Origin of the sequence: Gemmobacter serpentinus (assembly GCF_008973825.1) — a bacterium.
Lineage (GTDB): Bacteria > Pseudomonadota > Alphaproteobacteria > Rhodobacterales > Rhodobacteraceae > Gemmobacter > Gemmobacter serpentinus.
The window spans coordinates 1-53,532 of sequence record NZ_WCHR01000037.1; the positions used below are offsets into that span (position 1 = coordinate 1).

A 53,532-nucleotide genomic window follows, 5' to 3' on the forward strand; every position below is an offset into this window, starting at 1 on the left:
GGGGCCCCCCCCCCCGGGCCAGGCAGCCGCGCCTGCCACTTGCCGCCCGGGGGCCAGCCCCCGGACCCCCGGAGTATTTGGACAATCAGCAAAGCAAGAGGGCCGCGTGCGCCAGATGGTCGACACCTCTCAGCCGGAGGATTGGACGTGCCGCCAGAAGGTCTTAGGCCCCCGAGCAGCAAGTCAAAGATCAGGAAAGAATGCGGAGGTTCGGGCGAACACCGCGACCAGGATTGGCGACCGCTTCGCGCATCTCGGTCGGATGAAGGCTTTCGCGGCGGCTATTCCGCCGCCATCCGGTCGGGATCGCGATCTTCCAGCTTGCCGAGATGGGTCTTGCTGACCGGCAGGCGCAATTCCGGGCACAGCCGGACCCAGGTTTTGCCCGCCTCGCGCTCGATCCCCTTCACCGCCCACCAGGCCACCCAATGCGATCGGTGGATCTGGTCACCCGGCTCTCCCGCGGCTTCGGCAATGGCATCGGCCAGCCGGATCAACACGCTGCCGCGCCCGGCCGTGGTCACCACATCAACATAGTGATCCCGCACCATCAGCGCCACCAGCCGGCCCTGCACCTCCGGGTCCAGCCGCGTGACGATGCGAGGCCAGCCGGGGCAGTCGGCGGGAATGGCCACCACCACCTCAGGCTGCTGCGGCACAGGCAGGGCGGCTTGCGGTGCCGGCTCCAGCGAGTGACGAAATGCCCCGATCGTGAGCGAAATGGCAAAGATGAACAGCGCGACATCCAGCAGCGATGCCACAAAGACCGGGTGCCCCACCGGGAACATCGACACCCCAAAGGCGTGCATGGGCCAGGACATCGTCACGCCACAAATCGCCGCAATCAGCACCGCGCCACGACGGAAATCGGTCAGCCCGAACACCGAATGCACCACGGCCCGCACCGTGACGCCCACCACCATGCCAATACCGACAAAGATGGTCCAGAACAGCAAACGCTCGGAAAAGGACAGCATGACGTAGCTGCCGAAAGGTCCAGCGATCGAGGTCGCAACGCTCAGCGTCACCCAGGACAGATAGGGAACCGGATTGCGGAGATCGGCTCTCAATACCGCCAAAAATTCTGCCATACGCCCGAAGAACCATTACATCTTCCCCTGTGATATGCGGGAAGGCCGGATCAGGCAATGCAGATTTTCCGGGGCGCGCGGGCCGTCAGGGACGGCCGCGCCCTGCCGCGGGGGCCAGCATTGCGGCAGGCGTGGTTTTCCCCCCGCGACGGGGCGGGATCCAGGCTCCGATCAGGCTGTCAGGCCCTGGGGTTCGGCCAGGCCAAGGCTGCGGCAGCAGGCGGTGACGGTATTGGCCAGCAGGCAGGCGATGGTCATCGGCCCCACCCCGCCCGGGACAGGGGTGATCGCCCCGGCGACGCTTGCGGCGCTTGCATAATCGACATCACCGACAAGGCGGGTCTTGCCGTCCCGCTCCACCCGGTTGATGCCGACATCGATCACCGTGGCGCCGGGCTTCACCCAGTCACCCTTGACCATCTCGGGGCGGCCCACAGCGGCCACCAGAATATCGGCGCGGCGGCAGATCTCGGCCAGATCGCGGGTGCGGCTATGCGCGATGGTCACAGTGCAGCTTTCGCCCAGCAGCAGCTGCGCCATCGGCTTGCCAACGATGTTGGAGCGCCCGACGACGACCGCATTCATCCCCGCAAGGCTGCCGTGATGGTCACGCAGCATCATCAGGCAGCCCAGCGGGGTGCAGGGCACCATGGCCTTCTGCCCGGTGCCCAACAGCCCGACATTGGAGATGTGGAACCCGTCCACATCCTTGGCGGGATCGATGCTGTTGATGACCAGTTCCGCATTCAGATGCGCAGGCAGCGGCAGTTGCACCAAAATGCCATGCACGGATGGGTCAGCATTCAGCCGCGCGATCAGCGCCAGCAGATCCGCCTCGGAGGTGCTGGCATCCAGCCTGTGCTCGAACGAGGCCATGCCGACCTCGACCGTTTGCTTGCCCTTGGAGGCGACATAGACTTGGCTTGCCGGATCCTCGCCCACCAGAACCACGGCAAGGCCGGGCTGCACGCCGCTTTCCTCGCGCAGCCGCGCCACATGCGCCGCCACCTCGGCCCGGACCCGCGCCGCGAAAGCCTTACCGTCAATTACCGTTGCGGTCATGGGTCACTCCGTTCTGGGGCCATCGTCAGGCCATGCAGGATCAGGCCGTCAAAGGCCGTAAGGGTTCAGGGTCTTTGCGGGCTCTATCCCGGTTTCCTCAGGCCTTGGGGCCCAAAATCTCTTCTTCGCGGGCGATTGACCATTCGATCATCCGCCGCCAGATCGTCTCCGCCAGATCGGCGTCAAAGCCGATCTCGCCCGCGGTCGCGCGCACTTTGGCGACGACCGCCTCCACCCGTTCATCGATGCGGGCGGGCAGACCTTCGGCCGGTTTCAGCTCGACCGCGCGGTCGATATAGGTCACGCGCCGCGCCAGCATCGTGACCAATTCCCGATCGAGCGCATCAATCTGGACACGCAGTTCCGCCATGTTCCGGCAATCTTGCGGCGCCTTCATCACGACCTCCAAATCCACACTATCCGGCTTGCCCGCGAGGTAGCCCCTCGCCGGGCCAAGCGCAAGAGAGGGGTCCGTCAGCATTCGTCAGAACAACCCTTCAATCTGGCCTGCTGCATTGAGGCGAATGGTTTCGGCGCTTGGCACGCGCGGCAGGCCGGGCATGGTCATGATCTCGCCGCAGATTGCCACGATGAAACCCGCCCCGGCCGAAAGCCGCACTTCGCGCACCGGCACGACATGGCCAGACGGCGCGCCGCGCAAGCTCGGATCGGTCGAGAAACTGTATTGGGTCTTGGCCATGCAGACCGGCAGATCGCCATAGCCCGCCTCCTCCCACGCCGCCAATTGATCGCGGATCGCCTTGTCGGCAGTCACCTCGCCCGCGTGATAGATGCGCTTGGCCACGGTTTCGATCTTGTCGAACAGCGGCATCGCATCGGGGTAGAGCGGAGCGAAATCGGCCTGACCGGATTCGGCCAGCGCAACCACCTTCTGCGCCAGATCGGTGATCCCCGCCGACCCTTCCGCCCAGTGACGACACAGGATCGCCTCCACCCCAAGGCCCGCTGCGTAATCCTTCACCGCCTGCACCTCGGCCTCCGTGTCGGAATGGAAGTGGTTGATCGCCACCACCACCGGCAGGCCAAAGCTTTTTACATTCTCGATATGACGGCCCAGATTGGGGCAGCCTGCCTGCACCACCGCGACATTCTCAACCCCCAGATCGGCCTTGGCGACACCGCCATTCATCTTCATCGCCCGCACCGTCGCCACGATCACGGCGGCGGCGGGTTTGAGACCCGCCTTGCGGCACTTGATATCAAAGAACTTTTCTGCCCCCAGATCGGCGCCAAAGCCTGCCTCGGTCACCACATAATCAGCCAGCTTCAAGGCCGTGGTTGTCGCAATCACCGAATTGCAGCCATGGGCGATATTGGCGAACGGCCCGCCATGCACGAAGGCGGGATTGTTCTCCAGAGTCTGCACCAGATTGGGCTGCATCGCATCCTTCAAGAGCACGGTCATCGCGCCATCAGCCTTCAGATCGCGGCAATGGATCGGCGCCTTGTCGCGGCGATAGCCGATGACGATGTCGCCCAACCGTCTTTGCAGGTCATCCAGATCGCGCGACAGGCACAGGATCGCCATGACCTCGGAGGCCACGGTGATGTCGAAGCCGGTCTGGCGCGGATAGCCATTGGACACGCCGCAAAGGCTGACCACGGTATCGCGCAGCGCGCGATCATTCATATCCATGACCCGGCGCCAGACCACGCGGCGCGCGTCGATATCCAGATCGTTGCCCCAGTAGATATGGTTGTCGATCATCGCCGACAGCAGGTTATGCGCCGAGGTGATGGCGTGGAAGTCGCCGGTGAAGTGAAGGTTCATTTCCTCCATCGGCACGATCTGTGCCATGCCGCCACCAGCAGCCCCACCCTTCATGCCGAAATTCGGCCCAAGGCTTGCCTCGCGGATGCAGATCGCCGCGCGCTTGCCGATGCGGTTCAGCCCGTCACCAAGCCCCACCGTTGTCGTGGTCTTGCCCTCGCCCGCAGGCGTGGGGTTGATCGCGGTCACGAGGATCAGCTTGCCATCAGGGCGGCCCTCCAGCCCCTTGATGAAAGCCTGCCCGACCTTGGCCTTGTCATGGCCGTAGGGCACGAGATCCTCGGCCGGAATACCAAGTTTCATGCCGATCTGCTGGATCGGCAGCTTCTGCGCCGCGCGGGCGATCTCGATATCGGTCCTGAAAGCCATGTCATCCTCCCGGTCTTTCGACCGTCTTGCCGCTGAGGATAGGCTGGAGGCAAGCGCGGATTGGGCCATATGCGACATGGGCTGCCAAAATATCGGCAGGCAGAGGGGCTGCACAACCATTCCGATACTTGATCCATTGCAAACCCGGCCTACGATACACGCTCAGACAATTGATGTCCGAGGAGGGGGCCCGCCATGGCGATCCGTATCCTGACCGCAGACAGGCTTGTGCCGGTGGTCGGCAGCAGCGTCAGCGTGACACTGCACGGGGCCACGCAGGAACGGCTGGTGTTTTCCGGCGCAGTCTACAGCGCGGCCATCATCGAGACCCGCTATGACCCGACGCTGAAGCTGCGGGAAACCCTGGTGGAACTGTCAGCGGGCAGCGCAGGCACCAGCCAGCTGCGCCTTGTCGGCAGCCTGGAGCAGATCATCGGCAGCCGTGGTGCCGATACCATCCGGGGCGGTGATCTGGCAGAGGTGCTGCGCGGCGACCCCATGACCGGCGGGGCGGGCAGCGGCGATCTGATCCTGGCGCGGGGTGGCCATGATGCCGTCCATGCCGGGCCGGGCCATGACACGGTCTATGGTGGATCAGGGGCGGATCTGTTGCGGGGCGGCACAGGGGATGACCGCCTGCTGGGCGATCAGGGGGCTGATCTGATCTATGGCGACAGGGGCAATGACAGCCTGTTTGGCGGCGACAGCACGGATGCACTGTTCGGGGGTGCCGGCAAGGACCGGCTGACCGGCGGGCGTGGCAGCGATTCGCTGACGGGTGGCAGCGGGGCAGACCGCTTCATTTTCAAGGATATTGCAGAGAGCAGCCCTGTTTCCGGCTTCGGGGCCGACCGCATCCGCGATTTCAGCCGCAGGGAGGGCGACAAGATAGACCTTTCGGCACTGGATGCCAATGGCAGCCGCCCCGGCCTGGGCGAGATCGACTTCATTGGCCGCGCGGCCTTTGACGGCACACGCGGGCAATTGCGCTATGGCTTCCATCCCAGCGGCGACACAAGGATCCTGCTGGATGTCAATGGCGACCGCATCGCCGATTTCATGATCGTGCTGACCAATATCCGCCTGCATATGCAGGAGCGTGACTTCATCCTGTGACGCGCAGCACCATGAACAGCCGCCGGAACGGGAACAGCGCCGCTCCATCGGGCAATAACGGATAGGCCGCCATCAACGCAGTATCATAGGCCGCGACAAAAGCCGCCATCTCTGACGGGGTCAGTTTGTCCAGCACCTCGCGCATGGCGGAACCTTCGGTGAAACGGCGCACCGGATGCGCATCCGGGCTGGGCTCCAGCCGTTGCAGGTATTTGGTCTGCCAGACATCCAGGTCCCCCAAGGGCGCAAGGATCGGCCAATAGGCCGCGGGGGACCCGACCGGCGCGACATAGGCGGAATAGTCAAAACGGTCGGGATACATGGCCGCCGCAATATCGCGCAGAAACCGATGCGAGGGTGCAAGGGATTGCCGGGGCATCTGGATCGCCAGCACGCCACCAGGTGCCACCATCCGCGCCAGGTGCGGCAGCAGCCTGTCATGATCGGGCAACCATTGCAGCGCGGCATTGGAATAGATCAGGGCCGGCGGTATCTCAGGTTGCCATTCCGCAATGTCAGCCTGGATCAGTGCGTCATAGCCCTGTGCCTTTGCCAGCATGGCGGGCGAGGCATCGATGCCGATCAGCCGCCTGTCGGGAAAGGCTGCGCGCAAAGCCGCCGCAACGGCACCATCGCCACAACCCAGATCCACCACATCGCCCGCGGGCAGCGCCCCGACCTGTGCCAGAAGATCAAGGGCGGGGCGCAACCGCGCCCCGCGAAACCGGGCATAAGCCTCGGGGTTCCAGTCCGTGCTGACCTTGCGGTTCATGACGGCCTCAGGCCATCGGCTCCGGCTCCAGCCCGCCTTCGGGCTTGGCCGCGCGCGGCTTGGTCTTCGGGATCGCAATGACGGAACCACCATCGCTGGGCGTGCTGCCCCCCTCGTCATCACCATTGAGCGATTCACCCGCGATGACCTTGCGGATCTCGTCGCCGGTCAGGGTCTCGTATTCCAGAAGGCCCTTGGCCAGACGCTCGAACTGATCCGACTGTTCGGTCAGGATGCGGTAGGCGGTCTCATAGCCCTCGTCGATCAGGCCCTTCACCTCGGCCTCGATCAGCTCCTTGGTATGGGCGCTGACAGAGAAGCCGGCGGTATTGCCCTGATAGCCTTCATGGGCCTCGGCATAGTCGATATTGCCAACCTTGTCCGACATGCCCCAACGCATCACCATGGCACGCGCCAGGCTGGAGGCCTGCTGGATATCGCCGACCGGACCGGAGGAGACCCCCTCTTCGCCATATTTGATGATCTCGGCGGCCTTGCCTGCCATGGTCATCGCGATCTTCTGCTTGCCCTCATCCTTGTGGAATTGCAGGCGGTCCATTTCCGGCAGGCTGACAACCATGCCAAGCGCACCGCCGCGCGGGATGATCGTGGCCTTGTAGACCGGATCGCATTTCGGCATCGCCATGCCGACAATGGCGTGGCCGGCCTCGTGATAGGCGGTCTTTTCCTTCTGGTCCTGCGTCAAGATCATGGAGCGGCGCTGCGCCCCCATCATCACCTTGTCCTTCGCATTCTCGAAATCATCCATGGTGACAAAGCGGCGGCCCACACGCGCGGCCATCAGCGCCGCCTCGTTGCAGAGGTTCATGAGGTCGGCACCCGAGAAACCCGGGGTGCCGCGCGCGATGGTGCGCAGATCGACATCCGGCCCCAGCACGATCTTGCGGGCATGAACGGTCAGGATCTTTTCACGGCCCTTGATATCAGGGTTCGGCACATGGATCTGACGGTCAAAGCGGCCGGGACGCAGCAGCGCCGGGTCCAGCACATCCTTGCGGTTGGTGGCCGCCACGATAATGACGCCCTCATTGGCCTCGAACCCGTCCATCTCCACCAGCAACTGGTTCAGGGTCTGTTCGCGCTCGTCGTTGCCGCCGCCGATGCCGACGCCACGCGCGCGGCCCACCGCGTCGATCTCGTCGATGAAGACGATGCAAGGCGCGTTCTTCTTGGCCTGCTCGAACATGTCACGCACGCGGCTTGCACCGACGCCCACGAACATCTCGACAAAATCAGAGCCCGAGATGGTGAAGAACGGCACGCCTGCTTCACCCGCAATGGCGCGGGCCAGCAGCGTCTTGCCGGTGCCGGGCGGGCCCACCAGCAGCGCGCCTTTCGGGATCTTGCCGCCAAGACGCGAGAATTTCTGCGGATTGCGCAGGAATTCCACGATCTCTTCCAGCTCTTCCTTGGCCTCGTCGATGCCGGCGACATCGTCAAAGGTCACGCGGCCATGCTTTTCCGTCAGCAGTTTGGCGCGCGATTTGCCAAAGCCCATCGCGCCGCCTTTGCCGCCGCCCTGCATCCGGTTCATGAAGAAGATCCAGATGCCGATCAGCACGATGAAGGGCAGCCAGAGCGAGATCAGGCTCATGAAGCCCGATTGCTGTTGCGGCTCGGCCCGGACCTCGACGCCCTTGGCGATCAGACGGTCGGTGATTTCCTCGCCATCTGGTTTGATGGTGCCATAGGTATTGCCATCCTTGCCGCGCACGATCACCCGCTCGCCATCGAGCGTCACGCTTTGCACCTGCCCCTGATCGACGCGCGCGATGAAATCGGAATAGGACAGGTTGCGCGAAGCCGTGGTGGTGGAGTTGCCGTTGAACATCTGGAACAGCGTCAGGATCAACAGAAACAGCACCACCCAGAAAGCGATATTGCGTGCGTTACCCACGAGGGAACTCCTTGGTGACGTGCCGTGCGCCCGAAAATGCCGGACACAGGAAGCAGGATCGCGCACGCGCAGGATGCGCGCGGCGTTCTGTCTAAAATAGACATATGGAGCGGGGGTTCAATGCGCCAAGATGAACATTCCGAAGGAAGGTTGCAGTCGGACGTGCCAATCCGCCTCTTTGCGGGCAACTGGGGCGGCAATCAGCCGTCCCTCGCGCCAGATTGCCGGGCTGGTCAGCAGCGCCTCGCGCGATCCATGGGCGCGCCAATCCGGGCATTGTGCAAGGCCTGATGCCCCCAATGCCGCGACGGACAGGCCCGGCCCCATCGGACCGTCGATCTGCCAGCGGTGATCCCAGATCTGACCAAGCGGCAGAGCGGGCATGACCGCGCGCGGCTCACGCGTAAGGATGATCGCGCCCTCGCGGATGCGAAAGCGCACCCCGCCGAGGGTCGCGGCGCGCCCCTGATCCAGCGCCTGCATCAGGTGCCGCATCTGTGCCGCACGCGGCGGATACTCCGCGCCGGACATCCATCGAATCGCGGCAATCAGCAGGCGGCGGCGAATCTCCTCGGGCCAGGCCCGGCAGGCCTCCAGCGGGATTTGCAGCGCACCTGCCTGTTCGCCGCAGATTGCCGCCGCCTGCGCGGTTGCGGCCTGAAGCGCCGCTTGCGCGGCGGCAAGGTTCTGGATCGTGTCCCCCAGACGCGCGACCGTAATGCCAAGCGGGCGCAGCGCCTTCATGGCGCGGCGCGCTTTCACCCGGGTAAAGCGGTCATTTTCATTGGAGGGATCCTCGATCCAACCGATCCCCTGCCCGCGCAGATAGTCGCGCAACGCCTCGCGCCCCTGCCCGAGCAAAGGGCGATGCCAATGGATGCCCTGCGCAACCCAATCGGCGCGCATTCCCGACAGCCCCTCCAGCCCCGCCGCGCGGGCAAGGTTCATCAGAAAACTTTCGGCATTGTCGTCAACGGTATGGCCAAGCGCGATATCGCTGAGGCCCCGCGCCCGGGCCCATTCCGCCATCAACGACAGCCGGGCGCGGCGGGCCTGGTCCATCAGATTGCCGGACACATCCTGCCCCTGCCAATGCAGCGTGTCATGCCGGATGCCAAGCCCGGCGCAGACCGCAGCGACCTGCGCAGCCTCTGCCGCAGCCTCGGGACGCAAGCCATGATCCACCGTGACCGCATGGCAGCGATACCCCGCGCGATGCAGCAAATGCAGCAGCGCCATCGAATCGCCGCCACCTGATACGGCCACGCCGATGTCGAAAGGCGCAGACCTTGCGGGCTGCGCCTTTGAAATTGCCTGACGCAAGGCCAGCAGCAGGGCCGCATCGCCCGGCCAAGGATCGGTCACTGGCAGGCCAGCCCTGCAAGCGCACCCGATGCCTCGCCCGCAGCGGCAGATCCGGGGAAGCGGATGCCGACCTCTTGCAAGGTCACACAGGCCTCGGGGATCTGGCCAAGGCCGGCCAGCGATTGACCCAGCCGCACCAGCGCCTCGCCCGCTTTCGCGCCTTCGGGCTGGCCCGAAAACGCATCCAGATAGGCCCGCGCCGCATTGGCACCGTCCCCCGATTGCTTCAGCGCATCCCCCTTCAGGATCAGCGCTTCTTGCATCAAGGGGCTGCCCGGATAGGCCTTGGCAAAGGTATCAAACTCTTGCGCGGCGGCACGAAAGTCACCTTGACCGAGCACCCCCTTGGCCCGGTCAAAGCTCTCCTGTTCGCCGATGGCAAGCTCGGCTCCCCCGGAGGTGGGGGCGGGATTGGCGGTCGGGGCAACGCTCGGCGCGGCGGTGCCACCCAGAGGCTGCGTCGGCGGCAGGGCGCCGACATCGCCGCCCTCCAGCTCGGTCACACGAAATTCAAGATCGCCGACACGGTTGGTGCCGTCGGTCACCACGCGATTCACCCGCAGCTCGACCTGTTCGGTCTGCGCGGTCAGCCGCATCAGCGCGGCCTCGATGGCGTCAAGGCGTTGCAACGCATTGCCGCCCGCCGCCCCGCTGTTGATCGCGCCAGAGCTGACCAGCTCTTGCTTGAGGCTGTTGAACTGCCCGTTCAGCGCGGCAAGCTCGGCCTTGATATCGGCAATCGTCTGCGCCCGGTCCTGCGCGAACAGGCCCCCGGGCACGAGACAAAGCACCAGCGCAATGACGCTGCCCCGCATCGGATCAGGCCCCCGAGCCCATCGACAGCACGGTCACCGCGCGACGGTTCTTGGCAAAGCAGGCTTCCTGCGCGCAAACCTCGATCGGGCGTTCCTTGCCATAAGACACGGTGCGCATACGGTTGGGCGAAATGCCTTGCGCGATCAGATAGTTCTGAACCGAGCTTGCCCGACGCGCGCCAAGGGCGAGGTTATATTCGCGGGTGCCCTGCTCATCGGCATGGCCTTCGATGATGATGGCGTAATCCGAATTTTGCTGCAGCCATTGCGCCTGACGCTGCAGGATCTGCTGCGCCTCGGCCGAAACGGTGGATTGGTCAACGGCAAACAGCACACGGTCGCCCAGCGTCTGCTGGAAATAGGCGATGGAGGTCGGATCATTGGCACCGCCAAGGCCCGCGCCATTCACGCCGCCCGCGCCATAACCACCGGCACCGCCCGCGCCGCCTGCGCCATAACGGTCGGGGTTCTTACAGGCCGCAAGACCAAGCGCGGTCACCGTAATCAGCAGGGCTTTCGTCAAATACGCCATGTTCTTGTCCTTCTTTGTCCACTCGCGCCGGATCTTGCGCCGGTCGGAAAGCTTGTGCCAGCCGGAAACCATGTGTCGGTGCGACAGGCCATCTTGCTATCTGTAACAGCTTTGCGCCGCCGGGGGAATCGGCGGCGCATCACATCGGGGTCAGGGCAGCAGCGGCGACCAAGCCGGGTCGGACGAGGCCGTGCCGTTTTTCACCGGACGCAGCACGCGGCCGGTGGTGTCCACCGTCCACAGTTCCGGGTTGCCCTCGCCCGGGGGCTGGCGGGTGAACATGATCACCCGGCCATTCGGGGCCCAAGTCGGGCCTTCATCCAGATAGGACGAGGTCAGCAGCTTTTCTTCCGTGCCATCCGACAGCATCACACCGATATGGAAGCGGCCCTGATTTTGCTTGGTGAAGGCGATGTAGTCACCGCGCGGGCTCCAGACCGGGGTGCCGTAGCGCCCGGCCCCGCCGGAAATCCGGCGCGGCTCGCCGCCCGATGCGGACATGACATAAAGCTGCTGCCCGCCGGAGCGGTCGGATTCGAACACGATCTGGCTGCCATCGGGGCTGAATGAGGGCGCAGTCTCGATCGAGGGCGCATCGGTCAACTGGGTCAGATTGCCCGAACCGATATCCAGCACATAGATGTCAGAATTGCCGCCGCGTTCCAGGCTGAATACCACGCGGCTGCCATCGGGCGAAAAGCGCGGTGCAAAGGTCATGGTGCCGGGGGTTTCGCCCAGGCCACGGATCTTCAGGCTGGCCACATCCATCAGATAGATCTGCGGAAAGCCGGTGGAATAGGAGGTGAACAGGATCCGGTCGCCGGTCGGCGAGAAGCGCGGTGCCAGCACGATGGAGGAGCTGTCGGTCAGGTAGCTGACATTTGCACCATCATAATCCATCACCGCCAGACGCTTCTGGCGCTGGTTCTTCGGGCCGCTTTCGGCCACGAAGACCACGCGGCTGTCGAAATAGCCCGACTCGCCGGTGATGCGGCTATAGACGGCATCGGCCACTTTGTGGGCCACACGGCGCCAGCTGGCCTGATCGCCGGCGAATTGCATACATTCGCCCATAGTGCCATTGGCAAAGACGTCATGCAGGCAGAACTTCACCGCCACCTGACCACCACCCGCCTGCACCGCGCCGGTGATCAGCGCCTGTGCGTTGATCGCCTGCCAATCGGGATAGGACACCGCCGCATCGAAAGACGGCAGGCGCTGGATATAGGCGCTTTCAGGGATGCGCTCGAACATGCCCGTGCCTTGCAGGTCCGAGGTGATGACCGAGGCGATATCGGCGGCTAGGCCACCGGCTCCGCCCTCATCGGCAAAGGACGGAAGCGCAAAGGGCATCGGCTCGATCACCGGGCTGCCCAGCGTGATCGACAGCCGGGCCTCGGCCGGGGTGACGGTCAGCGGCAGGCCGACCGTTGCCGCGACCATCGCGGCGGAGAAGATATGGCGGAGACGGCGCATCTGACCCTCGTTCCTGTTCCTGCGGCTGACTGCCTCTTCGGCCGCATCACTCTTTTTGACAAGGGGAAAGCCGCAAGCGGCCTCCCCCGGTTTTGACTGGGGACAAGCCGCGCAGGGCCTTCCCGGTTCCGGCCGGGTTCGATCCCGGCTGTTCTTTGCCCCGCGACCCGCTATTGCGGCCCGGTGCCGGGATCGAAGACGATCTCTATCGGACCACTCCCGAAATCGTGACTCAGCGGCAAGCCTTCGGCACTGCATCGCAGGATGGCGCGGCGCGCGGCAGCAAAGGCCTCGTCCGCGACCGGATCGGACAGCCCGATCAGCATCACACTTTCTGGCAACGGTCGGTTTTCATAATCAACCTGGAAGCCCACGGTGACCGCACGCGCCTGCGCGGCTTGCGACAGTCCGCCGGTATTCCAGCATAGCGCAATCGCCTGTGCAGTCTGTGCCGTTGGGGACACCTCGGCCCGCAGCGGCACGGCGACAAACCCGGCGATCAGGGCAAGGGATGCGGCGCGGATCACAAGCCCACCCTTCCCTTGTCGAAGATCAGTTCGAGCTCTTTCCAGGTCTCGTATTTCGCATCCGGCAGCGGGAAGCCCGGCGCGCCGCAGCGCAGGATGGCGCGGCGTGCGGCCTCGAAGGCCTGACGGGTTGCGGCATCGCCCGCGTCAGATCGTGCCAGCTGGATCGAGCTTGCCACCGGCTTTTTGTCCTGCCCGATGGTGACATAGACCGAGATGACAGCGCGCTGCGCCTCGGTCGACAGCGCCGAGACGTTCCAGCAGCGTTCAACGGCCACGCGCATCCCGTCGATCTCGCCCGCGCTCATCGGCGGGCCATCGGCGGTTAGGCCACGACGGGGGGCATTGCCGCTGCCGGTGCCCGCATTGGCGGATTGCGCAGGACGCGTCGCCGGGGTCTCGGCGGGCGTGTCGGCGGCACCTGTCCCTGCCATCGCCTCGGCCAGCGCCGCATCGGTGGCGCTGGTATCCGCGTTGGAGGAATTGGCGGTTTGCGTGGGCGCAGGGCGCGCAGGCGGCGTCGGGCGGCGCTGCGGCTTGCGCGAGGATTTCGGCGCAGCAGTCTGATCGGCCTCGACCTGCTCAGGCTCGGGCTGAGCCTGCGCCTCTTCCGGGGCGGCGGCTTCCTGCACCGGCTCCTCGGTCACCTGTTCGGTGGGCGTATCGGTGACCTCAGGGCGGGCCTCTTCGGCCTCTGCCACGGTTTCGGGCGGCGGCTCGGAAGGGGTATCGGCCACGCGCGGCGTGGGCCGCCGCTGCGGGATCCGCGATTCGCGCGGTGCCAGCGTGGTGGGCTGCGGGGTCGGTGCCACCGGAATCGGCTGCGGCTCGGGTTCGGGGGTCGGTTCTGGCTGCGGCTGCGGCTCGGGCTGCACCACCTGTTCCGGTTGCGGCTGTGCTTCGGGTTGCGGCGTGGGCTCCGGCTGGGCAACGGGTTCCGGCCGGCTTGGCGGCGCGGGAGAACTGTCAGGCGCGCTGCTGGCCGGGCTTTCCTCGGCAGGGGCCGGTTCGGACCCGCTGAGCGAGTCGGGATCGCCTGCCGTGCCGAAGGCATCAGACGAGATCACGTCCACATCCATGCCCGGCGGCGGCAAAACCTCCTGCCGGGTCGGCGCGAAAACAATATCCCCGAACAGAATGAACAGGATCAGCGCGGCATGTCCCGTGCCGGAGGCGACAAGGCTTTTGTCCATATCCCGCAGCGAAATCATCGCGATGCCTCAGCCGTCATTGGGCTGGGCCGCAGCCCCGCCCTGTGCGCCGCCCAAGGTCGGGCCATTGGCATCGGTCACCAAACCGATCTCGCGGAAGCCATTGGCATTCAGCGCGCCCATGATCTGCGCCACCCGCTCATAGGGGACGCTGCCATCAGCGCGGATGAACACCTTTTTCGAGGTGCGCTCGGCGGCCACGGCCACCAGTTTCGGGATCAGCTCGTTCTCGGCCACCTCGGACGACATGATGAACAGCCCGCCATCGGCAGAGACCGAAATCGTCAGCGGCTCTTCCTGCTCGGTCGGCAGGCTGGCCGCCGCCGTTTCCGGCAGCTTCAGCGGCACGCCCACGGTCAGCATGGGGGCCGCAACCATGAAGATGATCAACAGCACCAGCATCACGTCCACGAAAGGCGTGATGTTGATGTCGGCCATGGCCGAGGAATTGCCGCGACGCCGCCCGCGACGTCCGCCGCCACCCGATTTCTTTGCGACCCCTGCGCCCATGGATCAGGCGTCCAGCTGGCGCGACAGGATGGTGGCAAACTCGTCGGCAAAGGCCTCATAGCCGCCCAGGATACGCTCGCTGTCGGCATTGAGCTTGTTGTAGAACACCACCGCCGGAATAGCGGCGACAAGGCCGATGCCGGTCGCCATCAGCGCCTCGGCGATGCCGGGGGCCACGGTGGCAAGGTCGGTGTTCTTGGTCGCCGCGATCTCGGTAAAGGCGTGCATGATGCCGTAGACGGTGCCGAACAATCCAATGAAGGGCGCGGTGGAGCCGACGGTCGCAAGGAAAGACAGGCCCGAATTCAGCTGCTCGCTTTCGCGGGCAATCGCCACATCCATCGCGCGATCAATGCGCGATTGCGCGCCCGCAATCAGTCCGCCATCGGCGCGGTGGCTGCGGCGCCATTCGATCATGCCTGCGGCAAAGATCTTTTCGCTTTGGCCTTCGGGGGCCGGTCCGATCTTTTCAAACAGCTCGTCCAGCGGCTCGCCCGACCAGAAGGCCTGATCAAAGACCGCGGCCTCGGCCCGGGCCATGCGATACATGATATGCTTGCGAATGATGATCGCCCAGGAATAGAACGACATCACCAGAAGCCCGATCATCACCAGTTTGACGGTGATGGTCGCGCGCGCGAAAAGGGCCAGCAGGGAAAAATCGAGTTCCTGCGCCGCCGTGACGGTTTCCATGTTCAATACGCCTGCTCGTTGCACCGGGTTCGTAGCGACCCGCTATTAGCAGCGATTCTATCGCGATTTGAGGGGGATTGCCAACACATCCTCGTCAGAAGGCCGCAATCCGCCCATGCAAGCGCCACAATTGCGCAACAGCGCGGCCCAGGGCGGGCTCAACCGGGAAGCATCACGGCACGAAGCTCGTCCGGCAGACGCAGCGCCCGGCCATTCGGGCCGATGCAGACCAGCGTCACCTGTGCGCGAAACAGCAGTTCCTCCCCGCGCAGCACCAGTTGCTCCATCTCAAGGCGAGATCCGCCGATCAGCTTCAGTTCGGATGTCACGCGCAGCAGATCGTCATAAAGCGCGGGTCGCAGGTAATCGGCCTCGATCCGGCGCACCACGATGATAATGCCGCGCGTGGCGCGCAACGCGACCTGATCGATGCCCAGTTCGCGCACCCATTCCGACCGGGCGCGTTCGGTGAATTTCAGGTAATTGGCATGATAGACGATGCCGCCTGCATCGGTGTCTTCATAGTAGACCCGGACGGGATGGCTGTGAATGGCCCCCATATCAGGATATCCGCGCAGCCAGCCGCAGGGCATGGCTGGGATCACGCGCCACCACCGGCATATTGGGCGCGTAAGCCCCCGCGATCACCGCGCCGATATCGGGGCGCAGGATCACCGTCTCGCCTGCTCTCGCCAGTGGCGAGGTATCCGTGAAGGCCCGATCAGACCACAGCAGGATGATCTGTGCCGCCTGCGCCAGCGCCAGCGTCTCGGCGGGCATATCAGACAGCGCCGCATCCATGCGGATGAAGACAAAGGCCGCCTTGATCGCGCCCTCGGCGTCAAAGCGGAAGGCGCGGTATTGATTGGCATCCTGTTCTGCCAGGCGCGCACAAAGCGGTGCCAGATCCGGGATCAGCCGGTCCAGCTTGGGCACAACCGGCAGTTCCGCCCAATAGCGGAAGAAAAAGACCATCAGATTGGCACCAAGTTCCGGATCGGTTTCGGCCATCTTGTGGCCTGCAAGGGCCACCACCGCCTCGATCGCACCCTTGATGACGCCAAGTGTCGCGTCATCGACCCCAAAGACCACCGGCACGATGGGCCGCCCCCAGCGGGCGCAGAGATATTCGCCCGTGCTGCGCGTGAACAGCGCCTCAACCGTGGTTGCGTCCATGGCGTCCTCCTGCAAGATGGCGGTGGATAACGCGATTTGCCGCCGGTCTCAACCGCTGCGGGGCTGGCTGTGTAGAGGGATGGAACATGCTGAAGGGAATCGATCCCAGGGTCACGCCGGATCTGATGGATGTGCTGATGCGGATGGGCCATGGCGATGAGTTGCTGGTGGTGGACAGCAACTATCCCGCCTTCGCGGTGCCGACCCGCCCCGGCCGCGTGGTCGATCTGCCCGGGCTGAATGTGGTGGAGGCCTTGGGCCTGATCACCAGCCTGATGCCGCTGGACGGATTCACAGAATATGGCGCGCTGTGGATGCAGCGGGATGGCGCGGGCGATCAGCCCGATCCGGTGCATCGCGCGGCGTTCGAGGTGCTGGCACCGGCCCTACCCGAAGGTGCGGCTCTGCGCTCCATCGAGCGGCAGGCATTCTACGCCCATGCGCCGCGCGCCTTTGCTTGCGTGCGCAGCACGGAAAACCGCGCCTTCGGCTGTTTCATCCTGCGCATGGGCGTGGTGTTCTGACCCGTCCCGCGCCAGCCCGTTTTGAGCCTGCCCGAAAGAACCTGCCCTTGTCTGACCAAGCCGATCTGCCCGCGTTGCTGCTGTCATGGTATGACCGCCATCACCGGACCATGCCGTGGCGGGTGCCACCCGATGCGCGGGCGGCCGGGGTTCAGCCCGATCCCTACCGGGTCTGGCTGTCAGAGGTCATGCTGCAACAAACCACAGTCGCGGCGGTGCGCAGCTATTTTGAACGGTTCACCGCGCGCTGGCCCAAGGTTGGCGATCTTGCTGCGGCAGAGGACGCCGATGTGATGGCCGAATGGGCGGGACTTGGTTATTACGCGCGCGCCCGCAACCTGCTGAAATGCGCCCGCGCCGTGGCCACCGATCACGCCGGACGCTTTCCCGACACCGAGGCGGGCCTGCGTGCGCTGCCCGGCGTCGGCCCCTATACGGCGGCGGCGGTGGCCTCCATCGCCTTTGACCGCCCGGCGACCGTGATCGATGGCAATGTCGATCGCGTCATCACCCGGCTGCGCCGGATCGAGACGCCGCTGCCCACCGCCAAGCCCCTGATCGCGCTGGAGGCCGCGCGCCTGACGCCCGCCGCCCGCCCCGGCGATTACGCGCAGGCGATCATGGATCTGGGCGCCACCATCTGCACTCCGCGCAACCCTGTCTGCGCGCTGTGCCCATGGTCCCCGCATTGCGCGGGCCATGCGGCGGGCGATGCCGCAACCTTCCCGCGCAAGGCAACCAAGCCCGAGAAGCCGCAGCGCGAAGGCGATATCTGGATCACGCTGCGCCCGACAGATGGCGCGGTGCTGCTGGAGGAACGCCCGGCCAAAGGCTTGCTGGGCGGCATGGCGGGCTTTCCGACCAGCGGCTGGGATGGCAGCGACCTGCCGCCGCCGCTGACCGCCGACTGGCAACAGGCCGGGCTGGTGCGCCACACCTTCACGCATTTCCACCTGACCTTGCGGGTCTGGCTGGCGACAAGCGCGGGCAATCCGACGCGCGGGCAGTTCGTGCCCCGCAGCCGTTTTGCGGCTGACACCCTGCCCACCGTCATGCGCAAGGCCTGGGACGCCGCCGCGAAAACCGCGTCATTGCGCGCAGTTGAGTGACAGCGCCGAAGGCTCTAGACTCATTCCGTGCCGCAGCGCCCTGAGCCGCATTTCCGGGTCAAGAGGGCCACGCTCAACGCCAGATGCGAGCCACGGCCTGTAAATGGATTGCCCGCGCAGGAGGCGCATAGGAGAGCCATGGACGATATCCGCAAAGCCCTGCCCTTCTGGCTGTCACTTGGACTGATCCCGCTTGCGGTAGTCGGGGTAACGCAGGGCGGCTGGACCGTGATCCTGATGCCCGCCTATGCATGGATGCTGGTTACATTGCTGGACCTGCTGCTGGGCCAGAACGCGGAAAATCCCGATCCGCAGACCGATGACGAAGACCTGTTCTGGTATCGTCTGATCACGCTGATCTGGTTCCCGATGCAGGCGATGATCGTCTATGGCAGCATCTGGTGGATCACCCGCAGCGCCCATCTGAACTGGCTTGAGATCACCGCGCTGATGTTCGGGATCGGCGTCGCATCCGGCACGATCGGCATTGTCTACGCGCATGAGCTTTTGCACCAGCGCAACAATTTTGAACGCTGGCTGGGCGATTTACTACTCGCATCTGTCCTTTACAGTCATTTCCGCACCGAGCACCTGTTGGTGCACCACCGCTATGTCGGCACCCCCCGTGACGCCGTCAGCGCCCGCTATAACGAGGGCTTCCACCGCTTTTTTGCCCGGGTCTTGTTCGAATGCCCGGCCTCCGCCTGGCGGGCAGAGGCCGAGAAACTTGGCAAGGTCGGGCGGCCGGTCTGGCACCGTTCCAACCCGTTCTGGCGCTATGCCGGGCTGCAACTTCTGGCATTGGTGCTGGCCTTCGCAATCGGGGGCTGGATGGGGATCGGCCTGTTTCTGATGCAAGCCTTTTTCGCCATCTGGCAGCTGGAACTGACCAATTATATCGAACATTACGGGCTGACCCGCCGCCAATTGCCCGATGGCAAATACGAGCCCGTTCGGCCTCATCACAGCTGGAACGCGCCGCATACGGCCTCGAACTGGTTGCTGATCAACCTGCAACGCCATTCGGATCACCATTACAAACCGGACCGGCGCTTCCCGCTTTTGCAGACCTATTCCGAGGATGAGGCCCCGATGCTGCCGATGGGATATCCGGCAATGGGGGTGCTGGCGATGATCCCGCCGCTGTGGCGGCGGCGGATGAACCCGCGCGTGCGGGCCTGGCGGCGGCAGTATTACCCGGATGTCACCGAATGGCCGCGGCGCTGACCAAACACCTCAAGATCCGCCCGTAAGATCAAGAAACAACGGATTTTCGTCGAAAATCCGAGGCGCGGCGCAAAGCCCTTGCGCCCTGCGGAAAGCCGGAAGTTCCCGATGCAAAAAGCCCCGCCATGCAAGCATGGCGGGGAGGTGTGCCCCCGGCGGACCGGGGCACAGGCGTAAGAATGCCGTATTTCGGGATCAGTGGCGCTGACGCTCGTCAGCCTCCATCTCGGCGCGGATCTGCTGGCGCAGCGCGTCAATCGGGATCATCTTGCCATCCCGCTTGAAGTGCCAATAGGTCCAGCCATTGCAGGAGGGCGCGCCTTCATAGGCAGCCCCGACCTGATGGATCGACCCCTTGAGGTCGGTGCCCTTTTCATCATTACCGATCAGCGTGCCATCCGCGCGCACCTTGGCGCTGAACTTGCTGCCGCTGGAGAACAGCTCCTCGCCCGGGCGCAACATGCCACGCTCCACCACCTGCCCGAAGGGCACACGCGGCTCGGCACGTTTGGAGCCGGTGACCTCAAGCCCGGTCGCGTCGAACTTGCGGATCCGCGCCAGACGCTCTTCCGCAACCTTGCGATAGCTTTCCTCGCGCTCGATACCGATGAAATTGCGCCCCAGCATCTTGGCGACAGCCCCAGTGGTGCCAGTGCCGAAGAACGGGTCCAGCACCACGTCATTGGCGTTGGTGGTGGCGATCAGGATCCGGTGCAGCAGGCTTTCGGGCTTTTGCGTCGGATGGGCCTTGTCGCCGTTTTCATCCTTCAGCCGCTCATGCCCGGTGCAGATCGGCAGCACCCAGTCGCTGCGCATCTGCACGCCTTCATTCAGTGCCTTCATGGCCTCGTAATTGAAGGTGTATTTCGCGCCCTCGTCCCGGCTGGCCCAGATCAGCGTCTCATGCGCATTGGTCAGCCGCTTGCCTTTGAAATTCGGCATCGGGTTCGATTTGCGCCAGACCACATCATTCAACATCCAGTAGCCGGCATCCTGCATGGCCGCCCCAACGCGGAAGATGTTGTGGTAAGAGCCGATCACCCAGATCGCCCCATTGGGCTTCAGCAACCGCCGCGCCGCGCGCAGCCATTCCCGCGTGAAGCGATCATAGGCCTCGAAACTGGAGAACTGGTCCCAGTGATCATCGACCGCATCAACCTTGCTGTTGTCGGGGCGATGCAACTCGCCCTTCAACTGCAGGTTATAGGGCGGGTCGGCAAAAATCAGATCCACCGAGCCTGCGGGCAGGCCATTCATCAACTCGATACAGTCACCGGCAAGGATCTGGTTCAGCGGAAGGCCGGGGGCCTCCGCAGGGGATTTCCGTGTCGTCATTGCTGCCTCTGCTCTCGGCCTCTTTGTGCCGATTTATTGTCACCCAAGATGAGTCAGAGACGATTCGCAGTCAAATTCTTTTTTGAATCAAGAGGTTACGGAAACATCTTGATACAAGATATTGTGGATGGGCTTGAACGAACGCCTATGGTGAGGGGTCACCCCAAGATTTAGAAGCGCCTCGAGATGGTCTTTGGTGGGGTAACCGGCATTGCGATCCCAGCCATAGCCCGGATGCTGTTGCGCCAAATCCACCATGAGGCGATCCCGTGTCACTTTCGCCACGATGGAGGCTGCGGCGATGGACAGGCTTTTGGCATCGCCCTTCACCACCGCCCGCCCCGGACAGGGCAAGGCTTTGGGCAGGCGGTTGCCATCGACCAGCGCAAGGCCAGGCACCCGCCCCAGACCCGCGAGCGCACGTTCCATTGCAAGATGGCTGGCATTCAGGATGTTCAGCCGGTCAATCTCCTCGACCGAGGCATGGGCGACACAGACCTCTGCGCAGGCCATGATCTCGGTGAACAGCGCCTCGCGCTTTGCCCATGACAGGGTCTTGCTGTCACCGATGCCGGGCGGGATGCAAGCGGGGTCGAGAATCACGGCAGCCGCCGTGACCGGGCCGCAAAGCGGGCCGCGCCCGACCTCATCCACCCCGGCCACCGGCCAGAGGCCTGCGGCGCGCCCCTCTTCTTCCAGGGCAAAATCGGCAATCGGACGGGGCGGGCGGGGGCTGGCGGCTTTGCGTATCATGCCCGCCAGACTGCCGGGGCAAGGCCAGAATGAAAAGCCCCACCCAGACGGGTGCCAGCGGTGTCGGAATGAAACGCCACACCAAAGCGGGCGGGATCCGAGGGAAAGCGCCGCCCAACCGGGAGGGGCGGGTGACTGCTGCGGCCGGGCGGGCCATCACCACCGCCCGGCACGCAATCCCCGAGGTCTGAGGAGGAGGGACACCTGCCCCCGGGGAACCTCAATCTGTGGAACCTCAATCTGTCAGGGGCGGGCGCAACTGCCCGCCAGCGGGCCCGTGATCTGCATCAGACAGACCTTTGCCTGTGACGGCGCGGGCACCGAAGATATGGCCAAACCCGCCAGCACCAGAAAACCGCTTGCCGTCACCACCGCCAGACGCCAGCGCGCCCGCCCACCATCATCCTGTCTTGCCCTGCCTTGCATTCCGGTTGCTCCCGTCTGCTTGACGGCCCGGCTTGCTGCCAGGGCCTGCAGCAAACCTGTGGAGCGACCCAGTCGCCACGCAATAACCGCAGGCTGATATGCGATAACAGGGCATCCAACCTTCGGATGATATTGAATTACCCGAGGCCTGCGCCCATCATGGCAGACATCATCCCCCGCAGGACCACGCCCATGCGCCTCCGCACCATCCTTGCCGCCGCTGCCCTGAGCCTGGTCGCCCAGATGGCGCAGGCGAATTGCTACGCCGATTACAAGGCCAAGCAGGACAATCCGCTGCGCCTGCATTATGGGGTCGCGCAGGTCTCGGGCTGTGACAAGAAGGCCGCCAAGGCCGAACTGTCGCGCCGCCTGTCATCGCAGGGCTGGCAGCTTCTGAATGTCATCTCGGTTTTCGGCCCCGAGGGGCTTAATGAAAGGCAATCCAGTGCCGGGGAATACTTCCTCCGTTTCTGACAGCCTGCGCGCGGGGAACCGCACCGTGACCTTCGGGGTCGCGGCGGTGGTGCTGATCCTTGCCGCAGCGGCAGTCTTCCTGTTTCTGGCGCTGCCGGATGCCAATGCCTTCAATGCGCGGGTCGAACAGCTGTTCGTCTCGAATGACACGCTGAAGACCTTTACCGAGATCCGCCTGCTGGAGATCATCGCGCAATCTGGCACCACCTTTCAGGAGGTGCTGGCCAGCTATCGCATGGTTATCTTTGTGCTGCTGGTGTTTTCGGCGGCCCTGCTGGTCGCCTGTCTGGTGTTCCTTTTGACCATCATCACCCTGAACCGCCGCATCTCGGCCATTCAACGCTCTGGCATCACGGTGTCGTCGCTGATGATCTCGCGCGAGGCGCGGGCGGTCTATATCAATGATCTGGAATTCAAGCTGACCGAAGCCGCGATTGAAACCCTGTCGGTTCTGGCCGAGGCGCGGATGGATGATGACGTAATGACCGGCGCGCAGATCGAGGCGGTGATATCCGGCCGCCCCGAGCCCGATTGCGACGAGGCGGCGGGGGCGACGCGGGTGAAGCGTTTGCGCGATGCGCTTGGCAATCAACTTGTGTCAGAGCTGCTGGTGAAAACCATCGCGCGGCGCGGCTATGTGCTGGCGGTCGAGAAAGACACGATTCGGATGCTTTAAGGCCCTGTCCGTGGCTTTCGGCGCCAGCCCGGCGGCGTGAACGCCCCAGCAGGTGCCGCAAGCGTCGGCCACCGCGCGCGAAACCCTTGCACCGCAGGCCCCGCTCTGGCACCCCTCGGGGCAAAAGCACGAGGGACAGATGGCCAACGATACCAATCTTGTCACGATCCTGAATGACTGGGTCGGCCCGACACTGGACACCGCGAAGGGCTGGCTGGTCTCGCCCGCCGCATGGTCGCAGTTCGCGCTGCTGGTCGTGGCCTTCCTTCTGGCGCGGATGCTGACCGCGCGGCTGCGTCCGATCCTGCATCAGATGCTGTCGCCGTCCGAGGGCAAGGGCGGCCCCCTCGCCTCAGCCCGGATCTGGGCGCGCGGCCTGTTGCCGCTTTTGCTGCCGCTGCTGGCCTTTGGCCTGACCGCCTTTGGCGAGGAAATCACCCGCAGCCTGTTCGGCTCTGGTGCGGTGATCGCCTTTGGCAAGCGGGTCTTCCTGTTCCTTGCCGCCCGCATCCTTGTGCAAGAGGTGCTGACGGATCGCTTTTTGCGTTTCCTTGGCCGGTTCATCCTGATCCCGGCCATGCTGCTTTATGCGCTTGGCCTGCTGGACGACATCAATGCCCATCTGGAGGCCACCAGCGTTTCGCTTGGCAATATCCGCTTCTCGGTCATGGCGCTGATCCGGGGCGGGATCGCGGCGGCGGTGCTGTTCTGGCTGGGCAGTTGGTCGAACCGGCAAAGCGCCGATTACATCAAGAAACAGGATGAGCTGCGCCCGGCCACCCGCGAACTGGCGATGAAGGCGGCGGAGGTCGGGATCTTTGGCGCGGCCTTCCTCCTGCTGATGTCGATCATGGGGATCGACCTGACCGCCGTCGCGGTCCTTGGTGGCGCGCTTGGTGTCGGCGTCGGCCTTGGCCTGCAACAGATCGCGGCCAACTTTGTCTCCGGCATCATCCTGCTGCTGGAGGGGCAGACCACGGTCGGCGACTATGTCGAACTGGATGGCGGCGAAAAGGGCACCATCGTCAGGATGACGGCGCGCGCCTGCGTGCTCGAAACCTTTGACGGCAAATGGATCGTTGTCCCGAATGAGCATTTCATCACCACCCGTGTGGTGAACTATTCCGATCAGGGCAGCGCCAATCGCTATGAGCAGGAATTTACCGTCAGCTATGACACCGATCCGCATATCGTGCCGGGTCTCATCGAAGCCGAACTGGCAAAGCTGTCCTTCATCCTGACCGATCCAGACCACGAGGCCGAATGCGAGCTGCGCGGCTTTGGCGACAAGGGGCTGATTTTCGGGGTGAAATACTGGGTGAACGGCATCGATGACGGCAAGAACAACTTTGGCCATCCGGTGTTGCTGGCCATCTGGACCGCGCTGAAACAGGGCGGGATCGAGATGCCCTTCCCGCAGCATGTGGTCCATATGAAGCAAGGCACGCCCGCGTGACGCGGGCGGCGCTGGTCATCGGGGCCGGGCCCGCCGGGCTGATGGCGGCCGAGGCCATGGCCGATGCGGGGCTTGCGGTGACGGTGGCCGAGGCCAAACCCTCACCCGCGCGCAAACTGCTGATGGCCGGAAAGTCCGGGCTGAATGTGACGAAGGCCGAGGCCCCCGCCGATTTCATCCGCCATTTCGATACAGACTGGCTGGAGCCGATTCTGGCGGGCTTTGGCCCGGCAGAGGTTCAGGCCTTTTGCGAATCGCTTGGCCAGCCAGTATTCACCGGATCCTCAAACCGGGTGTTTCCGGTCGCGATGAAGGGCTCTCCTCTGCTGCGAGCTTGGCTGGCGCGGCTGGCGGGCAAGGGGGTGGCGTTGAACCTTCGCTGGCGCTGGACCGGGTTTGACGGCGCGGCGCTGCGCTTCGATACGCCCGAAGGCCTGCAAGCCCTGCAACCCGATGTGACCGTGCTGGCACTTGGCGGCGCAAGCTGGTCGCGGCTGGGCTCCGATGCGGCCTGGCTGCCCTGGCTGCGGGAAAAGGGCGTCGAGACCACCGATTTCGCCCCGGCAAACATGGGTTTCTGTATGAACTGGTCGCCGCATATGCAGCGCCAGTTCGGCCAGCCGGTAAAAGGGGCCTGCCTGATTGCGGGCACCCGGCGCGTGCGCGGCGAGTTCGTGATTTCCGAACGCGGGCTGGAGGGCGGTGGGATCTACACAATCAGCCGCGATCTGCGGCTGGGTTCGGCCCTGGCGCTGGATCTGTTTCCGGATCTGTCGGAAGGCGCGCTGCGCGACCGCATCGCAAAGCTGAAACCGGGCGAATCTGCCACCAACCGTCTGCGCAAGCTGGGCCTTGACCCTGCCGCCGTCGCCTTGGTGCAGGAACTGGCGCGCCCCCTGCCCGGTGATCTGGTGCCGCTGCTGAAGCATCTGCCCGTGCCCCATCAAGGCCCCCGCCCGCTGGACGAGGCGATTTCTTCCGCGGGCGGCATCGCGCGGGACAGCCTGACCGATGATCTGGAACTGCGCGCCTTGCCCGGCATCTTTGCCGCAGGCGAAATGCTGGATTGGGAGGCGCCGACAGGCGGCTATCTGCTGACCGCAAGCTGGGCCACCGGCCTTCATGCAGGCCGTGCCGCAGCCCGGCGGGCGCTGCGGCAATAAAGCGTGCGCTGACCAGATCGCAGCCCGGCTAAAGCGCGCGCATCCAGAATTGCAGCGGCTTTTTCGTCTCCGCCGCATCACCAATGTCACGCCATGAAAACTCGGCCATGACCCCGGGCAGCGGGCGATAGCCGCGCTTGGTCCAGAAGGCATCATTGCTGCGATAGTGCTGCGGATGACGCGGATGGCTGTCAGGCCGCATCACACTGCAGAAGGCGGCATGGCTGCGGCCCAGATCCCGGGCATGTGCCTCGCGCGCATCAAAGAAGCGGTGGCCGATACCTTGGCCGCGAAACTCTGGCAGCAAGACCGATTCGGCGCAGTAGAAGATGCAGTCCAGCGGAACATCGACCCCGGCAAAGGAGGCGGCGAATTCCTCCGCATGATCCTCCATCGGGGTGCCGGTGGCCGCGCCAACCAGCCGCGTGCCGTCAAAGGCACCGACCAGAATTGCACCGGGACTGTCGCGATAGGTTTGCAGATAGTCCCGCTCGTAATCCAGCGTGCCGTCATAGAGATAGGGCCAGTCGCGAAAGACCGCGATGCGCAGCTCCGCCACATCATCCAGCGCGGCATCCAGCGCCGCGCCGGTCAGGACCCTTGTTTCAATCATGCAGAGACCTGCGCGATCCAGTCCTGCAAGTTGTAGAAGGTGGTCACGCGGGCGATCTTGCCATCTTTCAGATCGAAGAATGCCCCAGCGGGCAGGACATATTTTTGTCCCTTTGCTTCGGGCAGGCCTGGATCGGTTTGCAGATACTCGCCATGAACGACAAATTCGGCCGCCCCCCGCGTCGCATCCTCGTTCACGAAAATGACCATATCCTTCAGGGTTTCGCGGTAGCTGACTCCCATATGCGAGCAGAATTCGGTGAACAGCTCCTTGCCGCGCCGGATGCCGCCCTCATTCACCCGATGTTCGACATCATCGGTCAGGCAGGCCAGCATTCCACTGGCATCGCCGGCGTTGAAGGCTTTGTAATAGGTCTCGAGCGTGGCGCGGGTCATGGGTCTCTCCGGCGGATGGGAATGCAGCCATCCTACGGGAAAGGGGCGCGCCGCCAATGCCCTTGCAGGACAAAAAGCGGCGCGTTTGCGACCTTATGCCAGCGCCGCGCGCACGGTTTCGGCCATTGGCGTGGTCGGGCGGCCGATCAGACGCGACAGGCTTTGGCTGTCATCGAACAGCGCGCCCGCCGCTGCATGGCGGTCGCTGTCGGCCAGGGCATGAGCCAGGGTCGGCGGCAGGCCAAAGCCCAGCAGGGCCGCGGCATATTCAGCTTCCGGCAAGTTGACATAGGTCACGGTGCGGCCCGATTGGCGGGACAGTTCCGCCGCAAGATCGGTCAGGGTGTAAGAGGTATCCCCCGCCAGTTCATAGGTCTTTCCAGCATGGGCCGCATCCAGCGCCGTCACCGCAATCGCCTCGGCATAGTCGGCACGCGCGGCGGTAGACAGCTGCCCCTGCCCGGCCGAACCCAGGATCGCGCCATGCTCAAGCGCCGCCCCCAGGGCCGCCGTGTAATTCTCGGTATACCAGCCATTGCGCAGGATCGTGACAGCCAGGCCAGAGGCAGCAAGGGCCGCTTCCGTCGGCTTATGGGCCTGCACCAGCGTCATGGTCGAGGCATCGGCATGAAGCAAGGACGTATAGACGACCCGCTGGACCCCGGCAGCTTTCGCCGCCTCAATCACCCTGAGATGCTGGCCGGCCCGGTCACCGTCAAGATCATTCGAGGAAATCAGCACCAGCACCTCAACCCCCGCAAGGGCGGTAAGGTCCGGCGCATTGTAATCGAAGGCACGGGCGGTAACGCCTGCAAGTTTGGATGGGTCGCGCGCCAAGGCAATCGGTGCCGCGCCGCGGGCTTGCAAAGCGGCAATGGCAAGGCGGCCCAATTGGCCGGTGGCTCCGGTAACGGCGATGGTCATGGTGTGCTCCTTTGGTCTGTCATGCATCGACAGGAATGCGATGGGCAGAACCTGCACCCTTTACTTACGATAAGGAAGTGCCTACATTTTTGTAAGTATACCGTAGAGATGCACATGACCATGCCCGATCACGCACAGAGCCTGCTGTCACAACTGCCCGCCAATGTGCTGGCTGCCGAATGTCCCTCGCGGCAGGTGCTGTCGCATCTGACCAGTCGCTGGGGCACGCTGGTGATGCTGGTATTGTTAGGCGGCACGCATCGGTTTTCCGAACTGCGCCGCTGCATTGGCGGGGTCAGCGAAAGGATGCTGGCGCAGACCCTGCAACAGCTTGAAACGGATGGATTTGTCTTGCGCATCGCGCATGAGGTGGTGCCGCCGCATGTGGAATATAGCCTGACCAAGTTGGGGCAAGAGGCAGGGGCCCATATCGCCGCACTGACCCATTGGATCGAGACTGCCCTGCCCCGGATCCAGGCCGCGAAAGGCGTGCCTGAACCTGCCTGAGCGGGTTCCCGATTTAAGCCGGGTTCAGGCCTGCGCGCCCGGCTCGGTCGGGGCACCGAAACGCGCGATCATCCGCTCGCGGATCATGTCGCGCGCCTGTCTATAGGCTGAAAGTTTGGCCTCTCGTGTCTCGCCAAGGCCCGTGGGGTCGAGAATCGGCCAGTATTCGACATCCATATGGAAGAACCTCGTCAGTTCCAGCGCCTGACGCTGGCTGGCGGGCGACAGCGCGATAATCAGGTCGAATTGGCCCAGATCATCGCCCCATTCCTGCATTTCCTCAAACGACCGCGAGCGGTGGCGATCCAACTCGATCCCCAGCTCCTTGCAGACCGAGACCGAAAAGCCATCGATCTCCATATCGTTATGCACCCCGGCGGATTGCACATAGGCGCGTTGACCGTAAAGCTTCTTCATCAGCCCTTCTGCCATGGGCGACCGGACAGCATTATGGTCGCAGCAGAACAGGATGGATGAGGGAAATTCGGCCAAGATCACCCCCAATGCAGGACGCAGATCAGGGTGAACAGGCGACGGGCGGTGGCGGTATCGACATCCGCCTTGCCCTCCAGCCGCTCTTGCAAGACCCTTGCGCCCTCATTGTGGATGCCGCGCCGCGCCATGTCGATCGCCTCGATCTGGCTGGGCGGCAAGCGTTTCACCGCCTCGAAATAGCTTTCGCAGATCTGAAAATAATCCTTCACCACCTGCCGGAACGGGCCGAGGCTCAGGTGGAATTCGCCGACCGGGCTGCTGTCTTCCACCGCGATGGAGAAGACCAGCCGCCCCTCACGGATCGCAAGCCCCAGGCGGTAGGGGCCGGGCGGCACCTCGCGCCCGTCCCGGACCGGCAGGCCGAAATTGTTTTCCTCCAGCAGATCAAAGATCGCGACGCGGCGCTCCTGCTCGATCTGGGCAGTCGGGCGGGTCAGCCCCCGCTCGTCAATCTCGATATGGCAGATGCGATTGGTCATGGAGGCGGTTCCGATCTAGACGTCCGAAAGTGATGCCCGAGCCGGTCTGCCGGATCAAGCCTTAGCTGCGGTTCAGCCGCTCCAGCCTTGCGCGCACCGAAAGACCGTGCGCCTCAAGGCTTTCCGATTGCGCCAGACGCTCAGCCGCCGGGCCGATGGCGGCAATGGCCGCAGGTGTCATGCGGGCCAGCGTGGTGCGTTTCACGAAATCCATCACCGACAGACCGGAGGAGAAGCGCGCCGACCGTGCGGTGGGCAGGACGTGGTTCGGGCCACCGACGTAATCGCCGATGGCTTCGGGCGTCCAGGCCCCAAGGAAGATCGCGCCGGCATGGGTGATCTGCGTGCTCAGGGCCTCGGGATCGGCCACGCAGAGTTCCAGATGTTCGGGTGCCACGCGATTCGACAATGCCGCCGCCTCGGCCAGATCGCGGGTCACGATCACCGCTCCGAAATCGCGCCAGCTGGCGCCCGCGATCGCGCGGCGCTCCAGCGTTTCCAGCCGTTTTTCGACGGCCTCGGTCACCGCGCGGGCAAAGGCCGCATCCGGCGTCACCAGAATCGCTTGGGCGGATTCGTCATGCTCCGCCTGGCTCAGCAGATCAAGCGCGATCCAGTCGGGATCATTGTCGCCATCGGCAATCACCAGAATCTCGGACGGGCCTGCGATCATGTCGATGCCGACCTTGCCGAAGACGCGGCGCTTGGCGGCGGCCACAAAGGCATTGCCGGGGCCGGTGATCTTGTCGACCGGCTGGATCGTCTGGGTGCCGTAAGCCAAAGCCGCCACGGCCTGCGCGCCGCCGATGCGGTAAACCTTGTCAACGCCTGCCAGTTGCGCGGCCAGCAGGACCAGAGGATTGACCACGCCCCCCGGTGTCGGGCAGGCGATCACCAGTTGCTCCACCCCCGCCACCTTGGCCGGGATCGCGTTCATCAGGACCGATGACGGATATGAGGCAAGCCCCCCCGGCACATAAAGCCCGGCAGCCGAAACCGGGGTCCAGCGCCAACCAAGGCTTGCGCCATGGGCGTCTTCCCAACGGGCATCCTCGGGCATCTGGCGGCTGTGATAGGCCCGGATCCGGTCGGCGGCGAGTTCCAGCGCCGCGCGATCCTCGGCCGTCACCTTGGCGATCTCGGTCGCAATCTCCTCGGGGCTGAAAGCCAGCGTTGCGGGCGTCAGATCCAGCTTGTCGAATTTCGCGGTCAGTTCGATCACCGCCGCATCGCCGCGCGCCCGGACATCGGCGATGATCGCCGCCACCGCCGCATCCACATCGGGGCTGTCCTCGCGCTTCATGCCCAGAAGGGCGGTGAAGGCGGTCTCGAACCCGGCATCACAGGTGTTGAGGAAATGCGGCATCGGCGCGTCCTTCCGGCAAAGTGCTTCGGCTCACATAGCCAAGATAGGCTGGCGCCTCAAGCGCGGCAGATGGCGCGCATGGGGGCGCTGCCCCCATCCGTTTCGGTCCGCCCCGGGATGTATGAGGACAGAAAAGGGGCAAAGGGGGCGATCTGCGCTCAGCCGTGATCGGGGGCGCGGCGCGAGGGTGCCAGATAGGGGCGCGTCACATCGCGCAGGTCGATATCAAGGGATTCGACATCCAGCGCGATGGCCCCATCCCCCGCCAGGGTCAAGATCACCCGCCCGGTGCCATCGGCACCGGGCTCAAAGGTGATATCAAGCAGCGACAGGATGGTGTCACGATCTGCGCGGTCGATGCCGGTGCTGCGCACCGCCAGCACGTCGCGCACCAGGAGCATGGCGCGCACACGCTCCACGCCCCGGCCCGCGCGCTCTGCCGCCTCGCGGTCTTCCCAGCGGAAACGGTTCAGCAGCACCGCAAATTCACGCCGTGCCCGCGCATAGGTCATGTCGGTGGTCGGAAACACCCCATCCTGCGCCAGCGTGGCAAGGATCTTCAGATCCTCGGCATCCGCCACCCCAAGCCAAAGCGGTGCCTCGGCCCCGTCCTCGAACCGTGCATCGGCCATCAACCCTTGATCCTTTCGATCTTGGCACCACAGGCACCCAGCTTGTCTTCGACATGCTCATAGCCGCGATCCAGATGGTAGACCCGGCTCACCACCGTTTCGCCTTCGGCGGCAAGGCCCGCAAGGATCAGCGAGACCGAAGCGCGCAGATCGGTCGCCATCACCGGCGCGCCGCGCAGCTTTTCAACGCCGGTCACCGTGGCATGGCCGCCATGAACATCAACCTTGGCCCCCATGCGGATCAGTTCCGGGGCGTGCATGAAGCGATTTTCAAAGATCTTTTCTTCCAGAACCGAGGTGCCATCGGCAGTGCACAGAAGCGCCATCATCTGCGCTTGCAGATCGGTGGGGAAGCCCGGGAAAGGTTCGGTCGTCACATTCACCGCCTTCACCCGGCCATTCTTGCGCGCAACCTTCAGGCCGCGTTCGGTCTCGGTGACCGAGACCCCCGCCTCATCCAGCTTTTCGGCAAAGGCACCAACCAGATCCAGCCGCCCGCCCAGACATTCGACCTCGCCGCCGCAAATTGCGGGGGCCAGCATATAGGTGCCCAGCTCGATCCGGTCCGTCACCACCGGATGGGTACCACCGCCCAGCCGGTCCACGCCCTGAATGGTGATGGTCGATGTGCCCTCGCCCTCGATCTGCGCGCCCATGCGGCGCAGACATTGCGCTAGATCGACAATCTCAGGCTCGCGCGCGGCGTTCTTCAGCACCGTGGTGCCTTTGGCAAGCGTCGCCGCCAGCAGCGCGTTTTCCGTGGCCCCGACCGAAACGATCGGAAACTCCACCACCGCGCCCTTCAGCCGCCCGCCGGGGGCTTTTGCATGGACATATCCGTCACGCAGGTCGAGATCGGCCCCCATCGCCTCCAGTGCTTTCAGATGCAGGTCGACCGGACGCGCGCCAATGGCGCAGCCACCGGGCAGCGAGACCACGGCATGACCATCGCGCGCCAGCATCGGCCCCAACACAAGGATCGAGGCGCGCATCTTGCGCACGATATCGTAATCGGCGGTGTGGTTGTGGATGTCATGCGAGGACATCGCCAGCACCTTGCCGCCCTGCAGCGCCGAGACCTCGGCCCCCAGCGATTGCAACAACTGGGTCATGGTGCGGATATCCGACAGGCGCGGCGCATTGGTCAGCGTCAGCGGCTCTTCGGTCAGCAATGTCGCGGGCATCAACGTCAGACAGGCGTTCTTGGCCCCGGCGATCGGAATCACCCCGTTCAGCTCGCCACCGCCCCGCACCAGAATCGAATCCATTCCCGCCTCACTCTTTCTCGTTGTTATCGTCAGACGCGGCCCTTGCGCGCGCCTGCGCCTTGCGCCGGCCCATATTGGCCTTCAGCGCAGCCTTCAGCCGATCTTCGCGCGAGGGTGCCCCGCCGGTTTTCTGCTCCCTGCCCTTCAGGGCTTGAGGTTTCGCGCCGGCTTCGTTGGCCGATGCGGCGGGCAGATCATCAGGTTTCGGGGGATCGTCATGCGCGTTCATGCCCCCCTGTTAGCGCAGCGACAAAAAAGCGTCCAGATTATGCTTGCGCCCGTTTGCGAATACGTCTATCTCCCCGCCACGCCCGGCGATGAACCGCCGAAGCGATGGTCGAAAGGCCCCGCCGAAAGGCAAAAGTGCTGCAGTAGCTCAGTGGTAGAGCACTCCCTTGGTAAGGGAGAGGTCGAGAGTTCAATCCTCTCTTGCAGCACCATTTCTCTCCCATAAATGAAAATTGGCAGCACGACAGCGGTGTAATCATATGTGCTGATGTCAAATCGCGCTGCGTGTTTTTGCGCTGATCCAGACGGGTATGGGGCCCGCGTCGGGCTGCATCCTGTAGTCTGCGCAACATCGGTCAGGGCTAACATCCCCTGCTTCGATCTGACGATCTCTGCTGCCAGCGGGGATCATTCCCAGGCGCGGTTGAAAGGCACGCAAAATGCCCGCAAGCGCCACCCGCTCGCTGCGGAGCGGAATCGGTCATCGCGACAGGGGGCGGGATGAATGCCTGCACAGACCACGACATCCAGCATCACCGCAGCACATGCCACACAATACAAAGCATTGACGATCTCGGGGATTTTTGGTGGCGGGGGGGAGATTTGAACTCCCGACCCCACGATTATGAGTCGTGTGCTCTAACCAACTGAGCTACCCAGCCACTGGGCGCTATCTAGGTTGGCGTGCGGAGGAGGTCAAGCGGGAATCGCCAGTTTTCTGCGGCTTTCACATGACGGCGCACCGACAGGGCAACGCCGCCCGATCCGGTGCCGCTTCGGTCTTTCCTTTCGTGCAGCGCGCTGCCAGTCTGGCATAGAGATAGCCCCTGCCCCGGATGAATGATGCGTCTTTCCGCCTTGATGCTTGCCACCCTGCCGGCCTTTGCCGCGACCACCGCCCATGCCGAAGCACCCGGTGCGGTGGAGCGGTATCTGCTGGCGGATCGGCTGTTTGCCGCGGGCGTGGACGCGCGCGACGGGTTGAGCCAGATCGCTGCCGCCCGGCTGTCCGGCGCGATCACGCTGCAAATGCTGGATCTGAAGCCCGAGGTCAGCGGCAAGGGCAAGGCAGAAGTCGTGGCAATGCCCGGCGCGCCCGAGATGCTGGAAGCCGCGCGCCGCGCGGTCGAGGCGGACGAGACCTTGGGGATCCTGCTGGCCAGCACGGAGGTGACCGCCGAGGTGCTGCCAAAATCCAGCCTGCGCAGCCTTGATGCGGCCCTCGCCCCCGGCCAAAGCCACCTGTACCGTCTGCCCGCCGATGGCGGCGCGATGGTGGAGATTGCGGCCCTGTCGGATGGCGCGGTGCAGCTTGAGGTCGCGACCGAGACCGGCATTTTGTGCAAATCCGCGCAACTTTGCCGGATCAGCCTGCCCGAAAGCGGCTTCCTCTCGGTGACCCTGTCCAATCCGGGCACGGATGCGGCAAGCTACCGTCTGCTGACCAACTGACACCATAAATGCAAACAGGGCCGCGTCGGTCACCCGCGCGGCCCTGCTGCTGCCCCCCACGAGGAGAAGAGGGGGTCAGAGCACCTCGCTCACCAATACGGTGCGCTTTTCAGCCACGGCTTTGACGGCTGCATCTGCCAAAGCCAGTGCGATCAGGCCGTCCTCGCCCGACGGCGATGCCGAGCCTTTCCCTGCAAGTGCCGCGATGAAGCTCGCGATTTCGGCCGCATAGGCCTCGGTATAGCGGGTCATGAAGAAGTCATGCAGCGGCGGGCGGGTATAGCCCTTGGCATTGGCCACCTCGATCGAGACCGGGCGCTGGTTCTCGGCCGATACGAGGCCTTCCGATCCATGCACCTCGATGCGCTGGTCATAGCCATAGGTCGCCCGGCGCGAGTTGGAGATCACCGCCTGACGGCCACTTGCCGTTTTCAGCATGACCTGAACCGAGTCGAAATCGCCGGCCTCACCGATGGCCGGATCGACCAGCACGGCGGCGGTCGCGGCCACTTCGGTCACTTCTTCGCCCAGCAGGAACCGCGCCATGTCGAAATCATGGATCGTCATGTCGCGGAAGATGCCGCCCGAACGCCCGATATATTCCACCGGCGGGGCACCTGGATCGCGCGAGGTGATCACCACCATCTCGACCTTGCCGATGGCACCGGCATCGATCTGGTCGCGCACCGCGCGGAAATGCGGGTCAAACCGGCGGTTGAAGCCAACCATCAGCGTGCCCTTATGGGCGCGCACCACCTCAAGGCATTGCTTTACCCGCGCCAGGCTGAGGTCGATAGGCTTTTCGCAGAACACTGCCTTGCCGGCCTTCACGAAGCGTTCGATCAGATCAGCATGAGTATCTGTGGGGGTGCAGATCACCACCGCATCGATGTCTTTCGCCGTCTCGATGGCCTCGATCGTGCGCACGTCGCAGCCATATTGATCGGCAATCGCCTGTGCCGCCGCCGGGAAGGCATCGGCCACGGCGACAAGCTGCGCCTGCGGATCGCCGGTCACCGCTTTCGCATGGACCTTGCCGATGCGGCCTGCGCCCAGAAGCCCGAATTTGACTGTCATTTCATCCTCTTGAAGTTCATTCCGGATATGCACCGGAAACCGTCTGTCATTCGGGGTAAGCCCCGGAAACTGTCTGATCGAAATCGACAAGCGCACCTGTCATCACGCCGGACGCCTCCGACAGCATGAAACTGGCGAGTTCCGCCACATGGGGCGGCTTCACCAACATGCCCATCGGCTGCTTGGCTTCGGCTTTTGCCAGCCAGTCATCGCCGCCGCCATGGTATTTGCGCTGGATCAGATCCTCGCCGGGGGTGTCCATCCAGCCGCAATTGATGCCATTCACCCGGATGCGCTGCCGCCGCAGGGTATGGGCCGCGTTCTTGGTGATATTGGCCAGCGCCGCCTTCGACGCCGAATAGGGTGCCAGGAAACTCTGCCCGCAATGGATCACCATCGACAGAATATTCACCGCCTGCGCCGGATGGTCGTTCTGGATCGCCAGCTGCGCAAAACGCTGCAGCGCAAAGAAGGCACCGCGCGCATTGACCGCAAAGATATGGTCAAAGCGTTCCGGCGTGGTGTCGAGGATCGAGCCCCGGTCGGTCGCCGCCGCAGCATTCAGCAGCGCGGTCACCCGGCCGAAATGCCGGGCCCCGGCATCGACCGCCGTAATGGCATCCGCCACCACCGCCATATCGCCCGCCACGAAATGCACCTCGGCCCCAAGGGCGCGCAAGCCTGCGGCCGCCGTCTCGCCACGGGACGCATCGCGCCCCGTGACCACCAACTTGCGGCAGCCATCGGCAATCAGCCGCTCCGCAATCGCAAGGCCAAGGCCCTGCGTGCCGCCGATCAACACGGCACTGGTGTCGCAGTGATCAGGCATCTGCCGTCTCAACCCCTTTGACCCCGGTGATATAGCTGACGATATCGTTGCCATCCGTCTCGTCCTTGTTCAGCGAGGCGACGATGCGCCCGCGCCGGAACACCACGATCCGGTCCACCAGATCAAAGACCTGCCGCAGATTGTGGCTGACCAGGATCATCGGGATGTTGCGCTCTTTCAAGCCGCGAATGATGTTCTCGACCTGCGCGGTTTCCTGCACGCCAAGCGCCGCCGTCGGCTCGTCCATGATCACCAGCTTGGACGCGAAGGCCGCCGTCCGGGCGATCGAAACGCATTGCCGCTGCCCGCCCGACATGTTGCGGATCGGGTTGTCGACATTGGGGATCTTCACCGCGGTGGTCTTCAGCGCCTCCAGTGTGCGTTCACGCATCGCCTTGCGGTCCAGGATAGAGAACGGGCCAAGCCGCAGCTTGTAAAGCTCGCGCCCGAGGAAGAGGTTCGAAGGCACATCCAGATCATCGGCCAGCGCAAGGGTCTGGAACACCGTCTCGATCCCGGCCTCACGCGCTTCAAGCGGCCCGGTGAAGTTCACATCCTGCCCGTCAAAGAAGACCTGCCCGGCGCTGCGCTGTTCCACCGCGGTGATCTGGCGCACGAAGGTCGATTTGCCCGCGCCATTATCCCCCACCACCGCGACATGTTCACCTTTGCGCAGAACAAAGTTTGCGTCTTCCAGGGCATGGACCCCGCCATAGCGTTTGGTCAGGCCGCGCGTCTCAAGAATGATATCGCTCATGATCTTACCCTCGCCCGCGGCCACGTTGCCGCCATTGATCCAGCACCACGGCACCGACGATGATCACGCCTTTCACCATTTCCTGATAATAGGCATCCAGTTTCAGGAAGGTGAAACCCGAGATGATGACGCCGAAGATCAGCGCGCCCAGCACCGTGCCGATGATCGATCCACGACCGCCCTGCAGGCTGACGCCACCGATCACGGCCATGGCGATCGCGTCCAGTTCATACATGACGCCCATGCCCGCCTGCGCCGTCAGGTTCTTGGAAGACAACACAATGGCCGCCAGCGCCGACAGAAGACCCGCGATCACATAGATCAGCACCTTGGACTTCTCGACATTGATCCCCGACATCCGCATCGCCTGCTCGTTGGAGCCGATGCCGTAGCAATGTTTGCCATAGCGGGTATAGGTCAGGATCAGGTGGAACAGCACCGCAAGGCCGACAAAGATCACCACCGGCATCATGCCTTTGCCGATGGCGGCATAGCTGTCGGTCGGGAAGGAGATCGGGTTGCCCTTGGACCACCATTTGGCGATGCCGCGCGCCGTCACCATCATGCCAAGCGTCGCGATGAAGGGCGGGATCTTGGTATAGGCCACCAGCGCGCCATTGACGAAGCCCGCCAGCAACCCGCAGCCCAGGCCCACCATCACCGGCACGATCACCGGCAGATCCAACCAGCCCTGCGCGGCGAAGATCGCCTTGGGATTGGGGTTGCCATTCACCATGGCGACCTGCGCGAAACTCATGGCGACCATGGCTGTCGCGCCCACGATGGAGCCGGAGGACAGGTCGATCCCGCCCGAGATGATGACCTGTGTCACACCCAGTGCGATGATCCCGGTGATCGAGACCTGAAGGATGATGATCTGCAACCGCTGATGATTGAAGATGGCATCGACATTGTCGCGCGTGTTGAACAGGAAGCTGTCGCCCATGAAGATCCGGCCGACGAGTTCAAAGATCAGGACAATACCGATCAGCGCGAAAAACACGTTCCATTCAGGCGCGCGCGCCCTTCTGCTCGGGTCGTATTTCAGACCGCCAAGCCCATGCGTCGTGGTGGACATGCGCCCCCTCCCCCCGCTGATGTCATGTGGAAAATCGGCCCGCCCCACGGCCTGAGCATTCAGGCACCTAAAGGTTGAGGCAGTGGATGGTCAGGGCGGCGTGACTTCGCCGCCCTGTGGGCCCGAAGGGCTCAGTTCTTGGCGAGGTAGTCGCCGATATTGGCGGGCGTCACCAGCTTGAAGGGCACATAGACCTTCTTCTCGACGGCTTCGCCTTTCGACAGCTTGATCGCCGCATCCAGCGCGCCTGCGCCCTGGCCTGCCGCATCCTGGAACACGGTCACATCCAGATCGCCCGCCTGCATCGCAGCCAGCGCGTCTTGCGTCGCGTCGATCCCGGCGATCACCACCGACCCCATGTCGATGCCGGCAGCCTTGATCGCCTGAATGGCGCCAATCGCGCTTTCGTCATTGTTGGCGATCACACCATCGAAGGCCGCCCCCGAGGACAGCCAGTTGGTCATCAGGTTCTGGGCCTGATCGCGCTGCCAGTTCGAGGTCTGCTCGTCGAGGATATTGATCTTCACGCCGCAATCCGGCCCGCCGATCACGTCATGGATGTCCTTGGTGCGCACGACCGCAGCCTGGTTCGACAGCTCGCCCATGATGACATAGACATTGGCCTCGGTCTTGCCGGCTTCCTTGAACAGACGGCAGACCTCAAGGGTTTGCAGCGTGCCCGAGTCGACCTCGTTCGAGGCGACGAAGGCTTGCTTCTCGGGCAGGGTGTCGACGTTCACCGGCTCGCGGTTCACATAGACCAGCGGCACGCCAGCGGCATTGGCCGCATCCGACATGGCCTGCGTGGCCGAGGTGTCGACCGGGTTCACCACGATGGCGCTGACGCCGCTTGCGATGAAATTGTTGATCTGGTCCAACTGCTTGGCCACATCGTTCTGGGCATCTTCCACCTGAAGGTCGACACCGATGGCCTTGCCCTGATCGATCATGCCATTGCGCAGCACGGTCAGGAAGTTGTCGTCAAACAGGGCCATCGAAACGCCGATATTCTCGGCCATGGCCGAGGTCCCCATCAGCGTGGCAATGCCTGCAATCAGGAATTTCTTCATATTATCCTCCACGAGCGAGTGTCCGGCACACCCGTTTCTCCCTGCCGGACCGCCCCCTCCCTCGGGGCGGTAGCATTCACGGCGGGGCAATGCACCCCCGGCCCGGTCACGATGGGACAAGCCCGGCCCAACAGCGCGATGCGCCGCTGGGTCAGTCCGATTCCCGGTCGCGGTGGGCCCCGCGTAATGGAATTGATATTCTATTTCTGCTGCAAAGCAACTGAAAAATTCCACTTTCAGGGCGAGAGATCGGGTTTCTTCCCGCCTCATCCTGCCGGATATTGCCCGCAGTCCGTTGGAAATGCACGGCAAAGCGCGGTGCAGGCGCAAATTTTGGAATATTCATTCCATTTCACGCCCGCACCATCCTTTGCACGACAGCCTATTCGGAACTCCGCAGCACCGAGGCCGGGCGCGCCGCAAGCGGACGCCAGGCAAAGGCCAGACCTGCCAGCAGGGTGGCAATCACCCCGCCGGCCACGATGGCCAATGCCGAGACAGGCTCGAAGCGGTAGCCGACCTCCATCACGAAGGTCATCACCGCCCAACCGGCAATCGTGCCGGCGAGAATGGCGACCAGCCCGGCCGCAGCCCCCATCAGCCCGGCCCGCAGGGCAAAGCTGGCAAGGATGCGCCCGCGCGTGGCCCCCAACACCTTGAGGATCGCGGCCTCGCGGACGCGCGCACCCTCGCCCGCGGCCGCCGCCCCGATCAGCACGACAAAGCCGGTGGCCAGCACCGCCGCCGCCGCCCAGGCGGTCGCGGTGGCAATGGCGTCCAGCGCCTCGGTCACCCGATCAATCGCTTCGCGCACCCGGATCGCGGTGATATTGGGCCAGGATCCCGCCAGATCGCGCAGGATGCGCGCCTCGTCCTCGGGCGGGGCATAGATCGTGGCGATATGGCTATGCGGCGCGCCTTGCAGGGCGGCTGCATTCATCACCATGACAAACCCCATGCCGCCGGTGGCAAAATCAACCTCGCGCAGCGAGGTGATCGTGGCGGTGATGTCGCGGCCCAGCACATTCACCGTCAGCGTATCACCCAGCTTCAACCCCAGCTCGTCCGCCTCCTTGGCCGAGAAACTGACCTGCGGTTCCCCCGCATAGCCCTCGGGCCACCATGCGCCTGCGGTCACCTTGGTGCCCTCAGGGATTGCATCGGCATAGGTCAGGCCGCGGTCGCCGCGCGTCACCCAGTGATCACCTGCGACATCGCGCGCCGGTCGGTCATTGATCCGCGCCAGCACCCCGCGCAGCATTGGCGCGCTTTCAACCCGGCTGATCGCCGGATCCCCCTTCACACGGGCCAGGAAAGGCTCGATCTGGTCGGGCTGGATGTCGACAAAGAAATAGGCCGGTGCCCGCGTCGGCAGGTCACGGTCGATGGCCGCGCGCAGATTGGCGTCAATCTGCCCGACCGAGGCCAGAACCGACAGGCCAAGCCCCAGCGACAGCACGACCGAGACCGCCTCGCCGCGTTCCGCCGCGATGGCACCAAGCGCCGCCCGCAAGGACACATGCCCGCGCATCCTTCGCGCCGCCGCGCCCGCAAGACGACGCAAACCAAGGGCCGCCAGCATCAGCACCAGCAATGCCCCGATCACGCCACCCGCCGTGCCAAGCGCCAGCCGCCATTCACCCGAAAGCCAGACCGCGCCGCCGACCAGCAGCAGCGCAAGCGCAGCGATGGTGGCCAACCGCAAGGGGCGCGGCAGGCCCCGGTTCTCCGCCCCGCGATAGAGGGCTGCGGCCCGCAGCCGCTCCACCTGCGCCAGTGGCCAGAGGGTGAACAAAAGCGCGGTCAGCAGCCCGTAAAACGCGGCCTCCAATAGCGGGCGGGCATAGATGGCAAACTCCACCGGGAAGGGCAGCGCCGATGCGATCAGCGGCCCGGCCAGCACGGGGGCCAATGCGCCAAGCCCCAGACCGATGGCCACCCCCAGCCCCGCCAGAATGCCGACCTGAATCAGATAGACGCGAAAGATCAGCCGGCTTTCCGCGCCCAGCACCTTCAGCGTCGCGATAACCGGCACCTTGCGTTCCAGCCATGCCCGCACGGCAGAAGACACGCCGACCCCGCCCACGGCCAAGCCGGCCAGCCCCACGATGACAAGGAAAGCCGCCATCCGGTCAATGAACCGCTCTACCCCCGGCGCCGCACGGCGGCTGTCGCGCCAACCCATGCCATGGCTTTCAAACTGCGCACGGGCCTCTGCCTCCAGCGCCGCCAGATCGGTGCCGGGCGGCAATTGCAGCCGGTATTCGGTCTCATAAAGCGCGCCCGGCACCAGCAGGCCGGAATTTGCAAGATCGCGCGTCATCACCAGCGTGGGCGGCCCAAGACCAAAGCCGCCGGTGCTGCTGTCGGGCTGGCGGATCAGGGCCGCGCCGATATGGAACGCCTGCGTCCCCAGATGCACACGGCCCCCCGGCACAATGCCCAGCCGGTCCATCAGCACCTTGTCCAGCACGATGCCCGGCACGCCACCCTTGGGCGCAAGCGCATCGGACAGGGCTTGCGGCGGATCCAGGTCGACCGTGCCGTAAAGCGGGTAAAGGTCATCAATCGCGGTGACCTGCGTCAGCGCGCGTTCCTCGCCCGCCACCACCATCGACCGGAAATCGACCACTTCGGACACCCGCATGGCCACGCGGTCCATAAAGGCGCGCTCATCGGGTTCGGCAAAGCGATAGGTGAAATCCATCTGCGCATCGCCGCCCAGAAGGACCGCGCCCTGCGCCTCCAGGCCGGTTTCGATGGCGGATCGCACCTGCCCCACCGCGGCGATTGCCGCCACGCCCAGCGCGATACAGGCCAGAAAGATGCGGAAGCCATGCAGGCCACCGCGCAATTCCCGACGCGCAAGGCGCGCCGCCAGCTGCCAGCTCATGCCGCCACCCGTGCCTGTGCCACCCTTCCATCGACCAGCCGCACCACGCGGTCGCAGCGCTGGGCAAGTTCCGGCGCATGGGTCACCAGAACCAGTGTCGCGCCATGGCGGTCCCGCAGCCCGAACAGCATATCCATGATCGCAGCCCCATTGCTGCCATCCAGATTGCCGGTGGGTTCATCCGCCAAAAGGATCGCGGGTCGGGGGGCTGCTGCCCGGGCCAGCGCCACGCGCTGCTGCTCTCCCCCCGACATCTGGGCCGGGTAATGGTCCTGCCGGTGGCCAAGCCCCACCGCGATCAGTTCGGCCTCCGCGCGGGCGAAGGCATCGTCTGCGCCTGCCAGTTCCAGCGGCACCGCGACATTTTCCAGCGCGGTCATGGTCGGGATCAGGTGAAAGCTCTGGAACACCACGCCCATATGCGCGCGACGAAACCGCGCCAGCGCATCCTCGTTCATCGTGCCCAGATCATGGCCCAGCGCGGTGACGCGCCCGCCTGTCGCACGCTCCAGCCCGCCCATCAGCATGAGGGCCGAGGATTTGCCAGACCCGGAGGGCCCGATCAGCCCCACTGTCTCGCCGCGATCAACGCTGAGTGAGATACCCTTCAAAATCTCGACCGGCCCGGCATTTCCCGCCAATGTCAGTTCCGCAGCTTCCAATGCCAGAATCGGTTCGCCCATGCCCTATACCCTTCGTCTTGCGCTTTCCCCTGCATATGGGGCGCGTCATGCCCTCGGCAAAGCCTTCATAACGCTGATGTTCCCGATTTCAGTCGCGGTGACGCCAGTTTGGGCGGAGGCGCCGGAGGTGGTGGCGCTGGGCGACAGCCTGACCGCAGGCTATGGACTGGCTGAAGGCGAAGGGTTCGTGCCGCAATTGCAGGCCTGGCTGGATGCGCAAGGCACCCCGGCCAAGGTGGTGAATGCAGGCGTTTCAGGCGATACCTCGGCCGGGGGGCTGTCGCGCCTCGACTGGTCGCTGACACCTGAAACTGACGCGCTGATCGTCACGCTGGGTGGCAATGACATGCTGCGCGGCCTGGACCCCGCGATGACACGCGCCAATCTGGACCAGATTCTGAGCAAGGCCGGTGAACGCGGCCTGAAGGTGCTGCTGATTGGCCTGCCCGGCCCCGCGAATTTCGGCCCGGACTGGAAGAAGCAGTTCGACGCGATCTTCCCCGACCTTGCCGCAAAACATGGCGTGCTGCTGGAGCCGAGCTTCCTTGCCGGTCTCGGTGCCGCGGATCCGGCGGCGGTGCAGGCGCTGATGCAGGCCGACCATATCCACCCCAATGCCGAAGGGGTGAAGCGGATCGTCGCGCAGATCGGTCCGCGCGTGCAGGAATTGCTGGCCGAGTAACCTGCAGCGCAGGGCTGCCCGCGGGGCTCAGCCGTTCTCGCGCAGGACCCCGCCCGCAAGATAGAGCGATCCACAGATCAGCACCCGCGCGGCGGGATTTTCGCGCGCGATCATCTGAATTCCCTCGGCCACTGACGGCGCGATATCTGCCGCGATGCCTGCGCCGCGCGCAGCCTCTGCGGTCACCTCGGCCGGCAGGGTATTCGCCTCACCGGGGATCGAGACGGCAAGCAACCGCGTCAGATGCGGGGCCAGCGGGCGCAGATAGCCCGTGATATCCTTGGTATTCAGCATTCCGCAAATCGCATAGGTCGGGCGCACGGGCATCTGAGCCAAGGTCGCCGCGATTGCAGCACCACCCGCAGGGTTGTGTCCGCCATCCAGCCACAGCTCTACCCTCGGCGCGCTGTCGACCAGCGGGCCGCGCTTCAGACGCTGCATCCGGGCAGGCCATTCGGCATGGCTGACGGCAGCCTCGCAGGCCGCTTCATCCGCGCCCAGATGGCGCAGCGCGGCCAGCGCCGCCCCGGCATTCTGTATCTGATGTGGCCCCGGAAGATTGGGCATCGGCAGATCCAGCAGCCCGCGTTCATCCTGATAGATCAGACGGCCGCGTTCCGTGCTGACATGCCAGTGCTGGCCATAAGCCAGCAACGGCGCGCCAAGGCGTTCGGCGCGCGCCTCGATCACCGCCAGCCCCTCATCCGCCTGCGGTCCGACCACGCAGGGCACACCGCGCTTGATGATCCCGGCCTTTTCGCCCGCGATTTCCGGCAAGGTCTCGCCCAGATATTGCTGATGATCGATGGAAACCGGGGTGATGATGGTCAGCGCGGGCTGGTCCACCACATTGGTCGCATCCAGCCGTCCGCCAAGGCCCACCTCCAGCAAGGTATAATCCGCAGGCACCCGCGCGAAGGCAAGGAAGGCCGCACAGGTGGTGATCTCGAAGAACGTGATCGGCTCCTGCCCGTTGGCGGCGATGCATTCGTCCAGCAGCGCAGACAGCGCGTCTTCGGAAATCAACGCGCCCGCCAGACGGATGCGTTCATGAAACCATGCCAGATGCGGCGAGGTATAGGCGTGAACGCGTTTGCCCTGTGCCTCCAGCCCGGCGCGGATCATCGCCTGGGTCGAGCCCTTGCCATTGGTCCCCGCGATATGGATCACCGGCGGCAGGCGGCGTTCGGGATGATCCAGTGCGGCCAACATCCGCGCCACCCGGTCCAATGTCAGATCGATGATCTTGGGATGAAATTCCATCATCCGCTGCAACAGCGCGTCGGAACGGGTTGTATCGGTCATCGCAGCCTCGCGGATGTGAAGACGGCCCGCCTTATATGGCGGGCCGATGGGAATGCGTGCGCGCCTGAGGCCGATCAGGCCTTGGCGGCGGGGGCCTTCGGCGCGGGTGCCGGTGCGTTCGACGATGCGTTCGACGGTGCGGGCACCGGCAGATCACCATGCACCGCAGGGGTTTGCCGCGTCAGCATGCGGATGATCGTCACGATCTCGTCCTTGAGGTTCTTGCGATGCGTCACCCGGTCCAGCATCCCGTGATCCAGCAGATATTCCGCGCGCTGGAAGCCCTCGGGCAGTTTTTCACGGATCGTCTGTTCGATCACCCGCGGGCCTGCGAAACAGATCAGCGCATTGGGTTCCGCGATCTGCACATCGCCCAGCATCGCATAAGATGCGGTGACCCCGCCGGTGGTCGGGTGGGTCAGCACGACGATATAGGGCAGCCCCGCCTCTTTCAGCATCTGCACCGCCACGGTGGAGCGCGGCATCTGCATCAGCGACAGGATGCCTTCCTGCATCCGCGCACCGCCCGCGGCTGAAAACAGAACCAGGGGCCGTTTCAGCGCCACGGCCCGTTCCGCCGCCGCGATGATCGCATTGCCGACATACATGCCCATGGAGCCTGCCATGAAGGCGAAATCCTGCGCCACGGCGACGACGGGGGTGCGCAGCACCTCGCCCTCGGCCACCAGCATCGCGTCGCGTTCGCCGGTTGCCTTCTGCGCGGCCTTGATGCGGTCAGGGTATTTCTTCTGATCGCGGAAGTGCAGCGGATCGGCGATCGGCTCCGGCACCTTCACCTCGACGAAGACGCCGCCATCAAACAGCGCGATGAAACGGTCGCGCGGGGTGATCGCCATATGGTGATCGCAATGGGTGCAGACGTTCAGATTGTCCGCCAGTTCCCGATGGAATAGCATGGTCCCGCATTCGGGACATTTCGTCCAAAGGTTTTCCGGCACCTCGCGCCGCGAAAACAGCGAGTTGATCTTCGGACGGACGTAGTTGGAGATCCAGTTCATGCAGGCTGGCCCTTTTGCGCTATTGCGACTGGACATAAGGCGAAGGGGGCCGGAATGCAATCATTCCGCCAAGCGGATGCCCGCCCGGTCCGTCGGGGGTGCTGCTGGCGCAAGGCAGCCATCTTGCCGCTGGTCGCACATCGGCCTATGCCAAAGGGATCAAAGGAACGGGGTCTCATGCGGATTTCAGTGGCTTGTGTTGTGCTTGCCGGGCTTTTGCCGGTCAGTCTTTTGCCGGGTTGCGTCAGCCAGGGCGGCGGTGTCTCGCTGTCACGCCAGCCGGTTCTGGCCGGAGCCGTGACGATTGCCGCCCCCAAGGGCTATTGCATCGAGCCCGGCTCGCGGCTGGAGCGTGGCGACAGCGCGCTAGTGATCCTTGGCCGCTGCGCGGGGGAAACCACGGCTGCCCCTGCCCTGCTGACCGCAACCATCGGTGCCAGCGGCAGCGGGACGGGGATCGCCGGGGACAGTGCGACCCTGGCCAACTGGTTCCGATCCGAGCGCGGGCGTGCCGCACTCAGCGACCGGGGACGGCCGGGCGATATCCGCATCGACCGGATCGAAAGCAAAGGCGATGTGCTGTTCCTGCAGCTCCGCGATCAGGGCGCGGGCGGCGGCGCGCAGACCGAGGGCTGGCGCGCGGTGATGCCGCTGCGCGGGCGGCTGGTCACGCTGACGGTTGCCGGGCCGCGCGAGGCTCCGCTGCCTGCCGCGGCAGGTCGCAGCCTGATCGGCCGCTTTGCCGACAGCCTTGCAAGCGCCAACCGCTGATCGCCCAGACAAAGCGCGCATTCCCGCGCACCCAGCGCGGCGCTTATGCAATTATTGTCAAGCGTTTGAGGCAATTGACAGGCTAGATAAACGAATCGTTCTTGTTTAGTGAACAATGTAAGAGCGAAGATGCAGACGGGGGCCTGCAAGACGCAGGATCGACGGCGGACTGATGGCGACAAGAATTGACTCCTTTCTGGACCGCATCCTACATGCGCGTTCGCTCAAGCGGTGGGAACGCTGGTCAGGCATGGCCGACAGCCTGGGCCTGGATCGGCTGCGCGACATGCGGGCGCGGGCGCGCGAGGCGCGCAGGCAGCTCGACAAGGTGATCCATATTGCCGAATACCGCCTGGCCTTGCCGGTGATCGGATCCAATGCGCTGCGCCGCCCGATCGGCACCGACTGGATCTGGCGGCCGCCGCTTTGGAAGGGTGAGATCCCAGTGCCGGGCTTTTCCTCGGTACCGTCCAAACAACAGATCATTGATGGCAGCACGGTCTTTCATGACTGCCGTCGTTCGGAACTGACCGTGCGCCAGATCCGCAACACGCGCGAAGCCGATCTGGCGCCTTTCGGACTGCGGATGGATGTGTTCCGTTTTGACGGATCCTTCCTGTCGCTGGTGATCGACCTGCCGCCCGAATCGGTGCAGGGGCTGAAGCTGCGCCATCTGGTGCGGCTGGATGCCATCGTGGAGATGGAAAAGCCGCTGGAGATCTTTGCCCGGCTCAACATCAAGCATGGCCCGAATGTAGAACAGATCGTGCGGGAACTGCCGCTGAATGCCGAAGAGGTGATGGTCGAATTTGACCTCGCCTATACCAAGATGAACGAAAAGCGGGTGGAGCGGCTCTGGATCGACCTGATCTTCGAGGGGCCGGAGATGAACCAGATCATCCTGCGCGACGTGACCCTGTCGCGCCGCCCGCGCGCCGATGTTTAAGAGGGACCCATGGCCGAGATCAAACTGACGAAGACGCGGGTCCGGGCCGGGGTCTGGGAGGGCATTCTGTCCACCGATGGCAGCAAGCCCCAGCTTGAGGTCCTGCATCTGGAACAGAAGATGCCGGGGCTGAGCGTGACCGATGTTGCAGGCCAAAGCGGCACATATGCCGTGCGCCTGCCGATCCCTGCCACCGTCTTGAGCGAGGGCGTGCAGACCTTCCTGTTCCGCGATGCCGCGACGGGAGAAAAGCTGACGCATTTCACCATCATCACTGGCGTCGCGATGGAGGACGATCTGCGCGCCGAAATCGACCTGCTACGGGCCGAGCTGGACATGCTCAAACGTGCCTTCCGACGCCATTGCCTCGAAACGATGGGTTGAAACCAGTGGGACAAGACTGAGGGGCACGGCTGCCGGGCAGGCGGATTATCGTCGAAAATCCGTCTTTCGCGTTTTCGACGAAACCGCGACCGCTCTGGATTTTTTGCGCCCACACCCCACCTATCTTGCAGCAGGACAGGAGACCCGTCATGACCTATGCCAAGACCGCCGAGGCGCTGGCCCGGCTGACCCCCGAAGAATATCGCGTCACGCAGCAAAACGGCACCGAGCGCCCGTTTACCGGTGCCTATGACCATCATTTTGAACCCGGAATCTATGTCGATATCGTCTCGGGTGAGCCGCTGTTTGCCTCCAGCGACAAGTTCGACAGCGGCTGTGGCTGGCCTGCATTCGCCCGCCCGATCGACGACGCCCATGTGGTGGAACTGCATGACAGCACCCATGGCATGATCCGAACCGAGGTGCGTTCGCAGCATGGCGACAGCCATCTGGGCCACGTCTTCCCAGACGGGCCGCGCGCGCTTGGCGGGCTGCGCTACTGCATCAATTCTGCCAGCCTGCGCTTCATCCCCAAGGCACAGATGGAGGCTGAAGGTTACGGCGAATGGCTGGATCGCGTCGGCTGAAAACCTGCCCGATCAGCACGAAAAAGGGGCGCGGTCCATGCCGCGCCCCTTTTCTATTTCAACGCGGGCCTTGCGGGGCGCTCAATCGCGCGCCGGGATCTTCAGGCCCTTTTGCACCGCCGGGCGGGCAAGGAACCGCTCCAGATAGGCGGGGACATTCTTCAGATCGGCCCAGCCCGCAATCTCGGAGGCCTTGTAGAACCCGTTCAGCGTATTGAGCCAGGGGCCAATGGCGATATCGGCAATGGAATAATCGCCCGCGATCCAGTCACGTCCCGCCAGCGCGCCATCCAGAACTTTCAGCAGGCGCGCAGCCTCGGCACGAAACCGTTCTTTCGGACGCGGATCATCGATATCCTTGCCAGCAAAGTGATGAAAGAACCCAAGCTGGCCGAACATCGGGCCCAGCCCGCCCATCTGGAACATCACCCATTGCAGCACCTCGTAGCGCTGCGCCTCGGGCAGAAGTTTGCCGGATTTCTCGGCCAGATAGATCAGGATTGCACCGCTTTCAAACAGCGCAAGCGGCCTGCCGCCCGGCCCGTTCGGGTCAAGGATCGCCGGGATCTTGTTGTTCGGGTTCAGACTGAGGAATTCCGGCGTCATCTGGTCGTTCTTGCCGAAATCCACCAGGTGCGGCTCGTAATCGAGGCCCATTTCCTCCAGCGCGACAGAGACTTTCACGCCATTTGGCGTGGGCAGCGAATAGAGCTGGATCACATCGGGCCGCGTCGCGGGCCAGCGGCGGGTGATCGGGAATTGCGACAGATCAGACATCAGAGCCTCCGGGGAATGTTTGGGGTGAAGGCTAGCCGCGTTTTCCCCATGCCGAAAGCGCACAATATGTGCGATAACACCCAGACCCTGTGCGAGAAGGACTGCGGCACCGCTCTGGCTCCCACGCAGCCCCCACAGGGACCGGAAACTGGGGCAATGGAAGGGTTCCCATAAAATGATTAACGAATTCAAGGCGTTTATTGCCAAGGGCAATGTCGTCGATCTGGCGGTCGGTATCATCATCGGTGCCGCCTTTACCGCAATCGTCAACTCGTTGGTGGCCGACCTGATCAATCCGATCATCGGGGTCATCACCGGCGGCATCGACTTCTCCAACCTGTTCATCAATCTCGGCTCGACCGAATACACCTCGCTCGCCGCTGCGCGCGAAGCAGGGGCTCCGGTCTTTGCCTATGGATCCTTCATCACCGCCGTGATCAACTTCATGATCATCGCCTGGGTGGTGTTCCTGCTGGTCAAGGCCGTGAACAAGCTGAAGGACGCGACCGCGCGGAAAGAGGCGGCCGAAGCCGCCGCCGCACCGGCCGGTCCGTCCGAACTGGACGTGCTGCTGGAGATCCGCGACGCCCTGAAACGCTGAGGCAAGGCCTGCGGCGCGAAACGCAAGGCCAGCCCCTCATATCCCGTGACCCAGGCGGCGGGGGTGGCCAAGCCCCCGCCGCTTTCATTCCCACCGAAAGGATCTGCCATGCGCGCCCTTGTCCTGTTGCCCTTTGCGCTTGTTCTGGCCGCCTGCCAACCTGACGGTGTTCGCCTGCCGGACCCGACCGGCGATACCAGCCAGAACGCCCTGGATTGGGCGGGCCGCTATGAGGGGCTGTTGCCCTGCGCCGATTGCGCGGGCATCCGCAGCGTGCTGGATCTGACCGAGGATGGGCATTTCACCCTGAGCGAAACCTATGAGGGCAAGGGCGGGACAGCCTTTGTCACCAAAGGACGCTTCACCTGGGATGCGGCGGGCTCTGTCATCACGCTGGGCAAAGGTTCCGACCTGCGCCGCTTCAAGGTGGGCGAGGGGCGGATCTGGCATCTGGACCAGCAGGGCCGCGTGATCGATGGTGCCTTGGCCGAGAATTACATCCTGACCAAATCGCGCTGAGTTCCTGTAGCACCCAGATTATTGGGGGCCGATGCCTTCGGGTGCCACGATATCAGGTGCCCCCGGCCGTTGCGGGGGCACGCGGCGTTCTCCGCTCAGATCTCCAGCGCGGCAGAGGCCGTGATCGAAGGCAGGCCCAAGGCCTCGCCCACCGCCGCATAGGTCAGCTTGCCCGCATGGGTATTCAGCCCGTTCAGCAGGTTGCGATCCTCGGCGCAGGCGCGTTTCCAGCCTTTATTGGCCAGGGCCAGCATGAAGGGCATGGTCGCATTGCCCAATCCTTGCGTCGAGGTGCGGGCCACAGCGCCGGGCATGTTCGCCACACAGTAATGCAGGATGCCATCCACCTCATAGATCGGGTCCTGATGGGTGGTGGCGCGGCTGGTCTCGAAACACCCCCCCTGATCGATGGCGACATCCACCAGAACCGACCCTGGCTGCATGGTGGAAAGCTGCGCCCGGCTGACCAGACGGGGGGCCGCAGCCCCTGGCACGAGAACCGCGCCAATCACCATATCAGCGCTGGTGATCAGCTCGGCCACCGCACCCGCGCTGGCATATTGCGTGGTCAGCCGCCCCATGAAGATATCGTCCAGATAGGACAGGCGCGGTACCGAACGGTCCAGCACGGTGACATTCGCCCCCATCCCAACCGCCACCCGCGCCGCAGCCGTGCCGACCACGCCACCGCCGATGATGATGACATTGGCAGGCCGCACACCCGGAATGCCGCCCAGCAGCACGCCACGCCCGCCATTGGCCTTTTGCAGCGCCCATGACCCAACCTGTGGCGCAAGACGGCCTGCAACCTCGGACATCGGCGCCAGCAGCGGCAAGCCGCCGCGCGCATCCGTCACCGTCTCATAGGCGATCGCCGTCACGCCGCTCTCCAACAGATCGCGGGTCTGGTCCGGGTCGGGGGCCAGATGCAGATAGGTAAACAGAAGCTGCCCCGCGCGCAGGCGCTTGCGCTCCACCGCCTGCGGCTCTTTCACCTTCACGATCATATCGGCGATGGCGAAGACCTCTTCTGCGGTATCAAGAATGGTCGCGCCCGCCGCGCGGTAATCTTCATCAGAAAAACCCGCACCAAGGCCGGCGCGGGTTTCGATGAACACCTGATGGCCATGACCTGTGGCCTCTTTCACCGCGTCGGGGGTCATGCCGACGCGAAATTCCTGCGGTTTGATTTCTTTCGGACAACCGATTTTCATAGCTACCTCCCGTTGTGCCACGCTGTTTTCTTCCGCGCGATCAGGATCAGGATGCGGCAGAATCATCGGCGGTTTTTCGATTTCTGTGGCGCCGGAGCCGGACGCGCGCGTAGACTTGCGCGTATCAGGCCCCTTTCACCGCAGAAATCACCGCGATCCATGGAACTTGACGCAACAGACCGCCGCATCCTGACCGTCTTGCAGAAGAACGGCCGCATCACCAATGCGGAACTGTCGGAACAGGTGAACCTTTCGGCCTCGGCCTGCCACCGCCGGGTGCAGCGGCTGGAGGAAGAAGGATATATTGCGGGCTATGTCGCGCTGCTGGATCCGCGCCGCCTTGGCCGCCCGACGACTGTGTTTGTGGAAATTACCCTGTCCGGCCAGGCCGATGAATTGCTGGATGCCTTTGAACGCGAGGTGGCACGGGTGCCAGACATTCTGGAATGCCATCTGATGGCGGGCAGCGCCGACTATCTGCTGAAGATCGTGGCCGAGGATACCGAAGATTTCGCCCGCATCCATCGCCAGTATCTCAGCCGCCTGCCCGGCGTCGCGCAGATGCAAAGCTCGTTCTCGTTGCGCACCGTGGTGAAGACGACGGCGCTTCAGGTCTGACATCCGGTCGGTGGAACCGGGCCAAGCTGAGGCCGTTCGATTATCATCGGGCCCCGAGCAGGAGGAACACCATGACCACGCCCAAGAACACCATCTGCCTTTGGTTCGACAGCGGCGCAGAAGAGGCCGCGCGGTTCTACGCCGCGACTTTCCCTGACAGCCATGTTGGCGCCGTGCAGCACGCGCCCACCGATTTTCCGGGTGGCCGCGCCGGTCAGGTGCTGACCGTGCAATTCACCGTGGCGGGTATCCCCTGCCTTGGTTTGAATGGCGGGCCGATCTTTCCGCAAAGCGAGGCATTCTCCTTCCAGATCGCGACCGATGATCAGGCCGAAACCGACCGTTACTGGAACGCGATTGTCGGCAATGGCGGCAAGGAAAGCGCCTGCGGGTGGTGCCGCGACAAATGGGGCCTGTCCTGGCAGATCACGCCGCGCACCCTGACCGAAGGCATGGCGGCCGGCGGGGCCGAGGCGCAGCGCGTCTTCACCGCGATGATGACGATGCACAAGATCGACGTGGCCGCGATTGATGCCGCACGCAAGGGGTAGGGCCTTTCTAGACTTACCGTCTGTCTGCACTGACCCAATCTGAACCGGCCCAACCTGAACCGGCCCAGTCTGAACATACACGGTCTGCGCTGGCCTGTTCTGCGCTGGCACAGCCAGAGGTGGTTTGGTCTGCACCGGCCCCCCGGTTTGGGCCCAGCCTTCCTCGGCCTGGCCTCCGCCGCCCCATCGGCGGCGATCCACCGCCCTGGGTCTGACCTCAAGCGGCCCATCTGCGCCGGTCGGGTCCGCCTCCGCCCCTTCCTTCCGAAAATGAAAAACCCCCGGCCACAGGACGGGGGTTCCTCGAAACTGGCGGGTTGCCCCGCCCAGTGTTCTGACGCGTCTTAGAGAGCGCCTTCGCGCTGAGCCTTCTTCCGTGCGAGTTTACGCGCACGACGGACGGCTTCGGCTTGTTCACGGGCCTTCTTGACGGAAGGCTTTTCGAAATGTTGCTTGAGCTTCATTTCACGGAACACGCCTTCACGCTGAAGTTTTTTCTTCAGGGCGCGGAGAGCCTGTTCGACGTTGTTATCACGAACGCTGACCTGCATGTGGTTGTCACCACCTTCCTAAGCTAGAGTTGCACTGATGTGCAGGCCCGCGCCCCATAGCAAAGCCCGGCCGAGTTGTCTACCATCTGACGGGAAAGGATGCCCGATGGACGCAGAAACCCCGTATTCCGCCCCCTATTCCGCGGCCCGCGCCGCGATTTTGGAGGCAGCCTTGGCCCATGTGCCCTTCGATGGCTGGTCGGATGCCACCCTGCGCGCCGCAATGGCCGATTCGGGCGTGGCACCAGGTCTGGCCAGCGCGATCTTCCCGCGCGGGGCGCTGGATCTGGCGCTGGCCTATCACCGGCGCGGCGATGCCGCGATGGTCGCCACCCTTCAGGCCGCTGATCTGGCGCAGATGCGCTTTCGTGACCGTATCGCATTCGCGGTGATGGCGCGCCTTGACCTGGTCGAGGACAAGGAGCTGGTCCGTCGGGGCACCACCTTCTTCGCCATGCCGCAAAACGCGGCCGAGGGGGCAAAGGCGATCTGGGGCACGGCGGATGCGATCTGGACCGCACTTGGCGACACCTCCGACGATCTGAACTGGTATACAAAGCGCAGCACGCTGTCGGCGGTCTATTCGGCAACCGTGCTTTATTGGCTGGGCGACTCGAGCGAAGGTCAGCGCGACACCCGCGATTTCCTGGATCGCCGCATCGGCAATGTCATGGACTTTGAAAAATTCAAGGC

At 64.1% G+C, this 53,532-nt stretch carries 60 protein-coding genes and 2 tRNA genes (1 of these 62 only partly in view); 21 read left to right on the forward strand and 41 right to left on the reverse strand.

All coding sequences use genetic code 11. The features are described 5' to 3' along the window. Positions 1-281: 281 nt before the first annotated feature. The 4 genes from GBJ34_RS17505 to GBJ34_RS17520 all read right to left on the reverse strand — a co-directional run bounded on the left by GBJ34_RS17505 (position 282) and on the right by GBJ34_RS17520 (position 4,314). Complete coding sequence (locus tag GBJ34_RS17505; RefSeq protein ID WP_151720492.1) at positions 282-1,091, reverse strand: LytTR family DNA-binding domain-containing protein; 810 nt, start codon at positions 1,089-1,091, stop codon at positions 282-284. A gap of 171 nt (positions 1,092-1,262) precedes the next feature. Further along, positions 1,263-2,153, reverse strand: a complete 891-nt coding sequence (gene folD, locus GBJ34_RS17510; RefSeq protein ID WP_151720493.1) for a bifunctional methylenetetrahydrofolate dehydrogenase/methenyltetrahydrofolate cyclohydrolase FolD — start codon at positions 2,151-2,153, stop codon at positions 1,263-1,265. Positions 2,154-2,250: 97 nt separating this feature from the next. Next, positions 2,251-2,550, reverse strand: coding sequence for a chorismate mutase (locus tag GBJ34_RS17515; RefSeq protein WP_151720494.1), 300 nt, complete (start codon positions 2,548-2,550; stop codon positions 2,251-2,253). Positions 2,551-2,637: 87 nt separating this feature from the next. Then, positions 2,638-4,314, reverse strand: a complete 1,677-nt coding sequence (locus GBJ34_RS17520) for a formate--tetrahydrofolate ligase (protein ID WP_151720495.1) — start codon at positions 4,312-4,314, stop codon at positions 2,638-2,640. Positions 4,315-4,509: 195 nt separating this feature from the next. On the opposite strand from GBJ34_RS17520, the gene GBJ34_RS17525 reads away from it, so the two are divergent. After that, positions 4,510-5,430, forward strand: a complete 921-nt coding sequence (locus GBJ34_RS17525; protein WP_151720496.1) for a calcium-binding protein — start codon at positions 4,510-4,512, stop codon at positions 5,428-5,430. On the opposite strand, the gene GBJ34_RS17530 is transcribed toward GBJ34_RS17525, so the two are convergent. The 12 genes from GBJ34_RS17530 to GBJ34_RS17585 all read right to left on the reverse strand — a co-directional run bounded on the left by GBJ34_RS17530 (position 5,420) and on the right by GBJ34_RS17585 (position 16,425). Next, a complete protein-coding gene (locus GBJ34_RS17530) occupies positions 5,420-6,202 on the reverse strand; it encodes a methyltransferase domain-containing protein (protein ID WP_151720497.1) in 783 nt (260 codons plus the stop codon). The two genes, GBJ34_RS17525 and GBJ34_RS17530, sit on opposite strands and share 11 nt — an antisense overlap. Before the next feature lie 7 nt (positions 6,203-6,209). Continuing rightward, the gene (gene ftsH / locus GBJ34_RS17535) at positions 6,210-8,120 is read right to left on the reverse strand and encodes an ATP-dependent zinc metalloprotease FtsH (protein ID WP_151720498.1); all 1,911 of its coding nucleotides are present in this window, start codon (positions 8,118-8,120) and stop codon (positions 6,210-6,212) included. A gap of 117 nt (positions 8,121-8,237) precedes the next feature. Continuing rightward, positions 8,238-9,485, reverse strand: coding sequence for a tRNA lysidine(34) synthetase TilS (gene tilS / locus GBJ34_RS17540; protein ID WP_151720499.1), 1,248 nt, complete (start codon positions 9,483-9,485; stop codon positions 8,238-8,240). Continuing rightward, positions 9,482-10,300: a tol-pal system protein YbgF gene (gene ybgF, locus GBJ34_RS17545; protein WP_151720500.1), complete on the reverse strand. Its 819-nt coding sequence runs from the start codon at positions 10,298-10,300 to the stop codon at positions 9,482-9,484. Before ybgF ends, tilS begins: the two co-directional genes overlap by 4 nt. Positions 10,301-10,304: 4 nt before the next feature. Next, entirely contained in the window at positions 10,305-10,832 is a 528-nt protein-coding gene (gene pal / locus GBJ34_RS17550) for a peptidoglycan-associated lipoprotein Pal (protein WP_151720501.1), read from the reverse strand. 150 nt (positions 10,833-10,982) lie between these two features. Next, on the reverse strand, positions 10,983-12,275 hold the full coding sequence (gene tolB / locus GBJ34_RS17555) for a Tol-Pal system beta propeller repeat protein TolB (protein ID WP_226341257.1): 1,293 nt from the start codon (positions 12,273-12,275) through the stop codon (positions 10,983-10,985). A 203-nt stretch (positions 12,276-12,478) separates the two neighbouring features. Further along, positions 12,479-12,835, reverse strand: a complete 357-nt coding sequence (locus GBJ34_RS17560) for a hypothetical protein (protein ID WP_151720503.1) — start codon at positions 12,833-12,835, stop codon at positions 12,479-12,481. Continuing rightward, positions 12,832-14,046, reverse strand: a complete 1,215-nt coding sequence (locus tag GBJ34_RS17565) for a cell envelope biogenesis protein TolA (protein WP_151720504.1) — start codon at positions 14,044-14,046, stop codon at positions 12,832-12,834. The genes GBJ34_RS17560 and GBJ34_RS17565 overlap by 4 nt, the downstream gene beginning before the upstream one ends. Positions 14,047-14,055: 9 nt before the next feature. After that, positions 14,056-14,556: a protein TolR gene (gene tolR / locus GBJ34_RS17570; RefSeq protein WP_151720505.1), complete on the reverse strand. Its 501-nt coding sequence runs from the start codon at positions 14,554-14,556 to the stop codon at positions 14,056-14,058. A gap of 3 nt (positions 14,557-14,559) precedes the next feature. Next, positions 14,560-15,249, reverse strand: a complete 690-nt coding sequence (gene tolQ / locus GBJ34_RS17575) for a protein TolQ (protein WP_404811450.1) — start codon at positions 15,247-15,249, stop codon at positions 14,560-14,562. Positions 15,250-15,407: 158 nt separating this feature from the next. Further along, entirely contained in the window at positions 15,408-15,809 is a 402-nt protein-coding gene (gene ybgC, locus GBJ34_RS17580) for a tol-pal system-associated acyl-CoA thioesterase (protein WP_151720507.1), read from the reverse strand. A gap of 1 nt (position 15,810) precedes the next feature. Continuing rightward, positions 15,811-16,425, reverse strand: a complete 615-nt coding sequence (locus GBJ34_RS17585; RefSeq protein WP_151720508.1) for a hypothetical protein — start codon at positions 16,423-16,425, stop codon at positions 15,811-15,813. 86 nt (positions 16,426-16,511) lie between these two features. On the opposite strand from GBJ34_RS17585, the gene GBJ34_RS17590 reads away from it, so the two are divergent. From GBJ34_RS17590 to GBJ34_RS17600, 3 genes are all read left to right on the forward strand, one after another. Further along, entirely contained in the window at positions 16,512-16,949 is a 438-nt protein-coding gene (locus tag GBJ34_RS17590) for an RbsD/FucU family protein (protein WP_151720509.1), read from the forward strand. A gap of 110 nt (positions 16,950-17,059) precedes the next feature. Continuing rightward, entirely contained in the window at positions 17,060-18,058 is a 999-nt protein-coding gene (locus tag GBJ34_RS17595; RefSeq protein ID WP_151720555.1) for an A/G-specific adenine glycosylase, read from the forward strand. A 138-nt stretch (positions 18,059-18,196) separates the two neighbouring features. Next, positions 18,197-19,285, forward strand: a complete 1,089-nt coding sequence (locus GBJ34_RS17600; RefSeq protein WP_151720510.1) for an alkane 1-monooxygenase — start codon at positions 18,197-18,199, stop codon at positions 19,283-19,285. A 195-nt stretch (positions 19,286-19,480) separates the two neighbouring features. On the opposite strand, the gene GBJ34_RS17605 is transcribed toward GBJ34_RS17600, so the two are convergent. The 3 genes from GBJ34_RS17605 to GBJ34_RS17615 all read right to left on the reverse strand — a co-directional run bounded on the left by GBJ34_RS17605 (position 19,481) and on the right by GBJ34_RS17615 (position 21,799). Then, positions 19,481-20,620: a site-specific DNA-methyltransferase gene (locus GBJ34_RS17605; RefSeq protein ID WP_151720511.1), complete on the reverse strand. Its 1,140-nt coding sequence runs from the start codon at positions 20,618-20,620 to the stop codon at positions 19,481-19,483. Between the two features lie 87 nt (positions 20,621-20,707). After that, complete coding sequence (locus GBJ34_RS17610; protein WP_151720512.1) at positions 20,708-21,373, reverse strand: ribonuclease HII; 666 nt, start codon at positions 21,371-21,373, stop codon at positions 20,708-20,710. A gap of 243 nt (positions 21,374-21,616) precedes the next feature. Then, positions 21,617-21,799, reverse strand: a complete 183-nt coding sequence (locus tag GBJ34_RS17615; protein ID WP_151720513.1) for a hypothetical protein — start codon at positions 21,797-21,799, stop codon at positions 21,617-21,619. Between the two features lie 192 nt (positions 21,800-21,991). Here GBJ34_RS17615 and GBJ34_RS17620 point away from each other — a divergent pair, with 192 nt between their 5' ends. From GBJ34_RS17620 to GBJ34_RS17635, 4 genes are all read left to right on the forward strand, one after another. Further along, positions 21,992-22,273 (forward strand): hypothetical protein, encoded by a 282-nt coding sequence (locus GBJ34_RS17620; protein ID WP_151720514.1) that lies wholly within the window; start codon positions 21,992-21,994, stop codon positions 22,271-22,273. After that, positions 22,230-22,949 carry a hypothetical protein gene (locus tag GBJ34_RS17625; RefSeq protein WP_404811451.1) on the forward strand — a complete coding sequence of 240 codons (720 nt, stop codon included), beginning with the start codon at positions 22,230-22,232 and terminating at the stop codon, positions 22,947-22,949. The genes GBJ34_RS17620 and GBJ34_RS17625 overlap by 44 nt, the downstream gene beginning before the upstream one ends. A gap of 139 nt (positions 22,950-23,088) precedes the next feature. Then, a complete protein-coding gene (locus GBJ34_RS17630; RefSeq protein WP_151720515.1) occupies positions 23,089-24,405 on the forward strand; it encodes a mechanosensitive ion channel family protein in 1,317 nt (438 codons plus the stop codon). Then, entirely contained in the window at positions 24,402-25,568 is a 1,167-nt protein-coding gene (locus GBJ34_RS17635; RefSeq protein ID WP_151720516.1) for a TIGR03862 family flavoprotein, read from the forward strand. Before GBJ34_RS17630 ends, GBJ34_RS17635 begins: the two co-directional genes overlap by 4 nt. Positions 25,569-25,596: 28 nt before the next feature. Here the strand turns inward: GBJ34_RS17635 and GBJ34_RS17640 are convergent, their stop codons facing one another. The 3 genes from GBJ34_RS17640 to GBJ34_RS17650 all read right to left on the reverse strand — a co-directional run bounded on the left by GBJ34_RS17640 (position 25,597) and on the right by GBJ34_RS17650 (position 27,500). Further along, a complete protein-coding gene (locus tag GBJ34_RS17640) occupies positions 25,597-26,181 on the reverse strand; it encodes a GNAT family N-acetyltransferase (RefSeq protein ID WP_151720517.1) in 585 nt (194 codons plus the stop codon). Continuing rightward, entirely contained in the window at positions 26,178-26,576 is a 399-nt protein-coding gene (locus tag GBJ34_RS17645; protein WP_151720518.1) for a ketosteroid isomerase-related protein, read from the reverse strand. The genes GBJ34_RS17640 and GBJ34_RS17645 overlap by 4 nt, the downstream gene beginning before the upstream one ends. Positions 26,577-26,669: 93 nt before the next feature. Continuing rightward, positions 26,670-27,500: an SDR family oxidoreductase gene (locus GBJ34_RS17650; RefSeq protein ID WP_151720519.1), complete on the reverse strand. Its 831-nt coding sequence runs from the start codon at positions 27,498-27,500 to the stop codon at positions 26,670-26,672. A 114-nt stretch (positions 27,501-27,614) separates the two neighbouring features. On the opposite strand from GBJ34_RS17650, the gene GBJ34_RS17655 reads away from it, so the two are divergent. Further along, positions 27,615-28,007, forward strand: coding sequence for a winged helix-turn-helix transcriptional regulator (locus GBJ34_RS17655; protein ID WP_151720520.1), 393 nt, complete (start codon positions 27,615-27,617; stop codon positions 28,005-28,007). Between the two features lie 24 nt (positions 28,008-28,031). Here GBJ34_RS17655 and GBJ34_RS17660 read toward each other — a convergent pair whose 3' ends face one another. The 6 genes from GBJ34_RS17660 to GBJ34_RS17685 form a co-directional block, all read right to left on the reverse strand. Next, positions 28,032-28,439: an arsenate-mycothiol transferase ArsC gene (locus tag GBJ34_RS17660; protein ID WP_264177073.1), complete on the reverse strand. Its 408-nt coding sequence runs from the start codon at positions 28,437-28,439 to the stop codon at positions 28,032-28,034. A gap of 62 nt (positions 28,440-28,501) precedes the next feature. After that, a complete protein-coding gene (locus GBJ34_RS17665) occupies positions 28,502-28,981 on the reverse strand; it encodes a UPF0262 family protein (RefSeq protein WP_151720522.1) in 480 nt (159 codons plus the stop codon). A gap of 61 nt (positions 28,982-29,042) precedes the next feature. After that, complete coding sequence (gene hisD / locus GBJ34_RS17670; RefSeq protein ID WP_151720523.1) at positions 29,043-30,347, reverse strand: histidinol dehydrogenase; 1,305 nt, start codon at positions 30,345-30,347, stop codon at positions 29,043-29,045. A 158-nt stretch (positions 30,348-30,505) separates the two neighbouring features. Then, complete coding sequence (locus GBJ34_RS17675; protein WP_151720524.1) at positions 30,506-30,979, reverse strand: DUF2948 family protein; 474 nt, start codon at positions 30,977-30,979, stop codon at positions 30,506-30,508. Continuing rightward, positions 30,979-32,247, reverse strand: a complete 1,269-nt coding sequence (murA, locus tag GBJ34_RS17680; protein WP_151720525.1) for a UDP-N-acetylglucosamine 1-carboxyvinyltransferase — start codon at positions 32,245-32,247, stop codon at positions 30,979-30,981. The genes GBJ34_RS17675 and murA overlap by 1 nt, the downstream gene beginning before the upstream one ends. Before the next feature lie 7 nt (positions 32,248-32,254). Next, positions 32,255-32,476: a hypothetical protein gene (locus tag GBJ34_RS17685; RefSeq protein ID WP_151720526.1), complete on the reverse strand. Its 222-nt coding sequence runs from the start codon at positions 32,474-32,476 to the stop codon at positions 32,255-32,257. Positions 32,477-32,612: 136 nt separating this feature from the next. Here GBJ34_RS17685 and GBJ34_RS17690 point away from each other — a divergent pair. Further along, a tRNA-Thr gene (locus GBJ34_RS17690) sits at positions 32,613-32,687 on the forward strand. Between the two features lie 373 nt (positions 32,688-33,060). On the opposite strand, the gene GBJ34_RS17695 is transcribed toward GBJ34_RS17690, so the two are convergent. Continuing rightward, a tRNA-Met gene (locus tag GBJ34_RS17695) sits at positions 33,061-33,137 on the reverse strand. A 178-nt stretch (positions 33,138-33,315) separates the two neighbouring features. On the opposite strand from GBJ34_RS17695, the gene GBJ34_RS17700 reads away from it, so the two are divergent. Beyond that, positions 33,316-33,927: a hypothetical protein gene (locus GBJ34_RS17700; RefSeq protein WP_151720527.1), complete on the forward strand. Its 612-nt coding sequence runs from the start codon at positions 33,316-33,318 to the stop codon at positions 33,925-33,927. Positions 33,928-34,002: 75 nt separating this feature from the next. On the opposite strand, the gene iolG is transcribed toward GBJ34_RS17700, so the two are convergent. The 7 genes from iolG to GBJ34_RS17735 all read right to left on the reverse strand — a co-directional run bounded on the left by iolG (position 34,003) and on the right by GBJ34_RS17735 (position 42,314). Beyond that, on the reverse strand, positions 34,003-35,004 hold the full coding sequence (iolG, locus tag GBJ34_RS17705) for an inositol 2-dehydrogenase (protein ID WP_151720528.1): 1,002 nt from the start codon (positions 35,002-35,004) through the stop codon (positions 34,003-34,005). 46 nt (positions 35,005-35,050) lie between these two features. After that, on the reverse strand, positions 35,051-35,833 hold the full coding sequence (locus GBJ34_RS17710; protein WP_151720529.1) for an SDR family oxidoreductase: 783 nt from the start codon (positions 35,831-35,833) through the stop codon (positions 35,051-35,053). Then, complete coding sequence (locus GBJ34_RS17715; RefSeq protein WP_151720530.1) at positions 35,826-36,590, reverse strand: ATP-binding cassette domain-containing protein; 765 nt, start codon at positions 36,588-36,590, stop codon at positions 35,826-35,828. Before GBJ34_RS17715 ends, GBJ34_RS17710 begins: the two co-directional genes overlap by 8 nt. Positions 36,591-36,594: 4 nt before the next feature. After that, positions 36,595-37,668, reverse strand: a complete 1,074-nt coding sequence (locus tag GBJ34_RS17720; RefSeq protein ID WP_151720531.1) for an ABC transporter permease — start codon at positions 37,666-37,668, stop codon at positions 36,595-36,597. A gap of 131 nt (positions 37,669-37,799) precedes the next feature. Beyond that, entirely contained in the window at positions 37,800-38,738 is a 939-nt protein-coding gene (locus tag GBJ34_RS17725; RefSeq protein ID WP_151720532.1) for a sugar ABC transporter substrate-binding protein, read from the reverse strand. A gap of 382 nt (positions 38,739-39,120) precedes the next feature. Beyond that, complete coding sequence (locus GBJ34_RS17730; RefSeq protein WP_151720533.1) at positions 39,121-41,631, reverse strand: ABC transporter permease; 2,511 nt, start codon at positions 41,629-41,631, stop codon at positions 39,121-39,123. Next, positions 41,628-42,314: an ABC transporter ATP-binding protein gene (locus GBJ34_RS17735; RefSeq protein ID WP_151720534.1), complete on the reverse strand. Its 687-nt coding sequence runs from the start codon at positions 42,312-42,314 to the stop codon at positions 41,628-41,630. The genes GBJ34_RS17730 and GBJ34_RS17735 overlap by 4 nt, the downstream gene beginning before the upstream one ends. On the opposite strand from GBJ34_RS17735, the gene GBJ34_RS17740 reads away from it, so the two are divergent. Further along, entirely contained in the window at positions 42,313-42,996 is a 684-nt protein-coding gene (locus GBJ34_RS17740) for an arylesterase (protein ID WP_151720535.1), read from the forward strand. The genes GBJ34_RS17735 and GBJ34_RS17740 overlap by 2 nt on opposite strands. A gap of 27 nt (positions 42,997-43,023) precedes the next feature. Here the strand turns inward: GBJ34_RS17740 and GBJ34_RS17745 are convergent, their stop codons facing one another. Continuing rightward, positions 43,024-44,301 (reverse strand): bifunctional folylpolyglutamate synthase/dihydrofolate synthase, encoded by a 1,278-nt coding sequence (locus tag GBJ34_RS17745; protein ID WP_151720536.1) that lies wholly within the window; start codon positions 44,299-44,301, stop codon positions 43,024-43,026. A gap of 74 nt (positions 44,302-44,375) precedes the next feature. Beyond that, a complete protein-coding gene (gene accD, locus GBJ34_RS17750; RefSeq protein ID WP_151720537.1) occupies positions 44,376-45,320 on the reverse strand; it encodes an acetyl-CoA carboxylase, carboxyltransferase subunit beta in 945 nt (314 codons plus the stop codon). 177 nt (positions 45,321-45,497) lie between these two features. Between accD and GBJ34_RS17755 the strand changes: the two genes are divergently transcribed. The 4 genes from GBJ34_RS17755 to msrB all read left to right on the forward strand — a co-directional run bounded on the left by GBJ34_RS17755 (position 45,498) and on the right by msrB (position 48,008). Beyond that, complete coding sequence (locus GBJ34_RS17755) at positions 45,498-46,091, forward strand: cation transport ATPase (RefSeq protein WP_151720538.1); 594 nt, start codon at positions 45,498-45,500, stop codon at positions 46,089-46,091. A 172-nt stretch (positions 46,092-46,263) separates the two neighbouring features. Beyond that, entirely contained in the window at positions 46,264-47,037 is a 774-nt protein-coding gene (locus tag GBJ34_RS17760) for a DUF6478 family protein (RefSeq protein ID WP_192931276.1), read from the forward strand. A 9-nt stretch (positions 47,038-47,046) separates the two neighbouring features. Then, positions 47,047-47,421 (forward strand): hypothetical protein, encoded by a 375-nt coding sequence (locus GBJ34_RS17765; protein ID WP_151720539.1) that lies wholly within the window; start codon positions 47,047-47,049, stop codon positions 47,419-47,421. A 149-nt stretch (positions 47,422-47,570) separates the two neighbouring features. Beyond that, positions 47,571-48,008 carry a peptide-methionine (R)-S-oxide reductase MsrB gene (gene msrB / locus GBJ34_RS17770; RefSeq protein ID WP_151720540.1) on the forward strand — a complete coding sequence of 146 codons (438 nt, stop codon included), beginning with the start codon at positions 47,571-47,573 and terminating at the stop codon, positions 48,006-48,008. A gap of 81 nt (positions 48,009-48,089) precedes the next feature. On the opposite strand, the gene GBJ34_RS17775 is transcribed toward msrB, so the two are convergent. Beyond that, positions 48,090-48,785 (reverse strand): glutathione S-transferase family protein, encoded by a 696-nt coding sequence (locus tag GBJ34_RS17775; RefSeq protein ID WP_151720541.1) that lies wholly within the window; start codon positions 48,783-48,785, stop codon positions 48,090-48,092. Positions 48,786-48,960: 175 nt separating this feature from the next. On the opposite strand from GBJ34_RS17775, the gene mscL reads away from it, so the two are divergent. Beyond that, entirely contained in the window at positions 48,961-49,386 is a 426-nt protein-coding gene (gene mscL / locus GBJ34_RS17780; protein ID WP_151720542.1) for a large conductance mechanosensitive channel protein MscL, read from the forward strand. 108 nt (positions 49,387-49,494) lie between these two features. Continuing rightward, a complete protein-coding gene (locus GBJ34_RS17785; protein ID WP_151720543.1) occupies positions 49,495-49,905 on the forward strand; it encodes a copper resistance protein NlpE in 411 nt (136 codons plus the stop codon). Between the two features lie 95 nt (positions 49,906-50,000). Here GBJ34_RS17785 and ald read toward each other — a convergent pair whose 3' ends face one another. Next, a complete protein-coding gene (ald, locus tag GBJ34_RS17790) occupies positions 50,001-51,119 on the reverse strand; it encodes an alanine dehydrogenase (RefSeq protein ID WP_151720544.1) in 1,119 nt (372 codons plus the stop codon). 159 nt (positions 51,120-51,278) lie between these two features. Here ald and GBJ34_RS17795 point away from each other — a divergent pair, with 159 nt between their 5' ends. Continuing rightward, positions 51,279-51,737 carry an Lrp/AsnC family transcriptional regulator gene (locus GBJ34_RS17795; RefSeq protein ID WP_151720545.1) on the forward strand — a complete coding sequence of 153 codons (459 nt, stop codon included), beginning with the start codon at positions 51,279-51,281 and terminating at the stop codon, positions 51,735-51,737. A gap of 71 nt (positions 51,738-51,808) precedes the next feature. Then, positions 51,809-52,288: a VOC family protein gene (locus tag GBJ34_RS17800; RefSeq protein WP_151720546.1), complete on the forward strand. Its 480-nt coding sequence runs from the start codon at positions 51,809-51,811 to the stop codon at positions 52,286-52,288. A gap of 344 nt (positions 52,289-52,632) precedes the next feature. Here the strand turns inward: GBJ34_RS17800 and rpsU are convergent, their stop codons facing one another. Then, complete coding sequence (gene rpsU / locus GBJ34_RS17805; RefSeq protein WP_023666753.1) at positions 52,633-52,839, reverse strand: 30S ribosomal protein S21; 207 nt, start codon at positions 52,837-52,839, stop codon at positions 52,633-52,635. 106 nt (positions 52,840-52,945) lie between these two features. On the opposite strand from rpsU, the gene GBJ34_RS17810 reads away from it, so the two are divergent. Then, positions 52,946-53,532: the 5' portion of a COQ9 family protein gene (locus tag GBJ34_RS17810; RefSeq protein WP_151720547.1), read on the forward strand. It continues 121 nt past the right edge of the window; only the first 587 of its 708 coding nucleotides appear in the window; the start codon lies at positions 52,946-52,948; the stop codon falls past the right edge of the window.

Excerpts from the sequence above, each read along its gene's own strand:
- GBJ34_RS17505 (WP_151720492.1), bottom strand. The coding sequence starts at position 1,091 with ATGGCAGAATTTTTGGCGGTATTGAGAGCCGATCTCCGCAATCCGGTT.
- rpsU (WP_023666753.1), bottom strand. The coding sequence starts at position 52,839 with ATGCAGGTCAGCGTTCGTGATAACAACGTCGAACAGGCTCTCCGCGCC.
- GBJ34_RS17585 (WP_151720508.1), bottom strand. The coding sequence starts at position 16,425 with ATGGACGCAACCACGGTTGAGGCGCTGTTCACGCGCAGCACGGGCGAA.
- GBJ34_RS17720 (WP_151720531.1), bottom strand. The coding sequence starts at position 37,668 with ATGTCCACCACGACGCATGGGCTTGGCGGTCTGAAATACGACCCGAGC.
- mscL (WP_151720542.1), top strand. The coding sequence starts at position 48,961 with ATGATTAACGAATTCAAGGCGTTTATTGCCAAGGGCAATGTCGTCGAT.
- hisD (WP_151720523.1), bottom strand. The coding sequence starts at position 30,347 with ATGCCGCATTTCCTCAACACCTGTGATGCCGGGTTCGAGACCGCCTTC.
- GBJ34_RS17515 (WP_151720494.1), bottom strand. The coding sequence starts at position 2,550 with ATGAAGGCGCCGCAAGATTGCCGGAACATGGCGGAACTGCGTGTCCAG.
- GBJ34_RS17525 (WP_151720496.1), top strand. The coding sequence starts at position 4,510 with ATGGCGATCCGTATCCTGACCGCAGACAGGCTTGTGCCGGTGGTCGGC.
- GBJ34_RS17725 (WP_151720532.1), bottom strand. The coding sequence starts at position 38,738 with ATGAAGAAATTCCTGATTGCAGGCATTGCCACGCTGATGGGGACCTCG.
- iolG (WP_151720528.1), bottom strand. The coding sequence starts at position 35,004 with ATGACAGTCAAATTCGGGCTTCTGGGCGCAGGCCGCATCGGCAAGGTC.
- GBJ34_RS17565 (WP_151720504.1), bottom strand. The coding sequence starts at position 14,046 with ATGATTTCGCTGCGGGATATGGACAAAAGCCTTGTCGCCTCCGGCACG.
- GBJ34_RS17660 (WP_264177073.1), bottom strand. The coding sequence starts at position 28,439 with ATGGCAGAAGGGCTGATGAAGAAGCTTTACGGTCAACGCGCCTATGTG.
- GBJ34_RS17710 (WP_151720529.1), bottom strand. The coding sequence starts at position 35,833 with ATGCCTGATCACTGCGACACCAGTGCCGTGTTGATCGGCGGCACGCAG.
- tolB (WP_226341257.1), bottom strand. The coding sequence starts at position 12,275 with ATGGTCGCGGCAACGGTCGGCCTGCCGCTGACCGTCACCCCGGCCGAG.
- GBJ34_RS17590 (WP_151720509.1), top strand. The coding sequence starts at position 16,512 with ATGCTGAAGGGAATCGATCCCAGGGTCACGCCGGATCTGATGGATGTG.
- GBJ34_RS17800 (WP_151720546.1), top strand. The coding sequence starts at position 51,809 with ATGACCACGCCCAAGAACACCATCTGCCTTTGGTTCGACAGCGGCGCA.
- GBJ34_RS17630 (WP_151720515.1), top strand. The coding sequence starts at position 23,089 with ATGGCCAACGATACCAATCTTGTCACGATCCTGAATGACTGGGTCGGC.
- ald (WP_151720544.1), bottom strand. The coding sequence starts at position 51,119 with ATGAAAATCGGTTGTCCGAAAGAAATCAAACCGCAGGAATTTCGCGTC.
- tolR (WP_151720505.1), bottom strand. The coding sequence starts at position 14,556 with ATGGGCGCAGGGGTCGCAAAGAAATCGGGTGGCGGCGGACGTCGCGGG.
- GBJ34_RS17765 (WP_151720539.1), top strand. The coding sequence starts at position 47,047 with ATGGCCGAGATCAAACTGACGAAGACGCGGGTCCGGGCCGGGGTCTGG.
- GBJ34_RS17735 (WP_151720534.1), bottom strand. The coding sequence starts at position 42,314 with ATGGGCGAACCGATTCTGGCATTGGAAGCTGCGGAACTGACATTGGCG.
- GBJ34_RS17740 (WP_151720535.1), top strand. The coding sequence starts at position 42,313 with ATGCCCTATACCCTTCGTCTTGCGCTTTCCCCTGCATATGGGGCGCGT.
- GBJ34_RS17785 (WP_151720543.1), top strand. The coding sequence starts at position 49,495 with ATGCGCGCCCTTGTCCTGTTGCCCTTTGCGCTTGTTCTGGCCGCCTGC.
- GBJ34_RS17655 (WP_151720520.1), top strand. The coding sequence starts at position 27,615 with ATGACCATGCCCGATCACGCACAGAGCCTGCTGTCACAACTGCCCGCC.
- GBJ34_RS17675 (WP_151720524.1), bottom strand. The coding sequence starts at position 30,979 with ATGGCCGATGCACGGTTCGAGGACGGGGCCGAGGCACCGCTTTGGCTT.
- ybgF (WP_151720500.1), bottom strand. The coding sequence starts at position 10,300 with ATGCGGGGCAGCGTCATTGCGCTGGTGCTTTGTCTCGTGCCCGGGGGC.
- GBJ34_RS17605 (WP_151720511.1), bottom strand. The coding sequence starts at position 20,620 with ATGACGACACGGAAATCCCCTGCGGAGGCCCCCGGCCTTCCGCTGAAC.
- murA (WP_151720525.1), bottom strand. The coding sequence starts at position 32,247 with ATGGATTCGATTCTGGTGCGGGGCGGTGGCGAGCTGAACGGGGTGATT.
- GBJ34_RS17650 (WP_151720519.1), bottom strand. The coding sequence starts at position 27,500 with ATGACCATCGCCGTTACCGGAGCCACCGGCCAATTGGGCCGCCTTGCC.
- GBJ34_RS17685 (WP_151720526.1), bottom strand. The coding sequence starts at position 32,476 with ATGAACGCGCATGACGATCCCCCGAAACCTGATGATCTGCCCGCCGCA.
- GBJ34_RS17645 (WP_151720518.1), bottom strand. The coding sequence starts at position 26,576 with ATGACCCGCGCCACGCTCGAGACCTATTACAAAGCCTTCAACGCCGGC.
- GBJ34_RS17595 (WP_151720555.1), top strand. The coding sequence starts at position 17,060 with ATGCCGTGGCGGGTGCCACCCGATGCGCGGGCGGCCGGGGTTCAGCCC.
- GBJ34_RS17625 (WP_404811451.1), top strand. The coding sequence starts at position 22,230 with ATGAAAGGCAATCCAGTGCCGGGGAATACTTCCTCCGTTTCTGACAGC.
- GBJ34_RS17610 (WP_151720512.1), bottom strand. The coding sequence starts at position 21,373 with ATGATACGCAAAGCCGCCAGCCCCCGCCCGCCCCGTCCGATTGCCGAT.
- msrB (WP_151720540.1), top strand. The coding sequence starts at position 47,571 with ATGACCTATGCCAAGACCGCCGAGGCGCTGGCCCGGCTGACCCCCGAA.
- GBJ34_RS17745 (WP_151720536.1), bottom strand. The coding sequence starts at position 44,301 with ATGACCGATACAACCCGTTCCGACGCGCTGTTGCAGCGGATGATGGAA.
- GBJ34_RS17760 (WP_192931276.1), top strand. The coding sequence starts at position 46,264 with ATGGCGACAAGAATTGACTCCTTTCTGGACCGCATCCTACATGCGCGT.
- ybgC (WP_151720507.1), bottom strand. The coding sequence starts at position 15,809 with ATGGGGGCCATTCACAGCCATCCCGTCCGGGTCTACTATGAAGACACC.
- GBJ34_RS17640 (WP_151720517.1), bottom strand. The coding sequence starts at position 26,181 with ATGATTGAAACAAGGGTCCTGACCGGCGCGGCGCTGGATGCCGCGCTG.
- GBJ34_RS17755 (WP_151720538.1), top strand. The coding sequence starts at position 45,498 with ATGCGGATTTCAGTGGCTTGTGTTGTGCTTGCCGGGCTTTTGCCGGTC.
- GBJ34_RS17775 (WP_151720541.1), bottom strand. The coding sequence starts at position 48,785 with ATGTCTGATCTGTCGCAATTCCCGATCACCCGCCGCTGGCCCGCGACG.
- accD (WP_151720537.1), bottom strand. The coding sequence starts at position 45,320 with ATGAACTGGATCTCCAACTACGTCCGTCCGAAGATCAACTCGCTGTTT.
- GBJ34_RS17700 (WP_151720527.1), top strand. The coding sequence starts at position 33,316 with ATGATGCGTCTTTCCGCCTTGATGCTTGCCACCCTGCCGGCCTTTGCC.
- folD (WP_151720493.1), bottom strand. The coding sequence starts at position 2,153 with ATGACCGCAACGGTAATTGACGGTAAGGCTTTCGCGGCGCGGGTCCGG.
- GBJ34_RS17665 (WP_151720522.1), bottom strand. The coding sequence starts at position 28,981 with ATGACCAATCGCATCTGCCATATCGAGATTGACGAGCGGGGGCTGACC.
- GBJ34_RS17715 (WP_151720530.1), bottom strand. The coding sequence starts at position 36,590 with ATGAGCGATATCATTCTTGAGACGCGCGGCCTGACCAAACGCTATGGC.
- GBJ34_RS17620 (WP_151720514.1), top strand. The coding sequence starts at position 21,992 with ATGCGCCTCCGCACCATCCTTGCCGCCGCTGCCCTGAGCCTGGTCGCC.
- GBJ34_RS17795 (WP_151720545.1), top strand. The coding sequence starts at position 51,279 with ATGGAACTTGACGCAACAGACCGCCGCATCCTGACCGTCTTGCAGAAG.
- GBJ34_RS17530 (WP_151720497.1), bottom strand. The coding sequence starts at position 6,202 with ATGAACCGCAAGGTCAGCACGGACTGGAACCCCGAGGCTTATGCCCGG.
- GBJ34_RS17615 (WP_151720513.1), bottom strand. The coding sequence starts at position 21,799 with ATGCAAGGCAGGGCAAGACAGGATGATGGTGGGCGGGCGCGCTGGCGT.
- pal (WP_151720501.1), bottom strand. The coding sequence starts at position 10,832 with ATGGCGTATTTGACGAAAGCCCTGCTGATTACGGTGACCGCGCTTGGT.
- tolQ (WP_404811450.1), bottom strand. The coding sequence starts at position 15,249 with ATGGAAACCGTCACGGCGGCGCAGGAACTCGATTTTTCCCTGCTGGCC.
- GBJ34_RS17730 (WP_151720533.1), bottom strand. The coding sequence starts at position 41,631 with ATGAGCTGGCAGCTGGCGGCGCGCCTTGCGCGTCGGGAATTGCGCGGT.
- GBJ34_RS17600 (WP_151720510.1), top strand. The coding sequence starts at position 18,197 with ATGGACGATATCCGCAAAGCCCTGCCCTTCTGGCTGTCACTTGGACTG.
- GBJ34_RS17520 (WP_151720495.1), bottom strand. The coding sequence starts at position 4,314 with ATGGCTTTCAGGACCGATATCGAGATCGCCCGCGCGGCGCAGAAGCTG.